The sequence below is a fragment of the Halalkalicoccus tibetensis genome (genome assembly GCF_037996645.1).
Classification (GTDB): Archaea; Halobacteriota; Halobacteria; order Halobacteriales; family Halalkalicoccaceae; genus Halalkalicoccus; species Halalkalicoccus tibetensis.
In genome coordinates, this window is sequence record NZ_JBBMXV010000003.1 from 664579 (window position 1) to 720418 (window position 55840).

56 protein-coding genes (2 of these 56 running past the window's edge) are annotated in these 55840 nt (G+C 67.5%); 33 read left to right on the forward strand and 23 right to left on the reverse strand.

Annotated elements, in window-relative coordinates; genetic code table 11:
- From WOA58_RS11795 to WOA58_RS11825, 7 genes are all read left to right on the forward strand, one after another.
- Positions 1-483: the 3' portion of a glycoside hydrolase family 26 protein gene (locus WOA58_RS11795; RefSeq protein WP_340604409.1), read on the forward strand. It extends 591 nt beyond the left edge of the window; 483 of the gene's 1074 nt are visible here — the last part of the coding sequence; the start codon falls outside the window, past its left edge; it ends in the stop codon at positions 481-483.
- 164 nt (positions 484-647) lie between these two features.
- Positions 648-1055 carry a DUF2267 domain-containing protein gene (locus WOA58_RS11800; protein ID WP_340604410.1) on the forward strand — a complete coding sequence of 136 codons (408 nt, stop codon included), beginning with the start codon at positions 648-650 and terminating at the stop codon, positions 1053-1055.
- 166 nt (positions 1056-1221) lie between these two features.
- Positions 1222-2454: a hypothetical protein gene (locus WOA58_RS11805; RefSeq protein WP_340604411.1), complete on the forward strand. Its 1233-nt coding sequence runs from the start codon at positions 1222-1224 to the stop codon at positions 2452-2454.
- Positions 2455-2594: 140 nt separating this feature from the next.
- On the forward strand, positions 2595-2840 hold the full coding sequence (locus WOA58_RS11810; protein ID WP_340604412.1) for a TrmB family transcriptional regulator: 246 nt from the start codon (positions 2595-2597) through the stop codon (positions 2838-2840).
- A 117-nt stretch (positions 2841-2957) separates the two neighbouring features.
- Positions 2958-3152 carry a hypothetical protein gene (locus WOA58_RS11815; protein WP_340604413.1) on the forward strand — a complete coding sequence of 65 codons (195 nt, stop codon included), beginning with the start codon at positions 2958-2960 and terminating at the stop codon, positions 3150-3152.
- 85 nt (positions 3153-3237) lie between these two features.
- Positions 3238-3450 (forward strand): heavy-metal-associated domain-containing protein, encoded by a 213-nt coding sequence (locus tag WOA58_RS11820; RefSeq protein ID WP_340604414.1) that lies wholly within the window; start codon positions 3238-3240, stop codon positions 3448-3450.
- A gap of 115 nt (positions 3451-3565) precedes the next feature.
- On the forward strand, positions 3566-3826 hold the full coding sequence (locus tag WOA58_RS11825; protein WP_340604415.1) for a hypothetical protein: 261 nt from the start codon (positions 3566-3568) through the stop codon (positions 3824-3826).
- A gap of 99 nt (positions 3827-3925) precedes the next feature.
- Here WOA58_RS11825 and WOA58_RS11830 read toward each other — a convergent pair whose 3' ends face one another.
- Positions 3926-5116 (reverse strand): pyridoxal-phosphate-dependent aminotransferase family protein, encoded by a 1191-nt coding sequence (locus tag WOA58_RS11830; RefSeq protein WP_340604416.1) that lies wholly within the window; start codon positions 5114-5116, stop codon positions 3926-3928.
- A gap of 301 nt (positions 5117-5417) precedes the next feature.
- On the opposite strand from WOA58_RS11830, the gene WOA58_RS11835 reads away from it, so the two are divergent.
- Positions 5418-6332 (forward strand): M14 family zinc carboxypeptidase, encoded by a 915-nt coding sequence (locus WOA58_RS11835; RefSeq protein ID WP_340604418.1) that lies wholly within the window; start codon positions 5418-5420, stop codon positions 6330-6332.
- A 62-nt stretch (positions 6333-6394) separates the two neighbouring features.
- Here the strand turns inward: WOA58_RS11835 and WOA58_RS11840 are convergent, their stop codons facing one another.
- Together WOA58_RS11840 and WOA58_RS11845 are read right to left on the reverse strand one after the other, a co-directional pair.
- Positions 6395-7936, reverse strand: a complete 1542-nt coding sequence (locus WOA58_RS11840; RefSeq protein ID WP_340604419.1) for an alkaline phosphatase — start codon at positions 7934-7936, stop codon at positions 6395-6397.
- A gap of 192 nt (positions 7937-8128) precedes the next feature.
- Entirely contained in the window at positions 8129-8602 is a 474-nt protein-coding gene (locus WOA58_RS11845; RefSeq protein WP_340604420.1) for an FKBP-type peptidyl-prolyl cis-trans isomerase, read from the reverse strand.
- Positions 8603-8731: 129 nt separating this feature from the next.
- Here WOA58_RS11845 and WOA58_RS11850 point away from each other — a divergent pair, with 129 nt between their 5' ends.
- The gene (locus WOA58_RS11850) at positions 8732-9934 is read left to right on the forward strand and encodes an MFS transporter (RefSeq protein ID WP_340604421.1); all 1203 of its coding nucleotides are present in this window, start codon (positions 8732-8734) and stop codon (positions 9932-9934) included.
- A gap of 19 nt (positions 9935-9953) precedes the next feature.
- On the opposite strand, the gene WOA58_RS11855 is transcribed toward WOA58_RS11850, so the two are convergent.
- Positions 9954-10187, reverse strand: coding sequence for a hypothetical protein (locus WOA58_RS11855; protein WP_340604422.1), 234 nt, complete (start codon positions 10185-10187; stop codon positions 9954-9956).
- Positions 10188-10274: 87 nt separating this feature from the next.
- The gene (locus tag WOA58_RS11860) at positions 10275-11171 is read right to left on the reverse strand and encodes a M55 family metallopeptidase (protein WP_340604423.1); all 897 of its coding nucleotides are present in this window, start codon (positions 11169-11171) and stop codon (positions 10275-10277) included.
- 136 nt (positions 11172-11307) lie between these two features.
- Between WOA58_RS11860 and WOA58_RS11865 the strand changes: the two genes are divergently transcribed.
- Together WOA58_RS11865 and WOA58_RS11870 are read left to right on the forward strand one after the other, a co-directional pair.
- Positions 11308-11808, forward strand: coding sequence for a hypothetical protein (locus WOA58_RS11865; RefSeq protein ID WP_340604424.1), 501 nt, complete (start codon positions 11308-11310; stop codon positions 11806-11808).
- Positions 11808-12296: a metal-dependent hydrolase gene (locus tag WOA58_RS11870; protein ID WP_340604425.1), complete on the forward strand. Its 489-nt coding sequence runs from the start codon at positions 11808-11810 to the stop codon at positions 12294-12296. The genes WOA58_RS11865 and WOA58_RS11870 overlap by 1 nt, the downstream gene beginning before the upstream one ends.
- Before the next feature lie 28 nt (positions 12297-12324).
- On the opposite strand, the gene WOA58_RS11875 is transcribed toward WOA58_RS11870, so the two are convergent.
- Positions 12325-14862 (reverse strand): PAS domain S-box protein, encoded by a 2538-nt coding sequence (locus tag WOA58_RS11875; RefSeq protein ID WP_340604426.1) that lies wholly within the window; start codon positions 14860-14862, stop codon positions 12325-12327.
- A 194-nt stretch (positions 14863-15056) separates the two neighbouring features.
- On the opposite strand from WOA58_RS11875, the gene WOA58_RS11880 reads away from it, so the two are divergent.
- Together WOA58_RS11880 and WOA58_RS11885 are read left to right on the forward strand one after the other, a co-directional pair.
- Entirely contained in the window at positions 15057-15437 is a 381-nt protein-coding gene (locus tag WOA58_RS11880) for a DUF7344 domain-containing protein (protein ID WP_340604427.1), read from the forward strand.
- A 358-nt stretch (positions 15438-15795) separates the two neighbouring features.
- Entirely contained in the window at positions 15796-17160 is a 1365-nt protein-coding gene (locus tag WOA58_RS11885) for a M14 family zinc carboxypeptidase (protein WP_340604428.1), read from the forward strand.
- 225 nt (positions 17161-17385) lie between these two features.
- On the opposite strand, the gene WOA58_RS11890 is transcribed toward WOA58_RS11885, so the two are convergent.
- The 5 genes from WOA58_RS11890 to WOA58_RS11910 form a co-directional block, all read right to left on the reverse strand.
- Entirely contained in the window at positions 17386-18597 is a 1212-nt protein-coding gene (locus WOA58_RS11890) for an ABC transporter substrate-binding protein (RefSeq protein WP_340604429.1), read from the reverse strand.
- Positions 18598-18731: 134 nt separating this feature from the next.
- Positions 18732-19658, reverse strand: coding sequence for an amino acid ABC transporter permease (locus WOA58_RS11895; RefSeq protein ID WP_390220924.1), 927 nt, complete (start codon positions 19656-19658; stop codon positions 18732-18734).
- Between the two features lie 35 nt (positions 19659-19693).
- Complete coding sequence (locus WOA58_RS11900) at positions 19694-20446, reverse strand: amino acid ABC transporter ATP-binding protein (protein WP_340604430.1); 753 nt, start codon at positions 20444-20446, stop codon at positions 19694-19696.
- The gene (locus tag WOA58_RS11905) at positions 20443-21144 is read right to left on the reverse strand and encodes an amino acid ABC transporter permease (protein ID WP_340604431.1); all 702 of its coding nucleotides are present in this window, start codon (positions 21142-21144) and stop codon (positions 20443-20445) included. The genes WOA58_RS11900 and WOA58_RS11905 overlap by 4 nt, the downstream gene beginning before the upstream one ends.
- A gap of 6 nt (positions 21145-21150) precedes the next feature.
- Complete coding sequence (locus WOA58_RS11910; protein WP_340604432.1) at positions 21151-21933, reverse strand: basic amino acid ABC transporter substrate-binding protein; 783 nt, start codon at positions 21931-21933, stop codon at positions 21151-21153.
- A gap of 192 nt (positions 21934-22125) precedes the next feature.
- Between WOA58_RS11910 and thiC the strand changes: the two genes are divergently transcribed.
- The gene (gene thiC / locus WOA58_RS11915; RefSeq protein ID WP_340604433.1) at positions 22126-23571 is read left to right on the forward strand and encodes a phosphomethylpyrimidine synthase ThiC; all 1446 of its coding nucleotides are present in this window, start codon (positions 22126-22128) and stop codon (positions 23569-23571) included.
- Positions 23572-23583: 12 nt separating this feature from the next.
- On the opposite strand, the gene WOA58_RS11920 is transcribed toward thiC, so the two are convergent.
- Positions 23584-24495 carry a thiamine-phosphate synthase family protein gene (locus WOA58_RS11920; protein ID WP_340604597.1) on the reverse strand — a complete coding sequence of 304 codons (912 nt, stop codon included), beginning with the start codon at positions 24493-24495 and terminating at the stop codon, positions 23584-23586.
- Between the two features lie 298 nt (positions 24496-24793).
- Here WOA58_RS11920 and WOA58_RS11925 point away from each other — a divergent pair, with 298 nt between their 5' ends.
- The 3 genes from WOA58_RS11925 (at position 24794) to WOA58_RS11935 (ending at position 28672) form a co-directional block, all read left to right on the forward strand.
- On the forward strand, positions 24794-25528 hold the full coding sequence (locus tag WOA58_RS11925) for a helix-turn-helix domain-containing protein (protein ID WP_340604434.1): 735 nt from the start codon (positions 24794-24796) through the stop codon (positions 25526-25528).
- Between the two features lie 57 nt (positions 25529-25585).
- A complete protein-coding gene (locus tag WOA58_RS11930; RefSeq protein WP_340604435.1) occupies positions 25586-27856 on the forward strand; it encodes a heavy metal translocating P-type ATPase in 2271 nt (756 codons plus the stop codon).
- A 66-nt stretch (positions 27857-27922) separates the two neighbouring features.
- A complete protein-coding gene (locus WOA58_RS11935) occupies positions 27923-28672 on the forward strand; it encodes a competence/damage-inducible protein A (protein ID WP_340604436.1) in 750 nt (249 codons plus the stop codon).
- A gap of 7 nt (positions 28673-28679) precedes the next feature.
- On the opposite strand, the gene WOA58_RS11940 is transcribed toward WOA58_RS11935, so the two are convergent.
- From WOA58_RS11940 to WOA58_RS11960, 5 genes are all read right to left on the reverse strand, one after another.
- The gene (locus WOA58_RS11940) at positions 28680-29429 is read right to left on the reverse strand and encodes a DNA-directed RNA polymerase subunit epsilon (protein ID WP_340604437.1); all 750 of its coding nucleotides are present in this window, start codon (positions 29427-29429) and stop codon (positions 28680-28682) included.
- A gap of 156 nt (positions 29430-29585) precedes the next feature.
- On the reverse strand, positions 29586-30248 hold the full coding sequence (locus WOA58_RS11945; RefSeq protein WP_340604438.1) for a helix-turn-helix domain-containing protein: 663 nt from the start codon (positions 30246-30248) through the stop codon (positions 29586-29588).
- A gap of 352 nt (positions 30249-30600) precedes the next feature.
- Positions 30601-31893 carry a UDP-glucose 6-dehydrogenase AglM gene (aglM, locus tag WOA58_RS11950; protein ID WP_340604439.1) on the reverse strand — a complete coding sequence of 431 codons (1293 nt, stop codon included), beginning with the start codon at positions 31891-31893 and terminating at the stop codon, positions 30601-30603.
- Between the two features lie 74 nt (positions 31894-31967).
- On the reverse strand, positions 31968-33491 hold the full coding sequence (locus WOA58_RS11955) for a glycosyltransferase family 2 protein (RefSeq protein ID WP_340604440.1): 1524 nt from the start codon (positions 33489-33491) through the stop codon (positions 31968-31970).
- Positions 33488-34753 (reverse strand): DUF2334 domain-containing protein, encoded by a 1266-nt coding sequence (locus WOA58_RS11960; protein WP_340604441.1) that lies wholly within the window; start codon positions 34751-34753, stop codon positions 33488-33490. The genes WOA58_RS11955 and WOA58_RS11960 overlap by 4 nt, the downstream gene beginning before the upstream one ends.
- Before the next feature lie 468 nt (positions 34754-35221).
- Here WOA58_RS11960 and WOA58_RS11965 point away from each other — a divergent pair, with 468 nt between their 5' ends.
- The gene (locus tag WOA58_RS11965; RefSeq protein ID WP_340604442.1) at positions 35222-35872 is read left to right on the forward strand and encodes a helix-turn-helix domain-containing protein; all 651 of its coding nucleotides are present in this window, start codon (positions 35222-35224) and stop codon (positions 35870-35872) included.
- A gap of 9 nt (positions 35873-35881) precedes the next feature.
- Here the strand turns inward: WOA58_RS11965 and WOA58_RS11970 are convergent, their stop codons facing one another.
- Positions 35882-36292 carry a response regulator gene (locus tag WOA58_RS11970; RefSeq protein WP_340604443.1) on the reverse strand — a complete coding sequence of 137 codons (411 nt, stop codon included), beginning with the start codon at positions 36290-36292 and terminating at the stop codon, positions 35882-35884.
- 271 nt (positions 36293-36563) lie between these two features.
- On the opposite strand from WOA58_RS11970, the gene WOA58_RS11975 reads away from it, so the two are divergent.
- From WOA58_RS11975 to WOA58_RS11995, 5 genes are all read left to right on the forward strand, one after another.
- Positions 36564-37361: an N-acyl homoserine lactonase family protein gene (locus WOA58_RS11975; protein WP_340604444.1), complete on the forward strand. Its 798-nt coding sequence runs from the start codon at positions 36564-36566 to the stop codon at positions 37359-37361.
- Positions 37362-38669: a hydroxyacid-oxoacid transhydrogenase gene (locus WOA58_RS11980; protein ID WP_340604445.1), complete on the forward strand. Its 1308-nt coding sequence runs from the start codon at positions 37362-37364 to the stop codon at positions 38667-38669.
- A 72-nt stretch (positions 38670-38741) separates the two neighbouring features.
- Positions 38742-39476, forward strand: coding sequence for a UTP--glucose-1-phosphate uridylyltransferase AglF (gene aglF, locus WOA58_RS11985; RefSeq protein ID WP_340604446.1), 735 nt, complete (start codon positions 38742-38744; stop codon positions 39474-39476).
- Positions 39477-39708: 232 nt separating this feature from the next.
- A complete protein-coding gene (locus WOA58_RS11990) occupies positions 39709-41133 on the forward strand; it encodes a short-chain fatty acid transporter (protein ID WP_340604447.1) in 1425 nt (474 codons plus the stop codon).
- Position 41134: 1 nt separating this feature from the next.
- The gene (locus WOA58_RS11995; RefSeq protein ID WP_340604448.1) at positions 41135-42499 is read left to right on the forward strand and encodes a TIGR00366 family protein; all 1365 of its coding nucleotides are present in this window, start codon (positions 41135-41137) and stop codon (positions 42497-42499) included.
- Between the two features lie 6 nt (positions 42500-42505).
- Here the strand turns inward: WOA58_RS11995 and WOA58_RS12000 are convergent, their stop codons facing one another.
- On the reverse strand, positions 42506-43849 hold the full coding sequence (locus WOA58_RS12000) for a CARDB domain-containing protein (RefSeq protein ID WP_340604449.1): 1344 nt from the start codon (positions 43847-43849) through the stop codon (positions 42506-42508).
- Positions 43850-44154: 305 nt separating this feature from the next.
- On the opposite strand from WOA58_RS12000, the gene WOA58_RS12005 reads away from it, so the two are divergent.
- The 9 genes from WOA58_RS12005 to WOA58_RS12045 all read left to right on the forward strand — a co-directional run bounded on the left by WOA58_RS12005 (position 44155) and on the right by WOA58_RS12045 (position 51463).
- Complete coding sequence (locus WOA58_RS12005; RefSeq protein WP_340604450.1) at positions 44155-44400, forward strand: hypothetical protein; 246 nt, start codon at positions 44155-44157, stop codon at positions 44398-44400.
- Between the two features lie 243 nt (positions 44401-44643).
- Positions 44644-47436, forward strand: a complete 2793-nt coding sequence (locus WOA58_RS12010) for a bacterio-opsin activator domain-containing protein (RefSeq protein WP_340604451.1) — start codon at positions 44644-44646, stop codon at positions 47434-47436.
- Positions 47437-47550: 114 nt separating this feature from the next.
- A complete protein-coding gene (locus tag WOA58_RS12015; protein WP_340604452.1) occupies positions 47551-47736 on the forward strand; it encodes a hypothetical protein in 186 nt (61 codons plus the stop codon).
- A gap of 32 nt (positions 47737-47768) precedes the next feature.
- Positions 47769-48062 (forward strand): HalOD1 output domain-containing protein, encoded by a 294-nt coding sequence (locus tag WOA58_RS12020; RefSeq protein WP_340604453.1) that lies wholly within the window; start codon positions 47769-47771, stop codon positions 48060-48062.
- Positions 48063-48141: 79 nt separating this feature from the next.
- Complete coding sequence (locus WOA58_RS12025) at positions 48142-48414, forward strand: hypothetical protein (RefSeq protein ID WP_340604454.1); 273 nt, start codon at positions 48142-48144, stop codon at positions 48412-48414.
- Between the two features lie 160 nt (positions 48415-48574).
- Positions 48575-49456, forward strand: a complete 882-nt coding sequence (locus WOA58_RS12030) for an NAD+ synthase (protein ID WP_340604455.1) — start codon at positions 48575-48577, stop codon at positions 49454-49456.
- Between the two features lie 403 nt (positions 49457-49859).
- On the forward strand, positions 49860-50639 hold the full coding sequence (locus WOA58_RS12035; RefSeq protein ID WP_340604456.1) for a hypothetical protein: 780 nt from the start codon (positions 49860-49862) through the stop codon (positions 50637-50639).
- A 102-nt stretch (positions 50640-50741) separates the two neighbouring features.
- On the forward strand, positions 50742-51092 hold the full coding sequence (locus WOA58_RS12040; protein WP_340604457.1) for a hypothetical protein: 351 nt from the start codon (positions 50742-50744) through the stop codon (positions 51090-51092).
- Positions 51093-51211: 119 nt separating this feature from the next.
- A complete protein-coding gene (locus WOA58_RS12045) occupies positions 51212-51463 on the forward strand; it encodes a hypothetical protein (protein ID WP_340604458.1) in 252 nt (83 codons plus the stop codon).
- Positions 51464-51486: 23 nt separating this feature from the next.
- On the opposite strand, the gene WOA58_RS12050 is transcribed toward WOA58_RS12045, so the two are convergent.
- The 4 genes from WOA58_RS12050 to WOA58_RS12065 all read right to left on the reverse strand — a co-directional run bounded on the left by WOA58_RS12050 (position 51487) and on the right by WOA58_RS12065 (position 55279).
- Complete coding sequence (locus WOA58_RS12050) at positions 51487-51621, reverse strand: transporter (RefSeq protein WP_340604459.1); 135 nt, start codon at positions 51619-51621, stop codon at positions 51487-51489.
- 61 nt (positions 51622-51682) lie between these two features.
- Positions 51683-53086 (reverse strand): ethanolamine ammonia-lyase reactivating factor EutA, encoded by a 1404-nt coding sequence (locus WOA58_RS12055; RefSeq protein ID WP_340604460.1) that lies wholly within the window; start codon positions 53084-53086, stop codon positions 51683-51685.
- 67 nt (positions 53087-53153) lie between these two features.
- Positions 53154-53924, reverse strand: coding sequence for an ethanolamine ammonia-lyase subunit EutC (gene eutC / locus WOA58_RS12060; RefSeq protein ID WP_340604461.1), 771 nt, complete (start codon positions 53922-53924; stop codon positions 53154-53156).
- Positions 53925-53926: 2 nt separating this feature from the next.
- Positions 53927-55279, reverse strand: coding sequence for an ethanolamine ammonia-lyase subunit EutB (locus WOA58_RS12065; RefSeq protein ID WP_340604462.1), 1353 nt, complete (start codon positions 55277-55279; stop codon positions 53927-53929).
- Positions 55280-55557: 278 nt separating this feature from the next.
- On the opposite strand from WOA58_RS12065, the gene WOA58_RS12070 reads away from it, so the two are divergent.
- On the forward strand, positions 55558-55840 hold the 5' portion of the coding sequence (locus WOA58_RS12070; RefSeq protein WP_340604463.1) for a hypothetical protein. The gene runs 119 nt beyond the window's last position; the window shows 283 of its 402 coding nt (coding positions 1-283); the start codon lies at positions 55558-55560; its stop codon lies off the right edge, out of view.

Below are 55840 nucleotides of genomic sequence, written 5' to 3' on the forward strand. Positions count from 1 at the left end.
GGTAGCCACGACACCGAGTCGTACTACCCGGGTGACGAGTACGTCGACTGGATCGGGATCGACGGCTACAATTTCGGCGACAGCCGGGACGGCTCACGTTGGCAGTCCCCCGAGTCGGTGTTCGACCCGATGTTCGAGCGCCTGACCGACCTGGCCGAGAAGCCGCTCACCCTCCCCGAGTTCGGTACCACCTCCTATCGCGACGGGCGCTATCGCCCGGCCCAGAAGGCAGCGTGGATCGACGACGCCTTCGACTACATCGAGCGACGTGGGATCCGGATGGCCTGCTGGTTCAACATCGACAAGGAGACCGACTGGGCGGTCTTCGACGGCGAGCGCGGGACCGACAGCTACGCCGACGGCGACTCGCGGACCTACGACGTCTACGGGACCTATCGCGAACGCGCGACCACCGACCGCTACGTCACCAGCGAGGGCGACACGCCCATCCCGACCGATGCGTTCCGCGGTCGACTCGACTGACCGGCCCGACTGCACGCCGAGGCGGTCGTCGTCTCTCCGTTCGCGTCGGAACGAACGGGAGGACGGAGGGGCCCACGAGGGTCGTTTGCATTCATAGGCCGAAGTCTGAAACGGCTCACAGCGCTTCGTTCGGGTACGGCGGACCCCTACCGCCCGATTCTACCATGCAAGAAAACGCATTTCTCGATGCCGTCGAGCGACACGCGGATCTCGAATCGCGCGACCAAGCATACACCGTGACGAGCGCGACGCTGACCGTTCTCGGCCAGCGTATCACCGAAGGCGAGGCCGAGAACGTCGCCTCCCAGCTTCCCGCCCATCTCGACGACCTGCTGATGAGCAAGAGCGCGGAGGCCGAGGAGTTCTCGGCCGACCGGTTCGTCTCGCGGATCGACGATCGCGAGGACGTCCTGAGCGACGTCGACGCCGACGCCGAGCACCACGCCCGAGCCGTACTGACGGTGCTGGGCGACGCCGTCAGCGGAAGCGAGCTCGAGGACGCACGCGAGCAGCTCCCCGACGAGTTCGACCCGCTGTTCGAGCCCGTCGACCTGAGCGAACAGCAGTACTGACGCCGCCGATCTTTCCTCGAGTCGTACGGAGCCGCCGCTGACCTTTGATTCCGACGACCCGTTTCGTCGACGCGCAGCTCCCGCTTCCACTCGCTTCAACAATTCAAATATGTGAAATAAGAGCTATTTAGTTGTAGTTTAATAGGGGTTGTACTTACAACTCATGTTGAACTCACGATCTACGATCGCGGTCTGTCTCGTCTGCTTGACGGTCCTCCTGGCCGGCTGTGCGGGGTTCGGGACGGAGGACCCGGCGGCCGAGGCCGACGAACCCGAACCCGAGGAGGCGGACGACCTCGAGGACGCGGCCGACGCGACCGACGGCGACGACCCGGACGAAGCGAACGTCGGTAACGATGCCGACGACGAACCGACCGACGACGCTGACGACGCCTCGCCCGAAAGCGACGACACTGACGGGAGCGAGGACGACGGTGTCTTCAAACTCGACGACGGCGAGGAGGCCGACGAGGACGACGCCATCGATGCCGGCGACGGCGACGCCGTCGAGAACGACACCGACGAAACGGCGTCGGGTGCCGACGGGGAAACGAGCGATCAGCAGGACGCCGCCGACGCCGATGACGCCGATGCGGCTATCGACGACGGCGGGGAGCAGGACGCGGACGGAACGGACGAGCAGGACGACACCGATGAACAGGACGTCGATGAGGAAACGAGCGCCGACGAGGAGGGCGACACGAACGAGCAGAGCGATGAAGACGGCGACGGAACCGAGGACGTCGACGAACAGGACGCTGAGGACGGCGACGGAACCGAGGACGCCGACGAACAGGACGCCGACGACGCTGACGACGGGGAGGAGGCTCACAGCGATGACGCTGACGCCGACGAGGAGCACACCCTCACCGTCACCGCCGAGGACGTCGTGACAGGCGAGCCCGCCGACGACGCCTCCTTCCTCCTCCAGCAGGACGGCGAGACGATCGGCGAGGAACAGCACGGCGAGACGGCCACCTTCGAGGGGCTCGAGGACGGTGACTACGAGCTCGCCGTCTACGAAGCCACCGCCGACTGGGGCTACGACACGACGATCACGATCGACGGCGACGACGTCGAGCACACCGCCCAGGTCGACCGGATGTACGTCTACTGGGCGACCGTCGAAGCCACCGTCGTCGACGAGTCCGGCGACCCCCTCGAGGGTGAGACCGTGACGGTCAACGGGCAGGGGATCCCGACCGACGAGGACGGCGTCGCGCTCTACGACCGCGAGTTCCACTACGCCGACGAGACCGAGGTAATCGCCGAGTACGGCGACCAGTCCGAGACGTTCGTCTTCGATCGCGAGAACGACGACGTCGAGACGGTGACCTTCGAGGCCGACACCGAAGGCGGGGACCCCGACGAGCAACTGGCACTGACGATCGCCCCGTAGCCGTCGGACCCGGTCCGTTCCTCGCCGCTTCGACGCTCCGATCCGTCCCCGTAGTATCTTACTATGTCATATTATAGCATCTAGTCTATCGGGATCATATATGGAGAAGGTTTATCAGGGGAAACGGCGATGAACCGGTAATGAGTACTGCACAACCGGAGTACGAACACGACGCCGACGCGACCCTCGAGGGACTCCCGACCACGCTCGAATCGAGCAACTCGAAGCTCGTCTACTTCTACCTGAGCGCCGCCGACAGTGCGACCGTCGACGACCTCCAGTCGGCTCTGGACATGAAGCAGCTCGCGCTGTTCCCCGTCCTCCAGACCCTCGAAAGCGAGGACCTGATCACGCGCAACGGCGAGACATACGCCCTCGCGGCGTAAGGAGCGAGACGTTGGTTCCCGTCCTTTTCGACTCCCCAGAGCGTTCCGGCGCACCGATCGCGATCGGCAAGCCGAACGGTCACGGAACACGGCCACCACCCTGTTACACCTAGATCCATGGACATCACCGAGCTCGCCGCGGAGCTACAGGCCGACGACCCCGACCTCCCACGGGCCGAAGCGGCGTTCGTCGAGACCGTCGAAGCCGCCCAGGCGGACCTCGAGGCCGGCGAGATCGACCGCGACGAGTACGACGAACGGGTTGCGCGGGCGAGCGACCGCTACCGGAACGCGACCGAGTCGGACGGCTGATCGGCGACGGGGCCGATAGTCGGGGACGGATCGACCACGCCCCGAACGGCAGAGTCATCACGCTCGATCCGGTAGTGGAGACCCGATGGCTCAAAGCACCGCGACGTTCACCGTCGAGGGTATCGACTCCGAGGACGACAGCCACGCGATCGCCGACGAGCTCGGCGAGGTCGACGGCGTGATGGGGATCGATATCGACCCGGAGAGCGGCGAGGCGGCGGTCAAATACGACGAGGACGTCCTCGCGGAGGAGCGGGTCAAGATCACCGTTCGCGAGCTGGGATACGACGTCGAGTAACTGCCGAGGCTTTCTCACGCCTTTCAAGCGCCCTTCGGCCCTCCTCCGTGCCATATCCATTCACCCGGAAGACTTATTATATAAAACATGTGTATGAATACATAAGAGCAACAATATGTCGACTACGACCGGCTACGAGGGGCTTGATAGGGCTCATGACGGAACCGAGTTCGCCGTCCGGACGGCACGGGCGCTGTGTCTCGCTGCTGGTATCACCACGTTGATAGCCGCGGTGCTGGTCTGGGCCCTGCTGTTCTCACCGTCCCTGATCGCCCCAGCGCGGGCCGGGGCGCTGCTCGGCGCGATCGTCTTCGGGTGGAGTTCGGTCTCGCTGCTGGCCGGCGCCGTCTTCGCTGCTGCGAACACCGCCCTCTGATACCCGAAGCGGGATCGGCGAACGCTCCTTACGAACGACCCTGTAGCAACGCCGGCCCGAGCGACGTCTTCAGGCGGTTGATTTCGCTTCGCCGGACCCTCACTTCGGATCGAGCGCGCTCGCCGCCGCGCCCGCGCCGGCCTCGGGGTCGACGTCCGCGCCCCCGTCGGCCAGCACCGAGCCGAACGCCGCCATGAACTGCGTGACGTTGGCCGGCCGGGCCGAGTGACCCATACAGCCCACGCGGAAGACCTCCCCGTCGAGCGCGCCCAGCCCGCCGACGATCTCGATCCCGTGGTCCTCGATCAGGCGGTCGATAACCTCGCCGTCGTCGACGCCGTCGGGCACGCGAACGGGGTTGAGCGTCGGCAACCAGTGCTCGTCGGCCACGTTCAGCCCGATACCCATCGCCTCGACGCCCTCCTTGAGCGCGCCCGCGACGCGCTCGTGACGGTCCCACGTCCCCTCGAGGCCCTCCTCGCTCACGAGCCGAAGCGCCTCGCGCAGCGCGTACAGCGTCGAGATCGGGCCGGTGTGGTGGTAGTTGCGCTCCTCGCCCCAGTACTCCCAGACCCCCTCGAAGTCGAGATACCACGACCGGACGGGCTCCTCGCGGGTGCGGACCTTCTCGACTGCGCGCTCGTTGAACGTGATCGGGCTCGCGCCCGGCGGCGCCGAGAGACACTTCTGGGAGCCCGAGTAGACGGCGTCGACGTCCCACTCGTCGGTATGGAACTCGACGCCGCCCAGCGAGGCGACCGTGTCCGCGACGACGTAGGCGTCGTTCTCGTGGGCGATCCCGGTCAGGTCCGAAACGCTCGTCTGGCGAACCCCGGTCGAGGTCTCGCCGTGGACGAACCCGAAGACCGTCGGGGAGTGCTCGTCGAAGGCCGCCTCGACGTCCGCGGGGTCCAGCGGCTCGCCCCACGGCGCCTCGACGGTGACGACCTCGCCGCCGGCGCGTTCGGCGATCTCGCCCATTCGCGCCCCGAAGTAGCCGTTGTCGGGCACCAATACGGTCTCGCCGGGCTCGACGAGGTTTCCGAAGGCGGTCTCCATCGCGGCCGAACCGGTTCCACTGACCGCGAACGTATGCTCGTTGTCGGTCTGAAAGAGGTAGCGAAGCCCGTCCTGGACGTCGTTCATGACCTCGACGCAGTAGTCGTCGAGATAGCCGACCAGCGGCGTCGCCATCGAGCGCAGCACGCGGGGATGGACGTCGCTCGGGCCGGGGCCCATCAGCGTTCGATCCGGCGGGACGAGCTCGTCGATCTCGGGCGCGTCGTTCATACCCCCACTCTGCCCGTACCGGGGTAAAAAGCATCCGAACTACATGCTTGCGATCGCGTATTCCTCTTCTGGTATCCGAACTCGACCATTGGAGGCCTGAATCGACGGTTCGGTGTCTCTACCGCCCTGATTCCTGCCGTTCTGGAGCTGCATCCCTAACGTGACTATATGACATTACTATACAGATACATTTATAGAAGTATTAATATCTTATGAGACTATTTGGAACGGTATGAGGCGACGTAACGCACTCAAGTGGATCGGTGGTCTCGCTGGTGTCGGACTAGTTGGACCGGGCATAGTGAGCGCGGAGGACGAACTCCCTCGGGAGAACTCGCGATGGTACACACATGATGAGGTCATGGAACGGCTGGATCGGCTAGAGCGAACGGGCCGTGGTACGGTCTCACTGGAGGAGATCGGTGAGAGTATCGAGGGCCGTGAGCTCGTCGTTGCGACCGTCGGGAGCGGCGAGACGGACGTCTTCATCACGACCGAACAACACGGCGACGAACCGACTGGGACGAGTACGATCTTCCAGATCCTGCAGAGGTTGTCGGCGGGCGGTCAGAACACCGCACAGATTCGCGAGGCTCTGACCATCCACGTTCTTCCGATGCACAATCCGGACGGAGGCATGCGAAACCAGCGTGTAAACGCTGATGGCGTCGACCCGAACCGACAGCACCACTACGATCCCGGATCGGACGACAACCCGTCCCCGGAGACGCAGGCGATGATCGACTACGTGACTGACCTCGATCCGGAGTGGGTCGCGGACCTCCACACGCAGACGGGTGACTACGTCGATGATGACGGGGAATCGATCCGTGCGTCGAACTTCTGGCCGATCGCCCCGGACGCCGACGAGGACGCGATCGAGCTCTCGAAGCAGATGAACTGGGCGATATACGACGAGGTCAACGATCAATACGGCTTCGCAAACATCTCGCAGTATCCGGGCGGCACCGGCGCGAACATCGCCCGCAACGCCTACGGAATTCGCGGCTACGGTAGCGTCCTACTAGAGATGACTGGTCAGGTCGACGACCGTGGCGAGCGCATGGAGGGGATGATGATTCGTCACATGCGAGCGGAAGTCGAAACCCTGCTCGAGGAGACCGCGGACGGATCGCTCTATGACCGCGACTCGGAGCTGGCGGAGACGATCCCGGAGCGTGGCCCCCGTTCACCGTGGCCGTGGGACAACGAGTGATCCGAGCATAGCGTCGCGATAGTCCTCCACTCTTTCGATAACAGCGAAAATCGACAGTACGGCTACTTCAGGCGCATCGCGTCGGCCATGACGTTTGCGATGTCGGTGTTGTCCCGCGCGGTGTTGAAGAACTCCGCGTTCGGGCCGTCGGCGTACAGCGGCACGTCGACGCCCGTGTGCCCGTGGGAGGTGAAGTCGATCAGCATCTGTCGGTTCATCAGGTCGCGTAGCGCGGGGACCTCGGCATACAGCGGCCCGAGGTCGATCGCCCGGTAGAGGTCCATCTCGCTCATGTTGCGGTCGAGATCGGCCAGCTCGATCCCGCCCACCTCCGACATGATCCGCTGGAGGTCCTCGATGCCCTCCATTCCCTCGTCGAGCGCCGGGATGATCCCCTCGGTCACGCTCGCTTCGAGGGAGTCGATCATCTCGTAGTCGACGTTGTAGATGCCGTCGCGGGCGAGCGAGAACCCGCCACACTCGTGGTCGGCCGTCGTCACGACCAGCGTCTCGGGGGTGGCGTCATCGCGCGCGAAGTCGAGGCAGGCGCCGACGGCCTCGTCGCCCTCGAGCTGTTCGGCGAGGATCGCGGGATCGTTCTTGTGCCCGCAGTGGTCGACCCGGCCGGCCTCGACCATCAGGAAGAACCCCTCGTCGTGCCCGGAGAGCAACTCGATCGCCTTGTTCGTCATCTCGACGAGCCCCGGCTGTGTCGTCTCGCCCTGGCGGTCGAGGTAGTAGTCCATGTGGCTGTCGTCGTCGGTGAACAGCCCGAGCACCGGCGCCTGCTCCACGCCGTCGAGCTCGTCCGCGGTCTCGACGATCTCGTAGCCCTGCTCCTCGGCGTCGCTCAGCAGGTCGCGACCGTCCTCGCGCTGGTCGGGATCGAAGAAGGCCTTCCCGCCGCCCAGCAGGACGTCGACGCCCGCGTCGTCCATGTACTGTTCGGCGATCTCGTCCTCCATGCGCCGGTGGGGGACGTGGGCGGCGAAGGCCGCCGGCGTCGCGTGGGTGATCCGCGTGGTGGTGACCAGCCCCGTCGCCTTCCCCGCGTCGCGGGCCGCCTCGAGGATGGTCTCGACCGGGGCGAACTGGCCGTCCTCGTCGCGGATCCCCCCGATCGCGCCGTTATACGTCTTCACGCCCGCGCCGATCCCCGTCGCCGATCCCGCACAGTCGACGGCCCCCGGGCTCGTCGCTCCCGCCGCCGAATCGATGATCACCTCGTTGGGGTCCTCCGGGAAGACCGTCATCGTCCCGTGGGCTGCGTGGCGGTCCATATGCAGCGGCGTCACTGACGGGTCGGCGTTCATCGGGAACGCCTCCGCGTCGGCCTGATACGCCTTCAGGTAGCGCGCGCCGGTGACCTGGGTCGGCCCCATCCCGTCGTGGATGAAGGTGATCCCGTTGCGCGGTTCGTCGTCGTTCTCGCCCTCCTGGTCCTTCTCGTCGGAGTCGGTGTCGGTGGCCATCGCCGTCCCGCCGAACGCCGCGGCCCCCGTGACCGCGCCCAACCCCTTGATGAACGTCCGCCGCTCGGCCGAGATCGGCGGCAGGTCGTCCGGATCCGGTGTTGCACCGCCGCCACAACAGTTGCTAGTCATTATCAATGAAGAACTCGACCCCCCGCCGTGTTAGTTCTTTCCCGGGGTTAGGTTACGTATCCGGTCTGAGGTAATTGAACACCTGCCGTCGAAAGGACAGTCCGATCCCGGTGTGAATGGACGTGGGGGACGGGCCGCTCGGCGGTCGGTCTGCAGAGCCGAAAACGCTCGCATGCCGCGTTCGAACCGCGATCAGTCGATCGAGACGACTTCGACGTCGAACTCGAGGGTCTCGCCGGCGAGCTCGTGGTTGAAGTCGATCCGGACGACCTCCTCGGTGACGTCGACGATCTCGCCGACCTGCTGCTGTTCGGTCTGGATCATCATCCCCTCCTCGGGGGGCTGGCCGAGCATCTCGTCGAACCCGTCGCGCTCCTGCTCGATGACCTGCTCGTCGGTGTGCTCGCCGTAGCCCTTCTCCGGGGGGACGGTGATCGTCTCGGAGTCGCCCTCCTCGAGGCCGACCAGCCCCTCGTCGAACCCCTCGATGAGCTGGCCCGCGCCGGGCTCGACGGTGAGCGGCTCGTACTCCCGTTCGGGCTGGGATTCGGCCAGCCCCGCCTCCTCGGCGACCTCCTCGCGGGACGTGTCGAACACCGTCCCCTCCTCGTCGGTCAATCGCCCTGTGTACTCGATCGTCGCCTGATCGCCGGGTTCGATTCCCATGGCCTCACATAGCTCGCGAAGCCGGAAAAACCCCCAGATACGCACCATAGCTGGCTCCCTTCGGAACCGGCCATCGAGGGTGGGCATGAAAGGGTTATTCCAGACGCCCCCGCTCCCCCTAGCCACTCGATGGATCGGTTGGCATCCCTCCGACGGGAGGCGAGCGGGCTCTGGGCGGGCGGCACGGGCAAGCTGCTGATCGTGATCGCGCTCGGCTGGGGGCTGCTCAACGGCACGCGGATGATCTACCCGGTGTTGCTCCCGCAGCTCAGCGCCGACTTCGACCTGACGCTCACCACCGCCGGCTTTCTGGTGACGCTCATCTGGTTGGGCTACGCGATCGGCCAGGTCCCCGGGGGCGTGCTGGCCGATCGGCGCGGCGAGCGGGCGGTAATGACTGCGAGCGTCGTGCTGGCCACCATTAGCCTGCTTTTGGTCGTGCTCGCGCCCTCGGCGCTCGCGCTGTTCGCCGCGACCGCGCTGTTCGGGCTGGGGCTGTCGCTGTACCCCGTCGCCCGGATCACCGCCCTCTCGGAGCTCTACCCCGACCGGATCGGGCGCGCGCTGGGCATCACGATGGCGGCGGGCGATACCGGCCAGACCCTCCTCCCGCCGCTCGCCGGCGCCATCGCGGCCGTGGCCGCCTGGCAGGCCGGGCTGGGGTTCGTTATCCCCGCCCTGGTGGCGGTCGCCGTCGCCCTCTGGCTGACGCTGCCGCCGTCCACCGATCGGGAATCGGGTGATGGCGACTTCTCGCTCGCGGGCGCCCGGAGCGTGCTCGGGCAGCTTCGCCACCCCACCCTCCTGTTCATGGCCGTCATCCTCTTCCTCTACATCGGCATCCTCCAGACGTTCTCGGCGTTCTATCCCACCTACTTGATCCAGGAGAAGGGCCTCTCTTCTGCGGCCTCGAGCACGCTGTTCGGCCTCTTCTTCGCCGTGGGGATCGTCGCCAAACCTGCGGCCGGGGTGGCCTACGACCGGGTCGGGATCCGTCGCTCGTTGCCGATCGTCCTCGCCGGGGCGATCGTCGGCTTCTCGTTGCTGCCGGTCGTCGAGAGCCTCGTCCCGCTGGTCGTCGTCACCGTGCTCGTCAGCACGATGCTCGGATCGGGGGCGATCACCCAGTCGTACCTCTCGGATACGATCCCCGAGGAGATCCAGGGCACCGGGCTGGGCGCGGTCCGCTCGTTCGCCTCGATGATGGGGGCGATGGGCCCGGTGCTGTTCGGCGCGGTCGCCGAGCGGGGCTTCTTCGACGAGGGCTACGTCCTGCTCGCGGTGCTCGTCGCGGTCATCACGCTGCTCACGCTTCGCCTGCCCGAGGACTGATACCGGCCGTCGCCGCCCCCTACCCGTCGTTCTCGGTCCCGATCGGCTCGATCTTGAAGATGTACTCGGAGTTGGCCTGATCGAGGTTGTGGGGCCGTTCCTCGGCGGTGTGCTCCCGACAGAGCGACACCTCAGCCTCGACCGCCCCGAGGTCGTTCTCCTCCTGATAGCGCTCGTACACCCAGAACTCGGCGGTCTTCTCGCACGATCGGCGGTGACAGTCGAACGGGGGCACGCCCTCCTCGTCGCTCATACCCCAAGGGAGTGACCGAGGCGACATAGACGTGTGCTTCTCGACCCGACGCCACTCGATACCCTCGGCTCCCTGGAACTGTCCGGGCTACAGCCGGGTGTAGACGCCCGACCCCGGATCGAGGAGCTCCTCGATCTCGATCCGGATCGTCCGCGAGTCGATCCGCGTTACTCCCGTCGCGAACGGCAGGGCGTCCGCCAGCGGCGGGGCGTACCGCCTGAGCAGGCCGCCGATCCGGTCGAGCTTCGAGACGTTCGCCGGCTCGTAGTACCTGATCTCGAGGGCGTAGGGCGACTCGATCCGGTCGTAGGGCTCGATCTCGTCCAGGCGGTCGATCGCGTTCGCCGCGCCCCGTCGGATCGCGTCCGCGACCTCCGCAGGATCGCGGTGGCGCGCCGACTCGCGGCCGGTCCCGTACTTGGTGGCGACGGTCTCGATCCCCGGAACGAACTGGCGGGCCTCGAGGGTCGCCTTGTCGTCGCCCGCGAGAAACACCGTCGGCACGCCCTGGCGGCCCGCGATCAGCGCCCGGCAGGCGAACTCGCCGACGAAGGTCCCGTTGAGCTTGTAGTAGTCGACCGCGAGCGAGGAGTAGGTGTGACAGAGCGGCGCGTCGGGCGTCCCCGCCATCGCGTGCTGGCCGACGAACAGCACGCCGTCGTAGTCCTCCCTGTCTTCCTCGTTCCCGTCCCCTCCTTCCCCGCTTTCGCGGTGCTCGCCCGCGAGGTGGAAATAGGGCCGGCCCTCGCCGAGGTAGCGCCCGCCCTCGAGGTCCGATTCCCGAAGGCCGCCGCTACCGTGGCCGTCCCAGACGTCAATCCCGGCCTCGGGCGCCCGCGAGCGGATCCCCTCGATGCAGGCGTTGACCTCGCTCGCGAGCCGGTCCATCGCCGAACCTTTCCGCTCCTCGCGGCCCGTTCGGGTCTCGAAGAACGAGTCGATCCCGGCGACGCCCTCCAGGTCCGTGATCACGAGCAGGCGCATCAGTTCGTTCCGCGCCGCCGACGGACGAAAGCGCTTCGACACGCCGCGGGCGTCGGAAACAGCTATTGGCCCGGACCGACTCGCCCCTACCAGATGAGCCGCTCCGATCGCTTTTCCCTCCATTCTCGTCCGTATCATGCGTAGAACTCCCCTCACGCGGGCGCTCGCCGTCCTCGCCCTGCTCGCCGTCCTCGGCGCCCTGTTCGTCGGCTACGGCGCGACCCCGGCCGATCCCGATCGCCACGACTACCCCGACGAGGGGGCGCTGATCGACGACTACGACGCCCACGTCGGCGAGCCGGTCGAGCTCTCGGGCCCGGTCGTCGCGACCGATCCCGTAGTGATCGATCCCGGGACCCCGGCGGGCGAGTCCTTCGAGCTTCGGATCGAGAACGTCGAGGAGCCCGTGAGCGAGGGTGAGGACCTCCGCGTCTTCGGGGTCGCCGGGCCCGATCGAACGATCGACGCCGAGGAGACCCTCGTCCGCGAGCCCTGGGAGTTCACCTACATGTACGGTGTCTCGATCCTCGCCGGCGGGTGGCTCCTCGTCCGATTCGTTCGCGACTGGCGGATCGACACCGACGAGTGGGCGTTCGTCCCCCGCGAGGAGCCCCTTCGGCTCCGGGGGTGGGGCTGATGGCCGAGTGGCTCACGCATGTCCTCGGGGCCTACGTGCTCGCGACGCTGCTCTCGTGGCGCTACCCGTGGCTCACCCCACGCTACGTCACGATCGCGATGATCGGCTCGATCGTTCCCGACCTCAACCGGCTGGAGCTGGTGGTGAGCGAGCATACGGTCGAGGCCCTGCTGGGGATCCCCTTCTCGTGGGTCCCGCTTCACTTCTTCAGCGGCTCGCTCGTCGCGATCGCGATCGGATCCCTGCTGGTCGGCGCCCGCCAGCGCGCCCGCGTGTTCGCGCTGCTCCTCCTCGGGATGAGCACCCACCACGCGCTCGACCTCCTGTTGGTCGGCCTCTCGGGCCACTCCTATCCCCTCCTCTGGCCGCTGACCCAGTACGCGCCGCCGACGCCGAGCCTCTATCTGAGCACGGACTGGTGGCCGGCGCTCGTCGCGGGTGCCGTGGCCGCGGTCGTCCGGGCACTCGATCGTCGCCACGAGGGCTGAAGGGGTCCGTTCTCGGTGAGCCCCGGTCTCACCGTGGCCCGTCGAGAAGGTTCCTCAACAGCTTTCGCTGCCCCGCTCGGAAGTGCTGTTGGAACGTCGCCGAGGAGATCCCGAGCTTCGCGGCGATCGCGTTGCCGTCGTTCTCCCGGGGCCACTCGAAGTAGCCGCTGTAGTACGCCGTCTCGAGTGCGGCCCGCTGTCGCTCCGTGAGGTCCTCGAACGCCGTGGCCGGGGTATCGGTCCGCGAGCGCGTCCGCCGTTTGTGGAGCTCCACGCTCAGACCGGGCTGGATCGCCTCGATCTCCGCGACGAGCCGGGAGACGTCGGCGGCCGGGGGGAGCTCGATCGTCGTGATCAGGTTCCCGCCCCGGTAGGTCACGCCGAGCATGCGCCCGCCGTGTGCGAGTATCCGCGAAACTATCGGCGGATCCGACAGCTCCAGTTCGAACCCGATCGTCCCCTCTCCGACCGCGGTCGCCGTCACGTCGGTGACGCTGAGGGGGGAGTCCTCCAACGCGGCGAGCGTCCCCTCGATCTCCGACTCGCCCTCGCCGTAGAGCAGGTAGCGCTCGTCGCCGACGGGGACGAGCCGGGAGACGCCGAAACTCCCCTCGTGGTCCGTCTCGATCCCCGACGCCCCATCGTAGCCCCGGATATCCAGCGTCACGACGGTCCGCTCACGGCCCAGCAGCGTCTGTTCCTGATTGGCCGTCGCGATCGCGTGGCCGACCGTCTCGCCGAGGACGCCGAGAACGGTCCGGACGGTCCCCCCGAACGCGTCCTCCGTCCCGGCGTAGACGCTGAGGACGCCGAACAGTGCGTCGCCGTAGACGATCGGGACGGCGGCGACCGAGCGATAGCCCCGCGAGAGGGCCTCCTTGCGCCAGGGGGGGAACTCCTCGGCGGCCGCGATGTCGGGAACGACGTAGGTCTCGCGGTCATCGACGGCCCGTCCCACTGGTCCCCTCTCCGCCGGTATCCCCTCGCCTCCGCCCGCGACGCGATCCGGATAGCCGTCCTCGTGGCCGGCGTGGGCCGCCGGCGTCACGCCTCCCGTCGTGGGATCGGCGTGCCAGACCGCCGCGAACCGATAGGTCTCCTTCTCGACGAGGCCGGCACAGACCGATCGCTCGATCTCGGCCTGGGACGTCTCCTTGATGATCGACCGGTGAATGCCGTGGATCAGGGCGTTCAGTCGGTTGAGCGCGGCAAGCTGGCGTTGCTGTGTACGGAGCTGTCTCGTATGGCGGCTTCGGGAAATGGCCGCGGTGAGGATGTAGGCCACCGTTTCGACGAAGTGGACGTCGTGGTCGGTGAACTCCCGGCTCCGGGTGTCGTGTACGCCGAGGATCCCCCACGGCTCCTCCGGGGAGCCGATGGTGACGCTGACCCCGCTTCGGACGCCGTGATCGGTCAACAACGGTGGGCCGCTGAAGCGGGTCTCGGAACCGAGGTCCTCGACGACGATGGGGTGGGATTCCGAGAGGGTGTGGCCGGCCTGGGAGTCGTCGGCCGTCGCCGAGATCGTCGCGCTTCCCACGAGGCCGGGCTCCCATCCGACCCCGGCACGAAGCAGTAGCTCCCGATCGTCCTCGGTGAGCTCCAGGACCTTGGCGTACTCCGCGTCCAGCCCCGCGGCGACCGCCTCGACGGCCTCGTCGAGGAGGGAATCGATGGCCTCGGCCCGGAGCGCACGGCGCCCGAGGTGTGCGGCCACATCCTGCTGTGCGAGGCGCGTCGCGAGCGCCTCTTCGGCCCGCTTTCGGGGGGTGATGTCCCGGATCAGGCCGACGAAGTAGCGGGCTCCCCCGTAGGTGAACGTGTTCAGGGAGACGCCGAGCGGGACCTCGTGGCCCTCCCGGTGCTGGCCGGGCAGTTCGACGTACGACCAGTTGATGTTCCGCTCGCCGGTGTCGAGATACCGTTGGAGCGCGGCCAGATGCGTCTCTTGGAGGCGATCGGGAATGATCTTCAGCTTGCTGGCCCCGATCAGCTCGGCCGGTGGATAGCCCAGGATCCGCTCGACGGCCGGGTTCGCGTACTGGATGTCGCTGTTCGAGTCGAGGACGATGATGCCGTCGCTGATGGCGTTCGCGAGCGCGAGGAAGGACTTCCCGATCGCCGTCTCGGTCTCCCCTGTCGAGCGGGAGTCGGTCGTCGGATCGGAAACGGCCGTCCGAACGATGCCCAGAACGTCGGCCCCGTCCGGGTCGCTGACCGACTGGAAGGTCGTTTCACAGGGGATCGATCCGCCGGCCGCCGTCCCGATCCGGTGATCGAACGTGGCTGGCTCGGTCCCCGCTGCCCGGAACCGATCGAAGGGATCGCCGTCCGTCGTGCCTCCGTTCGGAAGGACCGTCGCGAACGGTCGACCCCGCAGCTCGTCCCGCGAGTAGCCCGTCAGCGTCGTGAACGCGTCGTTGACCTCCAGAAACGTCCCCTCCGTCGTGAGACGGGCTATCCCGATCCGTGCCGCCTCCAGAAGCCCGTCGAGGTCGCCCACGGCTGCCTCCCGCTCGGCTACCGCCGCCAGGGGGCCCCGCTCGCCGGGCGAGTGGGTGGTCATCGGGAGATTTATTCCGCCACTAAAGATAATAATTGCGGTAGGAAAGTCGCTATTACCACCAACGCCTCTCAGCGAACCCCTCCGAACGGTCCGGCGACATCGATCCGATCCGGTTTTACTATCAAAATTCAACCATACCAATCATAGTAGGGACGAGTATTTAGGTGGGGAAACCCGTTGGAGAAACCAGAAGGATGAGCCAATCTACTGATACGGCAAAGCGCGCGGGTCGGTTGTTGTTGAAGTCCGCGGAGATCGGACGGGACGAGGGGATTGAACCGCCGTCCGACGTCGTCGTCGACGCCGTCAAGGACCCGCTTCGTCAGGAGACCCTGCTGTACGTTTTCGATGCGAATACGGACGTTTCCCGGAACGCGCTTGCGGACCATCTGGCCGACTGGGACCTCGAAGCCGACGACGGATCCGTCTCGGACGAGGACCGCGAGCGGATGCGGGTCCTCCTCCATCACAAACACCTCCCTCAGCTGGTCGGCGCCGACCTCGTCGAGTACGACCAGGAGGACGGCACGATCGAGCTGACGGAGTACGGACGGAAACTCGCCTCTACCTGCTGAGCGGTTCGTGTCGGGACGTTCTCTGGGAATTCACCGGATCCGTCGAGGGAACTCACTCTGCCGAGCGGATTCAGCTCAGTCGTCGCCCGATGCTTCGAGGTTCGACTGGGAACCGAGCGGCTCCTTCGGCTCGATCGGCGAGCCTTCGCTGAGGCCGCGTTCGGCGAGCGCCCCGCCATCTATCACGCCGCCGGTGGCTGTCCTGCGGTCCGCCGTTCGGTATTTTTCGCCCGTTGACCCGGTAGACTATCCAGTAGTTCGGTATTTTTATTACGTTTTCAGCTATGGTTTTCGTATCCCTATTGCGAATCTATGACGCGAGCGCCGCGGGTTCGCGTGGGGTGTGATGGGTACTACTATGCAACGACGAACCTTCCTCAGATCGCTCGGCATCGCGACGACGGCCGGCCTCTCGGCCGCGTCGGTGCCGGTCGCAGGACAGCCCGACGGAGACGACGGCTACGGTCCGGTCGACCTCGACGCCGGCCCGTACCGGACCAACGAACAGGTCACCGAGGAGCTGAAGCTCCTCGATCGGACTAGCGACCGGATCACCCTCACCGAGATCGGCCGGTCGGCGGGCCGGAACGACCCCCTCTGGGAGGTGAAACTCGGCGAGGGTGATACCAGCGTCCATATCATCGACCAGATCCACGGCGACGAGCCGACGGGCACGGAGGTCTCGCTGCTGATGATCCGCCAGCTCTCGCAGGGCACCTCGCCCGAAACCGAGGAGATCCTCGAGAACCTCTCGCTGACGTTCATCCCCCGCTCGAACCCCGACGGGGCGATGTACCGGGAGGACACCACCGGCGACGGCCACGAACAGCGCGTTTCGCGCCGGCAGAACACCCAGCCGTGGTGCGAGTGCGACTCGCGGTACGAGCCCTACTACAACTACGGCACGCCAGCCGGCTACGACATGAACCGTGACTTCAACATCGATCCCGGGTTCGACGCGACGCCGGGCGTCGACGACGAGGCCGACTGGTGGCGCGCCGAGGAGACCGACGACGGCGGGACCGAGTGGTACATGGATCAGCCCCGCGAGGGCCACGTCCTGCGGGGCAGCGGACTGCGGCTCACCGAGGAGGTCCGCGCGATCACCGACTCGTTCCTGCGGGCGGACCCCGACGTGGCGATCAGCCACCACCACCAGAACGTCGCGACGGTGCCGGACGAGGACGAGGAAAGCGACCCGCAGCGCTCGCTTCTGAGCACCATGCCGGTCTACGGCCCGGCCTACGAGGACCAGGCACCCTTCGCGGACCCTGACGCGCCGGTCGCGGACAACGTCAACCCCTTCATCGACGCCGAGACCAGCGCCCGCTCGCTGCGACTCAACCAGCTCGTCGGGGAGGCGCTGGCCGACCAGCCGTGGGACGCCTTCGACACCGTCACCCGTTTCGGCTACTTCCCCATCTGGGGCGACTACTTCGACGCGCTCTGTCCGCTGACCGACGCCGCCGCGATGCTCTACGAGGTCTCGGGCCAGTCCGACCAGGTCGGCGACGAGTCCTACGGGCTCTACCTCGAAGCCACTCGAATCGGCTACATGGAGACGTTCAGCGCGCTGGCGGAGGACCCCCAGCTGAGCGACGTCGACGAGGAGGCGTACTTCGAGACGCCGCTCGTCGGCCCGAGCCTCGAGGAGGTCGAGGACGCGGACCGCGCTAGCCTCGAAGGACTCGGCCAGGTAGGCGGCGTGGCGCTCCCGCGCTGAATCGGCCCTACCGAAGCCATCCGGGTTCCGACGGACCGATCAACCCGGTATCGGTATACGAAAATCGGTTCAGTCCGGCGATGCGGCACGTGCCGGTGGTCGGCCGGACGGTCGTTCGTTCCCGTCGACCGTTCTCCCGCCCCGATCTCGGGCCGTTCGAGGACGAGCCCGTCGTCGAGGTGCGGCCCGCCGATGTCGTCGTCGGAGCCAGCACGTCGACGAGACTCATCCCTCGATGGCGTTCGCGACCCACTCGCGGTCGAACAGCCGTTCGTCCTCGGGAAGTTCGGGATAGGCGTCGCCGTCGTGGTCCGCGGGCCACTCGCCGAACTGGTCGGGATAGAGCTGCTTCGCGGCCATCTCGAGCTGGAAGAGGTTCATGATCGGGCCCTGCTCGGGGTCGCCCGACGGGTACACGCGCCCCTCCTCGACGGCCGTGAGCTGCCCGGCGACGGGGTGGTCCGCGAGCGTCTCGCGGATCGCCCCCACGTCGTAGTAGGAGGCGATCCCGTACCGATGGAGGATGACCTCGGGGTCGATCTCGAGCATGGTCTCGTAGTCGTAGGCGGTCTCGTAGGTCACCTCCCTGTCCCCGAAGGCGTCGACGGCTCCGAGGGGACGCAGGTCTGCGGTTGCGAATCCCGGCGCGTCGAGATGCGTCGGGTAGAACGTCTCGTCCATGAAGATGACCGCGCCGACCGTGGGCCGCTCGTCCTCGGGGGGGAGCCCCGACTCGATCGTCTCGAGCAGCTCGTCGTGGACCGCGTTCAGCTCCTCGTACCGTTCTTCGGCCCGGAACACCGCCGAGACCCGCTCGGCGATCTCCCAGAGCGTGTAGTACTCGTACTCTTCTTGATACGCCTCGGGCGGCTCGCCGTGCTCGCGGCTGTAGACGTTCCCGAACCAGGGCGCGACGTTCTCGGCGATCTCCTCGACGTCCTCGCGCCCCCAGCCGTCGAACGACGCCACGAGGGCCGGGTCGACCAGGTGGAGATCCGAGTCCAGCTCGTAGACCTGCTCCTTGTCGATGGTCAGCCCCTCCGAGCCGGTGTTGAGCTGGGCGATGTCCTCCCGGTCGAACGAGACCCCCTCGAGGTGTTCGTAGTAGGCGTCGAGGGTGTTGCCGCCCGCCTCCGCGTCGAAGCCGAGCGAGTTGACCGCGTCGCCGTGGCCGTACGCGACCGCCATGTCGGCGTACAGCAGGCTGTAGACCATCACCTCCTCGGGGACGCTCTCGAACTCCACCTCGCCGACCGGCGCCATCGACGCCGAATACGTCCCCCCGTCTCCGGTGGAGCCTTCCCCGCTCGACTCCGACTCCGATTCCGTGCCGGCGTCGTCCGCACAGCCGGCGAGTAGGGTCCCCCCGAGCGCCGCGCCGTAGGTCATGTATTCGCGCCGCGTCGGCCCCGTCTGGTGCGTCCGTTCGCCTTCCATGGTATTTAGGCCCGCCTAAATAGATAAATCCGTTTCGGTTTTTAGGCCGACCGAAACTGCACTCGGACGGAGAAGTACAGCGGGAGAGGGGTGGAAAAGGGGCAGCTCGATCAGCGTGGGGCGGTCCCCAGCCACTACGTCTGCTGGCGGCCCTCGACCTGGCCCAGCCCGGGGATCGCGACGCGGCGTTCGACGTGGTTCATCACGGCCGAGGCGCTCAACACCAGACAGAGGTAGACGAGCCCCACGGTGAGGAACACCGCCGTATAACGGAAGTTCGAGGAGGCGATCGACTGGGCCTGCCTGAACAGTTCGGGGACGGTGATGAACGCGGCCAGCGAGGAGTACTTGATCAGGTAGACCAGCTCGTTCGTCCAGCCGGGGATCGCGTAGCGAAGTCCCTGGGGAAGTACCACGTAGCGGATCCCTTCGAGCTTCGAGAGCCCGACCGAGCGGGCGGCGGTCAGCTGGCCGCCCTCGACGCTCTGGAGCGCCGCGCGGATGTACTCGGCCTGGTAGGCCGCGCTGTTGATCGTGAAGGCGATCATCGCGACCCAGACGGCCTGATCGGGGATCGCCCCGTAGCCCACGTACGGCAGCTCGCGGATCCAGCCCGAGAGGCCGAGCCCGTAGTAGAGCACGAACAGCTGGGCCAGAAGCGGCGTCCCGCGGATCAGCTCGGTGTAGAAGAGCGAGAGCCAGGCCGACCAGCGCCCGTAGACCCGCGCGACGCTCAGCGGGACGGCGATGAAGAAGCCGAAGAACATCCCGCCGATCGTCAGCACGATCGTGAGCCAGATACCGCCGGCGAACGCCGGCAGCAAGGAGAGCGCGAAGCCGACCGGCTCCAGGGTCCCGCTCGCCTCGAGCAACGCCGTCGGGGCGAACGGCTCGCCGCGTTCGATCCCCAGACCCAGCCGGACGAGTACCCAGTCGTTGAACCAGCGCACCAGCAGCCAGCCCCAGAACAGCGCCGCGCCGGCGATCAGCAGCCAGCGGCGGGCGGAGTGCTCCCCCGCCATGCCCGCCAGCGGGCCCTCGGTAGCGGTGGCGTCGCTCATCGCCATCCCCCGAGGGGTGCTCTACTCGACACGGTTCAGGCCTCCGGCCCCTCGTCGAGGAGCCGTCCGAGGAAGGCTTTCGTCCGGTCGCGCTCGGGGTGCTCGAAGAGCTTCTCGGGCGGGCCGGTCTCGACGACCCGGCCCTTATCGAGGAACGTCACCTGCGAGGCGACCGACTGGGCGAACCCCATCTCGTGGGTCGCGACGAGCATCGTCATCCCCTCGTCGGCGAGCCGGCGCATCACGGCCAGGACCTCGCCGACGAGCTCGGGGTCGAGCGCGCTCGTGGGCTCGTCGAACAGCATGAGCTCGGGCTCCATCGCCAGCGCCCGGGCGATCCCCACCCGCTGTTGCTGGCCGCCGGAGAGCTCGGCGGGATAGGAGTCGGCCTGCTCGGCGATCCCGACCTGTGCCAGATGCTCGTCGGCGATCCGTTCCCCTTCGGCCTTCTCCAGTCCCCGCACCCGCCGCAGCCCGAGGACGATGTTCCCGCGGGCGGTCAGATGGGTGAAGAGGTTGAAGTCCTGGAAGACCATCCCGATCCGCCGGCGGAGGTCGTCGACGTCGGTGTCCGGACCGGTCACGAGCTCGCCGTCGAGGTAGATCGCCCCGTCGTCGATCTCGGTGAGTCGGTTGACACAGCGAAGCAGCGTCGACTTGCCGCTCCCGCTGGGCCCGATCAGCACGCCGACGTCGCCCCGATCCATTTCGAGGCTCACGCCGTCGAGTGCGGTCTCGTCGCCGTAGCGTTTGACCACGTCATCGATCTCGAGGAGAGGGTCGCTCATGCGGTCTCACCCCCGGGGATCGCGTAGGCGTCGGCCAGTCGGTCGAGCGCGCGGTTCGTCGAGAACGTGAGCACGAAGTAGATCGCGCTCGCGAACAGGATTATCTCCAACACGGCGGTCGTCTGCTGGACGAACAGGTCGTAGGACCGACTCAGCAGCTCGGCCAGCCCGATCGCGAAGGCGATGCTCGTGTCCTTCAGGACGATCGTGAACTCGTTTTGAAACCCCGGGACGCTCCGGCGAAGCGACTGGGGGACGACGACGTGTCTGATCGCCTCGAGCTTGCTCATCCCCACGGATCGGGCGGCCTCGATCTGGCCCTCGTCGACGCTCTGGATCGCGCCCCGAAAGATCTGTGACTGGTAGGCCGCGCTTCGCAGCCCGAGCCCAAGGATCGCGGCGAGAAAAGCGCTGTTTATCGAGACGACGAAGAACATCACGATCAGGATCACCAGGATCGGCGTTCCCCGCAGGACGACGCCGACGGTCGAGACCAGTCCCTTGGAGTAGCGCCCGCCGTACACCTCGACGGCGCCGGCCGGGAACCCGAGCAGGAAGCCGAGCAGCACGCTCGCGATCGTCAGCAGGATCGTGATCACCGTCCCGCCCAGCAGGTAGTCGGCGTGTTCGAGGACGAACGCCCAGTCGTCGATCTGGAGGGCGAGGCTCGAACCCGCGTCGATCAGTGTCCCGTCCATCCGGGATCAGTTGCCGAACCACTCGTCGACGAGCTCCTCGTAGCGGCCGTCCTCCTGGACCGTAGCCAGTCCCTCGTTGAGCGCGCTCTGGAGCTCCTCCTCGTCCTGCCGGAGTCCGAAGCCGTACTCCTCGCCGGTCTCGTAGGTGAAGGCGACCTCGACCGCCCGGTCGTTGGCGAACGTCTCGGCGACCGGCACGTCGAGGACGATCGCGTCGACGTTGCCGTTCTCGAGGTCCTCGACCCCCAGCACGTAGTTGTCGTAGGTGTTGTAGTCGCCGTCGTCGATCAGGCCGGCCTCGATCAGCTCGTCCTCGACGACGGCCTCGCCGGTCGTCCCGCTCTGGGCGCCGACGGTCACACCCTCGAGGTCCTCGATCGTCTCCCAGTCGACGTCCTCGTCCTCGCGGACGAGAACGGACTGGTTGGCCTCGTAGTAGGGGTCCGAGAAGGCGATCGTCTCCTCGCGCTCGGGGTCGATCGTCATCGCCGCGGCGATCACGTCGATGTTGTCGTTCTCCAGGGCGGGGATGAGCGACTCGAACTCGAACTCCTCCCAGTCGTCGGCGAGGGTGTAGTCGGTCTCCTCGACGACCGCCTCGAGCAGGTCGATGTCGAAGCCCACGAGCTCGCCGCCCTCGTTCATCTCGAACGGGGGGAAGCCGGGCGCCGTCCCGGCGACGATCTCCGAATCGTCGTCGCCACCGCCTGTCACACTGTCGAGACAGCCCCCGAGACTCGCTCCGATCGCTGCGCCCCCACCGAGCTTGAGATACGTCCGTCGTCGCATACTACCGGAACGGCGTGGGTGAGCTATATATTTGTCCTTCGAGAGATCTGCCCGGCTCGATCCAACCATACGTCGAGCATCCCTTCCTCGTCGCCGGTGATTGACCATCGTGGGACACGAACCCGTCGGCTCGGCTCCGATACGCTTCCCTATCACACAGTATTATAATGGAGTAGTATAACTCACTTATCGATGGTACGAACCCAGCTACAGCGGGCCCGGGCGGGAGAGACGACGCCGGCGATGAAACGGGTCGCCGAGCGCGAGAACCGCGATCCCGAGTTCGTCCGCGAGCAGGTCGCGGAGGGGCAGGCGGTCATCCCGGCCAACCGCGTCCACAGCGCGCTCGATCCGATGGTCATCGGTCGGGAGTTCGCGACGAAGGTCAACGCGAACATCGGCAACTCCGAGGAGACCAGCGACCCCCGCGAGGAGCTCCGGAAGCTCCACACGGCGGTTCACTACGGCGCCGACACGGTAATGGATCTCTCGACCGGCGAGGACCTCGATGCGATCCGGGAGGCCAACGTCGCACGTTCGCCGGTGCCGATCGGGACCGTCCCGATCTACGAGGCGGTCAAACGGGCCGGGGAGCCCGCCGCCATCACCCGCGAGCTCCTGCTCGAGGTCATCGAGAAGCAGGCCCGCCAGGGCGTCGACTACATGACGATCCACGCGGGGGTCCTGATGGAGCACCTCCCGCTGACCGACGGCCGGAAGACGGGCATCGTCTCGCGGGGCGGTTCGATCCTCGCCCAGTGGATGGAGGAGAACGCCATGCAGAACCCGCTGTATACCGAGTTCGAGGCGATCTGTAGGATGTTCGCCGAGCACGACGTGACGTTCTCGCTGGGCGATGGGCTCCGACCGGGCTGTCTGGCCGACGCGAGCGACGAGGCGCAGTTCGCCGAGCTCGATACCCTCGGCGAGCTCACTCGGACGGCGTGGGACCACGGCGTCCAGGTAATGGTCGAGGGGCCGGGCCACGTCCCGATGGACGAGATCGCCGCCAACGTCGAGCGCCAGCGAGAGGTCTGTGACGGCGCGCCCTTCTACGTGCTCGGCCCGCTCGTGACCGACGTCGCGCCGGGTTACGACCACGTCACCAGTGCGATCGGCGCGACCGAGGCCGGGCGCGCGGGCGCGGCGATGCTCTGTTACGTCACGCCCAAGGAACATCTGGGCCTGCCCGAGGAGGCGGACGTCCGCGAGGGGCTCGCGGCCTACCGGATCGCGGCCCACGCGGCCGACGTCGCGAACGACCTTCCCGGCGCGCGCGACTGGGACGACGCGCTCTCGGAAGCCAGATACGAGTTCGACTGGCGCCGCCAGTTCGACCTCGCGCTCGATCCGGAGCGCGCCCGCGAGTCCCACGACCAGTCCCTCCCTGGGGACAACTACAAGGAGGCGCGCTTCTGTTCGATGTGTGGCGCGGAGTTCTGCTCGATGCGGATCGATCAGGACGCCCGGGCGGTAGACGGCGAGATGACGGCGATCGACGGCGGGACGGATCTCGACTCGTCTCGGGCTGGCGACGCGAACCTCCCGCCGACCGGGAGCCACGACACGAGCCGGGTGCCCGACGAGATCGAGATCGACGGGGTCCGGTTCACTCCCGTTTCCTCGGCCGACGACTGACGCCCTCGCCGATCAGGATCCCACGAGCTCGATCGCCGTTTCGACGGCCCCGACGGCGTCGCGATCGAGGACGTACGTGATCGGCTCGATCCCGAACGCGCCCTCGTGATAGAGCACGCAGGGGACCCCGTCGCCCTCCGACAGCAGCTCCCGCAGCCGTTCCTCGCGATCCTCGTAGCTCGCGTCGAACTCGACGGTCGGGAGCCCCGCCTCCCGGGCGGCCGAGAGCAGCGCCTCGGAGGTCCGCAGGTTCAGCGCGCCCCCGACCTCCGAGCGCGCGGCCCGGGCGGCGAGCAGCGTGCGGGCGACGTGCTCGGAGGCGCCGAACTCCGGGTCCGAGGGCACGTTGACCCGCCCGCGCATCGCGTGGAGCCGCCCGGGGACGGCGGCGACGTCCGTCGCGTCGGCCGCGTCGGGCAGGGCCGTCGCGACGTTGGTTCCGACGTTCGGGACGTGATCGACGGGGGCGGCGGACTCGAAGCGCCGCACCGCTTCCCGGACGTTCGCGAGGGCGTCGCGCTCGGCCTGTCTGGCCCGGTCGGGCCCGCGGACACAGAGGTCACAACCCAGGCCCTCGAGCGCCGGCATCTCCGCCTCGTGGAGCTCGCAGATCGGGCCTCGGTCCTCGAACCCGTGGACGAGTTCGAGCAGCTCGGCGAGCGCCTCGAACTCGTCCATCGTCCCGTCCACGAAGCCGTCGGCGATCGCCTCGATCGTCCTCCCCATCCGGGGATCGTTCGCGAGTCGCGGCTCGCCGGGGTGCTCCTCGTTGAGGTACTTGCTCACGGCCGCCTGCGAGACCCCGAGCCGGGCGGCGATCGCCCGCTGGGAGAGCCCCCGCTCGTGCAGCTCGACCGCCAGCATCGAGCGGGCGGTCGGCAGGAACCGCTCGACGACGATCTCGCTTGGAAGGGTCAGCGCCACCCGTTCATCGCCTCCGAAGTGAGGTCCATCGATCCCATCGAACGGGCCGACGGCCTTAACGTCCACTCCTCCTGTTGCACAGGCGCCAAAAAGGACGGTCGAGGGGCATCCGGAGGGCCGACACGAGGCCATAGACACCGGCATCGGATCGCTGCCGGCAGCGGAGAACGGCAGTCGCCCTTTGTGGGCTTTCTGGTCGATGATTTCGGGCCATATAATCACAGAAAAGTAATCGGCGCCGGTGTCGGGGCGGGACGGCGAAACGACCCGTTTTGTCGACCGAGACCCTATGGTCGCCATGCGCGAACTCGTCTTCACCCTCGAGTACGACCCGGGCCGGAACGCGGTGGCGGACGTCCTCGCCGAGCACCCTGACGCGGGGATCCGATCGCTGTCGCTTCACGCGACCCCGGACAGCCTCTGGCGGGTCGATCACGCGACCGGGCCGTCCAACGCGCTCGCGGCGATCGAGGACGCCTTCCTCACGACGGACTACTACGCCGACTGTCTGGCGACCGACCCCTGCGGCGCGACCTCCGAGACGCAGGTGCTCGATCGCTCCCCCGAAACGCTCGTCCTCTACACCTACTGGGAACGGACCCCGATCTGCGCGTCGATCCCGCATCTCGCGCTCGAGAACCTCGGCGAGGGCTCCCTCTTCGAGACGCGCCACGAGGGGCGCCGTCACACCTGGCGGGTCGTTCACTCGGAGGGTGCCGACGTCCACGCCTTCTTCGACGCGCTGCGCGCCGAGACGGGCGACGGCGTCGAACTCGACGTCCGCCGGCTCGCCGAACTCTCGCCCTCGCCCGCCGGGAGCGATTCGCTTCCCCGCGAACAGCGCGAGGCGCTGCGGGCCGCGGCCGAGCGCGGCTACTACGAGACGCCCCGCGCGGTCGACCTCGCCGAGCTCGCCGCCGACCTCGACGTCCCGCGCTCGACGCTCGCCTACCGGCTGCGCCGCGCCGAGGCCTACCTCGTCTCGCACTTCCTCGAACGCGAGCGCCTCGCGGAGGGGGTCGAGCCGACCTGATCGGGATTGGAATACTCCAATCAAGGCTTATCGACGCGTCGGCCCTTCTAGAGGGTAATGAACGTGAACGAAACGACGCCCGAGAGGGGCGAAGAGGGCCCGCGAACGGTGCGGCTGTCGGTGCCCGAGATGGACTGTCCGTCGTGTGCGGGGAAGGTCGAGAACGCCCTCGCGCGCACGGAGGGGGTCGTCGACGCCGACCTCTCGCCCACGACGGGCACCGCGGCCGTCAGCTACGACCCCGACCGGGCGACGCGGGCCGACGTCGTCGCCGCCGTCGAGCGTGCCGGTTACGAGGTGGCGGATGGGGGGGAAGAGGACGACGGGGGGATGGCCCCGCCGTCGGCGGTGTGGTCGAGCCCGCGCGCGATCAAGACGTGGATCGGCGCGGCCTTCCTCGTCGCCGGGCTGGCCGTCGAGTTCGTCCTCACCGGCTGGAACGCGCCCCTGTTCACCGTCGGCTGGCTCGAGCTCGACGTCGCCGGCGCGCTGCTCGCGGCCGCGGTCCTGGCGAGCGGGCTGCCGGTCGTCCGGGACGGCTACTACTCCGCGCTCAACCGCAGCCTCGACATTGATCTGCTGATGGCGACGGCCATCGTCGCGGCGTCGGCGATCGGCTACTTCGTCGAGGCGGCCACTCTCGCGGTGCTGTTCTCCATCGCGGAGCTGCTCGAGGAGTACGCGATGGACCGCACGCGCGACTCGCTGCGCGAGCTGCTCGAACTGGCGCCCGAGGAGGCGACGGTTCTGCAGGACGGTACGGAGCGCACCGTCCCCGTCGAGGCGGTCGATATCGGGGACCTCGTCGCCGTCCGGCCCGGCGAGCGGATCCCCGTCGACGGGGTCGTCCGCGAGGGCGAGAGCGCGGTCGACCAGTCGCCGATCACCGGCGAGAGCGTTCCCGCCGACAAGGCCCCCGGCGACGAGGTCTACGCGGGGACGATCGCCGAGGCGGGCTACCTCGAGATCGAGACGACGGCCGAAAGCGACGGGACGACGCTCTCGCGGATCATCACGCTGGTACAGGAGGCCCAGTCGAAGCGGACCGAGTCGGAGCGGTTCGTCGACCGGTTCGCGGGCTACTACACGCCCGTCATCGTGGCCCTCGCGGTCCTCACCGCGCTCGTCCCGCCGCTCGTCGCCGGGGCCGCGTGGGGGACGTGGTTCGTCCGCGGGCTGACGCTGCTGGTGATCGCCTGCCCGTGTGCGTTCGTCATCTCGACGCCGGTCAGCGTCGCCTCCGGCGTCACCGCGGCCGCGAGAAACGGCGTCCTGATCAAGGGCGGCAACCACCTCGAGTCGATGGGCGCGGTCGACGCCGTCGCCTTCGACAAGACCGGCACCCTGACGACCGGCGACCTCGCGGTGACCGACGTCGTCCCGTTCGGGGGGAGCGAACGCGAGCTCCTCGGACACGCGGCCGCCCTCGAATCGCGGAGCGAGCACCCGATCGCCGGCGCGATCCTCGATCGGGCGGACGACGAGGGGATCTCGCCGCCCGCGGTCTCGGGGTTCGAGAGCCTCACCGGCAAGGGCGTCCGCGGCGAGGTCGACGGCGCCGAACACTACGCGGGCAAGCCCGCACTGTTCGAGGAGCTGGGCTTCGACCTCTCGGGTCGGGCGACCGAGACCGACGGCGGGACCTCCGCCCGTCCGATGGCCGATCCGGGCAGGGCGGTCGAGACGGTCGCCACGCTGGAGCGCGACGGGAAGACGGTCGTGCTCGTCGGGACGGACGAGCGGCTGCTGGGCGCGATCGGGGTCGCCGACGAGGTCCGACCGGGAGCCAAACGGGCGATCGAGGCCCTCCACGAGCTTGGGATCGCGCCGCTGGTGATGCTCACCGGCGACAACGAGGGGACCGCCCGCGCGGTCGCCCGCGAGCTCGGCGTCGACGAGTACCGCGCGGACCTGCTCCCCGACGAGAAGGTGGAAGCGGTCGAGGACCTCGAGGCCGAGCACGGCTCGGTCGCGATGGTCGGCGACGGGATCAACGACGCGCCGGCGCTGGCGACCGCGACGGTGAGCGTCGCGATGGGCGCGGCGGGGACGGACACGGCGATCGAGACGGCCGACATCGCGCTGATGGGCGACGACGTCTCGCGGCTCCCCTACCTGTACGCGCTCTCGAACGAGGCCAACGACGTGATCCGCCAGAACATCTGGAGCAGCCTCGGGGTCAAGCTCCTGCTGGCGGTCGGCGTGCCGTTGGGCTACGTCTCGGTCGCGCTCGCGGTCGTCGTCGGCGACATGGGGATGAGCCTCGCGGTCACCGGCAACGCGATGCGCCTGTCGCGGGTGAGTCCCGAACGCTATCTCGAACGCTGATCGGCCAGCCGACGCCCTCCTTCGCCGGCCGCACCCTTTTGTCCGCCCGCGGCCTCCCCTCGACCGATGGAAGTCGCGATCCTCACCGTCGGCGACGAGGTGCTCGCGGGCGACACCGCGAACACGAACGCGACGTGGCTCGCGGGCCGCCTGACCGAGGGCGGCGCGACCGTCGTCCGGATCCTCACCGTCCCCGACGACCGCGCGCTCATCGCCGAGGTCGTCCAGGAGTGGGCCGACGCCTTCGACGCCGTAATCGTCACCGGCGGGCTCGGGGGCACCCCCGACGACGTCACCGCCGACGCGATCGCCGACGCCTTCGACCGGGGACTGGCCGTCGACGACGCCGTCCGCGAGGACGTCCTCGAGACCGTCGCGGCCTACCGGGACGAGAACCCCGAAACGGTGGCCGCCCACGACCTCGAGATCGACGTCGACGCGTGGGCGGCCCTGCCCGAGGGCTCGCGCGCGCTGATCAACCCCGCGGGGCTCTGTCCGGGCTGCGTGCTCGGGAACGTCTACGCGTTCCCGGGGGTGCCCGACGAGATGAAGGCGTTGTTCGAGGAGGTCGCCCCGGAGTTCGGCGGCGACGTCGTCTCGCGGACGCTCTACACCCCCCAGCCCGAGGGGTCGATGGTCGGCGTGCTCGCGGAGGCTCGGAAGGAACTCGACGCGTCGGTCGGCAGCTACCCCGCCACCGAGCGGCAAAACCGTCTGAAGGTGAGCGCGTCCGACTCCGCAGCGGTCGAGGAGGCGGTCGCGTGGCTGCGCGAGCGCGTCGAGATCGACGACGGCGGAAGTGGGAACGAGGAGTAGTCGCGCGTCAGCCGTCGCTTCGCTCCCTGATCGTCCGATCCGAGAAGTTCGGCAGGTTCGGGTCGCGATACGGGTTGCGGCCGTAGGGCCGGTCGCCGATCCCCGCGTCGAGCTGTTCCTTCAGCACGCGGCGCAGCCGGTTGAGGCTGGTCGTGTCGAGGTCGTGGCGCTCGGCCAGCTGCTCGAAGGGCGCCTCGTCGGTGATGTCGTTCTCGCGGTACTGTTCGAACAGGTCCTCCAGACGCTCCTCGGAGAGCGCCGTCGGGTCGAGGTCGTCGAGGCCCAGATAGCCGCGCCGTTCGACGTCGACGACGTGGCGGATCACCACTAGTGCAACCTTCGGGATCCCGCGCTGGCTGCCGAAGGCCGTCAGGTCGAGCTCCTCCATCACCCCGAGCGCGCGGTCGCGCTGCCAGGGGGTGACGTCGAGCGCGCTACAGAGCGCATGGGTGGTCCGCAGCCGGTCGAGGTAGTGCGTGCGGGTGCTGTGGCCCTTCGTCGCGGTGTGCTGTTCGTCGTGGAGTCGGCGGATCCGCTCTGAGAGGTCGTTCTCGGGCGAGTCGGCGCGCCCGATCATCGTCGCGCTCGGCGTCAGGACGTCCCACCGGCGGACGGTGTTGTCCCGCTGGGCGTCGGCCCGCGAGAGCGAGCCCGAGCCCGCCCGGTCGTCGATCCAGCGCGGACCCTCCTCCTCGAACGTACCGGCGGCTTCCGGGTGCTCGTCGGAGCGCTCGGGGCCGCCGTCGGGGTTCGCCATTCGTGCGTACTCGCCGCTGCTCGTAGTTGAATGTCCCGGCCACGGCGCGCCTCGCCGAGGGCCGCCGCTCGCGATCGGTAGCGCGGAAAAACGGGGTCGCCGAACCCCTCTTACTACACCCCTTGTCGCCAGAACTACTTAAATGAGAACGGGAGCCTAGTCCTCGCCGCCGTCGCGCCCGACGATGACGGTGTTCTCGACGAGGGTCTTGTGGCCCCGCCGGAGGCGCTCGGAGAGCGCCTGGTGGGAGATGTCGAGCTCGTCAGCGAAGTCCGACAGCGATACGTCCCGCGGGACGTCGTAGTAGCCGTGGTCGTAGGCCGCGGCGATGGTCTCCTCCTGGTCGTCGGTCAGCCCGAAGCGGCCCTGTTTGCCCCGGTCGATGTTGTAGATGCGCTGGATGTCGATGGTGAGGTCGTGTTCCTCGCAGAACTCGTAGGTCCGCGAGAGCGCGTCCCGATCGGGGAAGAGGATCCGCATGAACCAGCCGTCCTGGCGGCCCTCGGCGGCGAGGATCGTGCCGTCCTCCTCGATGAGGATGTGGACGAGGGCTTCGATCGAATCGATCCACTCCATCTGATACAGCGTCTCCTCGCCCGGCTCGGCGATCCGCTTGACTTGAGCGATGCTCGGGTCGTCCTGGAGCGCTTCGTCGAGCTCGTCGGGATCCGCGCTCGTCGCCCAGATGTACGGCATGATGTTCTCAGGATCGTGGGCGACGATCCGCTCGATCTCGAAGTTGACCTCCTCCAGGGTATCGAGAGTCGCGCTGAGCGCGAACTCCCGTGCCGGGAGTCGGATTTCGGCGATAGTTGCCATGGGCACGGTACTGCGTGAAGACGGAAATAGACCGCGGAGACGCGCGCTCCGGTCCGTCGACTCTTTGCCCGATCAGATGTGGAACCGCGACCCGCCCGAAGGGATGGGGTCGCTGTTCACCCGACGGACGTGATGCCCGTGGACGACGTGGTGTTCGATCGCCCGCCCGTCGGCGGGGCGTGAGTCCGCGTCCGTACCGTCCGCGGACCAGTCACAATCTAGACATGTGTAATGCAGTTTCGAACACCTGCTCGACCCTACGACCCTGATCGGGGTGAGTGTGCCACTTGCGTGTCCTACCGGTACTTATGGGGTCAGATAACGTAACGGGGGCGGCGACGAACGGGTGGGCCTACCAGGTCAGTCCCTCGTAGGTGATCGACTCGCTCGGCTCGACGATCCGCCGGCCGTCGATCACCACCGGCGAGGCCATCCCCTCGAAGGCGTCCCCGAGGGCGGCGAACTCGTCCCAGTCGGTCATCACGAGCGTGCCGTCGGCGCCCGAGAGCGCCTCGCTCGCCGAGTCGGCGTACTCGACGTCGGGGAACAGCTCGCGCATGTTCTCGGTCGCGACGGGGTCGTAGGCCACCACGTCGGCGCCGCGCTCTACGAGCCCTTCGATGGCGGGGATCGACCGCGAGTTGCGGATGTCGTCGGTGCCGGGCTTGAAGGAGAGCCCCAGCACCGCGATCCGCGCGCCCTCGACGTCGACGTGTTTCTCGAGCAGCGCAAGCATCCGCTCGGGCTGGCGATCGTTGACCGCGACGACCGAATCGAGCAGTTCGGGCTCGTAGCCGGCCTCGCGGGCCGCGGCCCGCAGCGCGTCGACGTCCTTCGGGAAGCAGGAGCCGCCCCACCCCACGCCCGAGCGGAGGAACTGCTCGCCGATGCGATCGTCGAGCCCGATGGCGTCGGCGATCCGGTAGGCGTCGATCCCGAACTCCTTGCAGACGTTGCCGATCTCGTTGATCAGGCTGATCTTCGAGGCCAGGAAGGCGTTGTTCGCGTACTTGATCATCTCGGCCTCCCTGACCGTGGCCTCGACGACCGCGGGCTCGGCCCGCTCGATCAGCGGCTCGAAGACGCTCTCGAGGCGCTCGTGGCTCCAGTCGTCGCTCGCGCCCAGCACCACCTTGTCGGGCTCGAGGAAGTCCGTCACCGCCGACCCCTCCCGCAGGAACTCGGGGTTCATCCCGACCCTGATCCGCTCGCCGACGGCCTCGCCGGCACCGTCCTCGATCGCCGGGATCAGCGCTTCCTCGGTCGTGCCGGGAACGACCGTGCTTTTGACGACGACGAGATGCTCTTCGCTCCCACCGGAAAGCGCCTCGCCGACCGAGCGCGCGCCGCCCTCGATGATCGAGGCGTCGATGCTCCCATCCTCCCGGGAGGGAGTCGGCAGCGCGAGGAACGTGACGTCACAGTCGGTGATCGCGTCGTAGTCGGTGGTCGCGGTGAGCCGCCCGCCGGCGTGCTCGGAGAGCAACTCGTCGAGTCCGGGCTCGTGGATCGAGGCCTCTCCACGGTTGAGCCGCTCGACGATGTCCTCGTCGATGTCGATGGCCGTGACGTCGTGTCCGAGATCGGCGAAACAGGCGGCGATCGTCGTCCCGACGTAGCCGCTGCCGACGACTGCGATGTTCATTAGGTTAGTCGTCCTTCCTGATCGTAATCAGGGTTTGGATACGTCGCGCCCGCCGTGGGGCGATGAGTGGGGGGCTACGTTCGCTCCTGTAGATGCCGGCCGCTGTCGGCACGTTCGGTGCCCTGTTCGACCCGCGTCGCGTTCGTCCAGCTGAGCTCCTCCTTGCCGAGGACGTCGATCAGGCACTTGAGGTTCAGGACGTCGTGGAACTGCTTGTAGCCGACGACGAGCAGCGGGGCGTAGACGAGCAGGCTCCAGTCCTCGCCCTCGATCTGGACGCCCAGCGCCGCGATCAGGAAGACGATGCTCGTAAAGAAGACGAGCAGGGCGAGCACCTGGGCCGCGAAGCCGGTCACGAGCAGCCAGACGATGTAGCCGAGGACGATCCAGCTCGCGACCGGCAGGAAGAACATCTCGACCAGCCGGAACGGGATCGCGAGGCGGTGAAGCAGCCCGTAGGAGGGGTCGGTCACGACGTCCCAGTGTTTGAATATCGTCATGTAGTTGCCGTGATACCAGCGCAGGCGCTGTTTGTAGAGGTTCCGCCAGCTGCCGGGCGCCTCCGTATAGACGCGCGCGTCGCTGACGGTGACCCGGCGACCGGACTTGAGCACCTTCAGCGTGAGGTCGAAGTCCTCGGTGAGCGTCTGGGGGTCGTACGCGAAGACGTCCTCGAGGGCCTCGCGTCGATAGGCGCCCAGACAGCCCGGCACGACCAGCACGATCCCGAACTGGTCGAGCATCCGGCGGTAGATGTTCTCCCCGATCGAGTACTCCAGTTGCTGACAGCGCGTCACCAGCGAGTCACGGTTCCAGATCGTGACGTTGCTCGCGACCGCCCCGACGTTGTCGTGTTCGGCGAAGGGCGCGACGATCCCCTTCAGCCCCTCGTGGTCGACGATACTGTCGGCGTCGACGGTCACGATGATCTCGCTTTCGGCGAACAGCAGCCCGTAGTTCAGCGCCGAGTACTTCCCGCCGTTCTCCTTCGTCACGACCGTGACGACGTCGGAGGCGAACGACCGCGCCTCGGCGAGCGTCCCGTCGGTGCTGCCGTCGTCGACGACGATGATCTCGAGCTTCTCGCGTGGGTACTCCGCGTCCAGTAGCGACTGGATCGCCCGCCCGACGTAGCCCTCCTCGTTGTACGCCGGTACCAGAACGCTGATCGAGGGGTACTCCTCGGGGCGTTCGGCGGTCCCGTTCCCGGTGAGGTCGTGATACACCGCGACGAGCGCGATGAACCAGTAATAGAAGAAGATGAGCGAGATCGCGAGCAGGTGGACGAACGCCAGTATCGAGGGTGCAACCCAACCGAGGGCAACGATCGCCACCCCATAGCCAAGCAGGACGACGACGAGCGCGCGCGTGGCGAACAGCTCCTTGTAGCGTGGTGCGTGCTCGACGACGAAGTACGACCACCCGATGTACACCACGAGGATCGCCCCCAGGAGGGCGATCGCGTAGAGCGTCCCGTCGTTCATCACGTCGATGAGCAGCCAGAACGGGATCAGCGCGGAGACGAAGAGGATGACCGCACGCCAGTTGACTCGTCCGAGCCGCCCGAGCGCGGCCACGAGCCCGGGGGGCGATCTCATCGGTCGTCCTCCGCGGGCGCCCGGGCCAGCTCGTCCTCGAGCGTCTCCTCGTCCTCGGCCGACGTGTGCTCGATCGGTTCGAGGACGCGCCAGCCGTCGTCGGTGCGTTCGACCGTGCCGTTCTCGAGCCCCTTCGAGAGCTGCTCGAGGGTCATGAACCCGACGTCGTCGGTCGCCTTCATGTGCTGGATCAGGTCCCGGAGCTGATCGAGTCGCTCCTCGCTGGTGAAGTACTGATAGTGGATCATCTGGACGTGGACCCCGTTGTCCGCGTGGGTCTCGTCGAACGCGCCGGTCAGGGTTTCCGTGTCCTCGAACGGGACCTCGCCCGTGCCGTCGTATGCGCCCCAGTCCTCGAAGGCCTGGTTCTCGGGGACGTGCAGCATACCGCCGGCCTCGAAGTAGTACTCGTCCTCGTCGACGTCGTAGTAGCCGTCGGTGAACCAGTCGCCGCCCGAGACCACCGTGTACTCCTCCTCGGCCAGCAACTCGGCGGTGTTCTCGTCGTAGGTGTTCATCGGCGGGACGAACGTCTTCGAGGGCGATTCGACGCACTGTCCGAGGAGCTCCTCGCCCTCGGCGAGCCACTCGGCCTGGGTCTCGTAGGGCACGCCGCCGAACTCGCTGCCGCCGTAGAAGTCCGTCTTCTCCTCGTGGGTATAGCCGTGCAGCGACATCTCGAACTGGCCCGGATGGTCGGCCTCGAGGGATCCGAGGTACTCGCAGGTGTCCTCGTCGTCGGTGATCGGCAGGTCCCCGCCGGGGTTCGGGATGATCCCGAGCGTCACCGGCACCTCCTCGTCGATGAACACCCCATCGACCGCTCGCATCTCCTCGGTGCTGTACCACGGCTGGATGTCGTCGTTCCTGAAGATCACGATCGATTCGTACTCCTCCCATTCCGAATCGGCCGCCGCCTCGGTCGCCGTCGGCGTCGTCTCGAGCAGCGGCGAGGCGGCGAGTGCGCCGGTGACCCCCGCCATTAACACCATGACGACGATCGCCGACGAGAGCAGCTGCTGGCGGCGTTCGGACTTCGGAACGAGCCACGAGGGCAGCCATGTGAGCGGCTGGCCGAGTTCGGGGAGCTCGGGAAAGTTCACGCTGATGGGCTGGGAGACCCCGCCCCCGTCCGCGACCGGCGCCTGCCAGTGGCCGCATTCCCGACAGCGCGCGATCGTCTCGACGACGTCGAACGTCTCGGCGGCTGTCGACTGGCTACACTTCGGGCAACCGTCCTCGAAGGCCGAACGCGCGTCCATCAACCCACACCGGTGCTCGATGACCTGTTCTTCGGACAACGAATCGGACGAGCACGCCGAGCAGACCCGCCTCATCGCGAATCGGCTCCGGCGAGGCGTACCTCGGCCCTCCTCCCGACCCCGAATCGCGCCCCTCCGTTATCGACTGTGTGACATCCCCACCCAGCAACGATCCCGATATCATCGGCACGGCGTGTGGTTCTTCCCGTCGTTTCCCCTGTGACATCCGATTGACCCATCAACAGGACATCAGGTCGGCCGCGGGCTGATCGATTGCCTTCAGTCTCGTTCCGCGTTTTCGCCCGCCGGCGGTTCGACCTCGAACTACCGATCCGGGGTCAGGACCGCGGGGGCCTTCGAGCTCGAAGGTGGACGGAGCTTTTTTGCCCTGGCCGATCGATGGGGTGGTATTCAGTACCGATCACCGCCCGTCCCCGCCCGTAGCGGGGGTCCTCGCTCCGGACATCCATGACGATCATCGCCGACATCACTCTCCCTGCGTCGACGTTCCCGCTGGGGCGTGTGTTCCAGTCGTTCCCGGACGCCACCATGGAGCTCGAACGCGTCGTCCCGCTTCAGGAGACCATCATGCCGCTGGTGTGGGTCGAGGGTAGCGACCCCGACGCGGTCGAATCGGCGCTTCGCTCGCACTCCCAGGTCAAAAACGTCGAGGTCCTTACGGCGACCGGGGCCGAGTCGCTGTTCGAGGTCCACTGGTTGCCCGCGGCCGACGGGCTCGCCGAGGCGCTGCTGAACACCGGCGCGACCGTTCTCGACGCCCGCGGCACCGCCGAGAGCTGGGACTTCCGCCTGCGGTTCTCGGCCCACGAGGACCTCTCCTCGCTCAACGTCTCGCTCACCGAGAAGGGGATCCCGGTCACGCTCCGGCGGATCTACCACCCGCCGCTCGAGGAGATCTCGCCGATGTCGCCGATTCAACGCGAGACGCTGCTGGCGGCGTATCGACAGGGCTACTTCCAGATCCCGCGGCGCATCAACCAGTCCGATCTCGCCGACGAGCTGGAGATCAGCGACAGCGCCCTCTCCCAGCGGATCCGGCGCGCCGTCTCGAAGCTCATCGAACGGGACGTCCTCTCGGAGGAGGCCGGCTCCCGCTGACCGACGACGCTACGTCCCCTTGCGCTGGCGCTTTCCGACCGCGTTCTTGATCTGCTCGGCAAGCACCTCGTATCGCTCGTCGGTGTTCTTCTCCAGATAGCCCGTCACGCCCTTCGACTGGGCGTCGTCGGCGACCGACGAGGAGCCCTTCCCCGTGAACAGCACGAACGGCAGGTCGGGGTGCTCCTCGCGGACCCGCTCGAAGAACTCGAGCCCGTCGATCTCGGGCATCTTGTAGTCGCTCACCACGCAGTCGACGTCGTTCTCCTCCAGATACTCGTACCCCTCCCTGGCGCTCGTCGCCGTCTCGACGGCGAACCGTCCGTCGATCCGCTCGAGGCGGATCGCCGTGAGAGCCGCGCTGTCGGTTTCGTCGTCGACACAGAGGACCTGAACGGTCGACGAGGTGCTATCAGCCATACATCTATTAGGATACAATCGAATAAAAAGTAAGTGATCCGATCGATATCCTCTACGAGGACGATCGTATTTCGAATCCCGTCGATCACTTGAACCATCATCCGTCGGACGATACTTTCCTATCGGGAACGTAAGGAAATTCCCACAGACCGGTCTTGGTCGGCGGGCCTCCGATCAAGATTATCAGTGTAAGGTACACGTAGAAATAGGTGAACGATGCTGCGGTATATTCGATGAGTAGTTTGATACGGACTCCCGACGACCATTGATCATGGTTGATGCCACCATCGACGTGATCGATCGCGGGGGGTTGTTGTGTGATCAGAACTACATGATCGAGGGCCACACGCTCGGCACCCATGAGGAGCCGAACCCCGAGCCCGAGTACACGGAGATCCCCGTCTACAACCTCGTGATCGACCACCCGGAGGGAACGATCCTCTGGGACACCGGCAACCACGAGGACGCCCTCGACGGCCACTGGCCCGAAGGCCTGAAACAGGCGTTTTACCCCCACGATGCGGACGAACACTCCCTCGAAAGCGATCTCGAGGAGGCGGGCTACGGGCTCGACGACATCGACTACGTCTTCCAGACCCACCTCCACCTCGACCACGCCGGCGGCCTGCATCACTTCGACGGGACCGACGTCCCGGTGTTCGTCCACAAACGGGAGATCGAGTTCGCCTACTACAGCGCGAAGACCGACGAAGGAAGCGCCGCCTATGTCCTCGGGGACTTCGATTACGACCTCAACTGGCAGGTGCTCCATCGCGACCACGAGACCCACTTCGAGGACGTCGAGTTCATCCGCTTCCCGGGCCATACCCCCGGACTGACGGGGACGATGATCCACCTCGACGACCGGTCGTTGATCTTCGCCGGCGACGAGATATACAGGGCGGAGAACTACGAGGACGAGATGCCCCTGGGGGCGGGTCTGCTCTGGAGCCAGCGCCACTGGTTCGAGAGCCTCCAGGAGATCAAGGAGCTCGAACGCCGCCACGACGCCGAGGTCGTCTACGGGCACGACTCCGAGCAGTACGAGGCGCTCTCGGGGTGGTCCTGAGTGGGCTACGACCGCTCGGTCTCCGCGCCCGAGCACGCACAGGCCCCCGAGACCGTCTGGGAGCTCGAGATGCCGGACATCCGATTCGGCCGCGACGCCGTCGAGGAGCTCGACTTCCAGTTCGAGGACCTGGGGGTCGATCCCGGCGCCCGCGGGCTGATCGTCACCGACGAGACCCTCGTCTCGCTGGGCCATGCCGAGCGCGTTTGCGAGCAACTCGGTGAGTTCGAGGTCGACGTCTACGATGACGTCGAGCGCGAGCCCTCGCTGGAGGCGGTCGACGACTGCATCTCCTTCATCCGCGACGAGCAGGGTGAGGCGGGCTACGACTTCTACGTCGGGCTCGGCGGGGGTAGCTGCATCGACACCGCGAAGGCCGCCCGGGTGGTGATCGCCAACGGCGGCGAGGTGCTTGACTACATCGCCGAACCCACCGGGAACGGCGAGCCGGTCACCGATTCCGGGGCGCCGCTGGTGCTCATGCCGACCACCGCGGGGACGGGCGCGGAGATCTCGCCCGTCGCGATCCTCTCGGTCGAGGAGAAGGAGATCAAGGAGGCGATCTCGAGCGACCACGTCCGGGCCGACGTCGCCGTCCTCGACCCGACGCTGACGACCACGCTCCCGCCCGAACAGACCGCCAAGACCGCGATGGACGCGCTGGGACACGCGATCGAGGGCTATACGACCCATTCGTACGACAGCCTGCTTCGCGCCGAGGACCCCGCGAGCCGCCCCGTCTACGCGGGCCGAACCCCCGTCACGGAGATGTTCAGCGAGAAGGCCATCGAACTGCTCTCCTCGAACGTCCGCCGGGCCGTGCACAACGGCGACGACCTCGAGGCTCGCGAGAACATGCTTCAGGGCGCGCTGATGGGCGCGATCTCCGGACTGACCGCCGGTGCGAGCCTCTGTCACGCGATGGCCTATCCAGTGGGAAATCGCTATCACACCTATCACGGCGAGACGATCGCGGTCCTCACGCCGGCGAGCACGCTCGGCTACAACGCCGCGAGCGACCCCGAGCGCTTCGCCGAGCTCGCGCGGATGTTCGGCGTCGACACGACGGGGCTCAACACCCGCGAGGCCGCGGATCGCCTCAAGGACGAGTATATCCAGCTCCAGCGCGACCTGAACGTCCTACCCAGCGGGCTAGCCGAGCTCGCGGACGTCGACGAGGGCGACATCGACTGGCTGGCCTCCCAGACCGTCGAGACCCAGGAACGCCTGCTTCGGTGTAACCCCCGCCCCGTGACGAAGGAGGACGCCGAAGCGGTGTTCCGCGACGCGCTGTACAACTGGGAGTAAACGGGTCGGCCCCGACCCGACTCCTTTCCGAGCCAAAAGTTATTTGAAACCAGCCGTCGGATTGTCAATATCATGAAAGCAGTCGTACTCGCAGCAGGGGAGGGGACGAGGTTGCGCCCGCTGACCGAGGACAAACCCAAGGCGATGGTCGAGATCGACGGCAAGCCGCTGGTCGCCCACTGTTTCGACAAGCTCGCCGATCTGGGTGCCGAGGAGTTCGTCGTCGTCGTCGGCTACATGAAGGAGCACATCATCGAGCACTTCGGCGACAGCTACCGGGACATCCCGATCACCTACACCCACCAGCGCGAGCAGCTGGGACTGGCCCACGCGCTGTTGAGCGTCGAGGAGCACATCGACGACGACTTCATGCTGATGCTCGGCGACAACGTCTTCAACGCGAACCTCGCGGACGTCGTCCGTCGCCAGCGCGAGGAGCGTGCCGACGCCGCGTTCCTCGTCGAGGAGGTTCCCTGGGAGGAGGCGAGCCGTTACGGCGTCTGTGACACCAACGACTTCGGCGAGATCACCGAGGTCATCGAGAAGCCCGACGACCCACCGACGAACCTCGTGATGACCGGCTTCTACACCTTCTCGCCCGCGATCTTCCCGGCCTGCGAACTGGTCCAGCCCTCCAACCGCGGCGAGTACGAGATCAGCGAGGCGATCGACCTCCTCATCCGATCGGGTCGCACCATCGACGCAATCGGCCTCGACGGCTGGCGGATCGACGTCGGCTACCCCGAGGACCGCGACGAGGCCGAGGAGCGCCTTCAGGAGGCCGAGGCGGCGGCGAAGGCGGACTGAGCGTTCCTCCTCTTCCCCTTTCGTTCGTTACTCGCCACAGCCCGCCGACCGGACCGATGCCGTCCGTGTGTTCTTTTCCAGTTCTCATAATATAATTCATATAAGTACGCAATGGAATCCGTTTATTGGAGTGGTTATGATGGGGTCATACGAGGGAGTACTCCATGACGGACGGACGCTACAGCCGATTACCGATCGATCGATCGCGCCAGCGGGTCGCCTAGAGTAAAAGATGGTACGGGAACTAACACGACGGGTCAGCGGCTTCTTCACGACGTTGGGCGCCGTCGCGAGTCGGGTGGTCCAGCGGTATCTCCCGGACGCGTTCATCTTCGCGCTGCTGTTGACGTTCGTGACGATGGTCCTCGCGGTTCTGCTCACGCCGACCGGCCCGGCGGCCGTCACCGCCCAGTGGGGCGAGGGCTTCTGGTTCGTCATCACGTTCTCGATGCAGGCCTCGCTCGCGTTGTTGACGGGCTGGGCGATCGCGGACTCCCCGCCGGTCAAGAAGGTGCTCGGGCGCCTCGCACGGATCCCGAACACCCAGCGCCAGGCCATCGTCGCGACGGCGCTGGTCGGTCAACTGGTGGGACTGTTCCACTGGGGGATCGTCCTCGTCGCCGGCGCGATCTTCGCCCGCGAGGTCGGCATCGCGATGGACCAGCAGGGGATCGAGATCCACTACCCGCTGCTCGTGGCGACCGCCTACGCCGGCCTGCTGCCCTGGCATCAGGGCCTCTCGGGGGCCTCCTACCTGCTGAGCGCGACGCCGGGCCATTTCCTCGAGGACTCGATCGGCGTGATCCCGGTCTCCCAGACGATGTTCACCGTCCCCAACGTCCTGATGGCGGGCTCGATCGTGCTGCTGACGCTCGTGCTCATGCCGCTGATGGCGCCCAAGGAGGACCTCGTGACGATCCCCGAGGAGAAGCTCCGGAAGGCCGACGACGACTTCATGACCGACGGGGGGAACGTCGAGGACCCCCACCGCTCGCGGACCTCGGCGCTGAAGTCCGCTATCGTCGACAGCAAGCTCCTCTGTATCGGGACCGGGCTGCTGCTGTGGGCGTATCTGCTCTACCTGTTCGCCACCTCGCCGTTCACCGAGGTGCTCGACATCAACGTCTTCATCTCGGCGATGCTCGGGTTGGGCTTCATATTCCACATGTCCTTCGCGAGCTTCTTCGGCGTCTTCCGCGAGGCCATCGAGGGCGCGAGCCAGGTCATCATCCAGTTCCAGTTCTACGGCGGGATCATGGGCGTGATGGACGCCTCCGGGCTCGCCGAACTGATCGCGGCGACCGCCGCCCAGTACGCCACCGAACAGACCTGGTACCTGCTCGTGTTCGTCTCGGCGGGCGTCGTCAACTTCTTCGTCCCCTCGGGCGGGGGCCAGTGGACCGTCACCGGGGAGCTGATGACCAACGCGACCCAGAACATCGACGGCACGGACGTCGAGACGATGATGGTCGCATTCGCGATGGGCGACCAGTGGACGAACATGATCCAGCCGTTCTGGGCGATTCCCGTCCTGGGGATCGCCGGCCTCTCCATCCGCGACATGATGGGGTATGCGGCGGTGCTGTTCGTCTTCAGCGGGCTCGTCCTCGGCGGCGGGACGATGCTGATGGGCTACGGGATCCTGGAGGTGAGCTAGAATGGCGACGCGCTCGGAGACCGCCGAAGCGAACGACGCGGACGACGACGACGGGTTCGTCCCGTTCCTCGGGAGCTTCTTCCCCGAGTCGCTCGCGCTCTCGGTGCTGCTCGCGCTGCTCGCGCTGGTGGTCACGATCCCGTATCTCGCCCCGCTCGACCAGCTCGAGCTGTTCTCGACGGGCTTCTACGAGCTGTTCGCCCTACAGATGGCGCTGATCCTCTACTGGGTGCTGTCGGCGACCGTCGTCGAGGCCCCGCCCGTGGGCGCGCTGTTCGACCGGATCGCCGGCCTGATCCCGACCGGCCAGACGGCGATCGTCTACGCCACGGGCGCCGTGGCTCTCGCGTTCGGCTGGGTCAACTGGGCGCTCGGGCTCCTCGGCGGCGTGTTCATCGGCCGTCGGCTCTGCCGGCGTGCACGCGAGGAGGGCGTCGCGGTGCACTACCCCTCCGTGCTGACCGCCGGGCTGCTCTCGCTCGTGGTCGCGAACCAGGGCCCCTCGAGCCCCGGCGCGCTGTTGATGGCCGACGCGGAGATGGCCGAGATGACCGGCTTCCTCGCCGATTCCGCCGGCGCCGTCGGCATGGCGGAGTTCGCCCTCGCGCCGGCGAACCTCGTCCCTAGCCTCGTCCTGATCGCCACTCTCCCGCTGCTCCTGGTGGTCCTCGCGCCCGACGACGAGGCCGACCGCCGGGAACTGGGGACCGACCCGCTGCTCGAGGGCGACATCGCCTCGACCCTCGATCACTACGTGATGCCGACGCGTTCGGAGTACACGGCGGCCGACTTCCTCGAGCAGTCGCGGCTCATCTCGATGGTCGCGGTCGTCATCGGCGTCGGCTCGGCGGGGATCCACTTCGCGACCGGCGGCTCGCTGACGCTGCTCTGGCTGCTGTTCTGCCTGATGATCCTCGGGCTGCTCGTCCACGTCCGTCCGATGGCCTTCCGCTCGAAGACCACCGGCGCGACCCGGTGGGCGAACCACGTCGCGATCCCGTTCATGCTCTACGGCATCGTCTTCGCGCTGCTCTCGGGGGCGGGGCTGTACGACGCGATCGGCGACGCCGTCGCGTCGGGCGCGGTCGGACCGTTCCTCGCGTCGCTCGGGCTCGGACTGTTGATCCCCGATCCGGCCTCCGTCTGGCTGATCGTCGGCCCGGCGATGGTCGCCGGCGAGGTCGAGCTGCTCACGTCGCTCGTGGCCGTGATGTACGGCGCCGGGCTGTCGAACCTCTGGCTGGGCTTTCTCTTCCTCGGGATCCTCTCGGTCCGCGGGTTCGACCCGCGGGAGTTCCTCCGTTATGCGGCCGCCGTCACCGCCTACGTCTCGGTCGTGGTCCTGGCGTCCGTCGCGCTCCTCTGACCTCCGTCACTCCTCCCACGTACAGCGGACGATCTCGATCGCCCAGGTGCCGTCGCGCCACGGGAGCACCGACCCGTTCTCGAGGCGGACCTCGTGGCGCCCCGCCTCGTCGGCGACGAACGAGGTCTCGATCGCGCCGTCGCCCGATTCGTCGATCAGCGCCCCCGAGGGCCCGACGACGGTGAGCGAGGGGTCGACGCCGTCGCGCGTCCGCGTCCCGATCCGTAGCTCGTCGTACTCGGCCAGGTCGAACGCGTAGGCCTCCTCCGAGCCGCTTTCGACCGCCACGGTCTCGCTGACGGCCACGTAACAGTCGGTGACGTACACCGTTCCGAGCTCCACGGCGTCGTCGGCCCCCGCTCGGCCCTCCGGGGGCGCGCCGCTCGCGACGGCGACGCTCAACGAATAGGCCCCCGCCGCCTCGAAGGAGGGCGCGAAGCGGGCGACGGCGCTCTCGCCCGGCTCCAGTGACCCCTCGCTGGTGTCGACCGCGTTGCCGTCCGCGAACAGCGTCGCGCCCGCCGTCCCCGCCTGCTCGCCGACGTTTTCGACCCGCACGTCGACGTCGAGGGGCTCGCCGACCCCGGCCGACCGCTCGGGGACGGCGGTCTCGTCGATCTCGAACGTCGCCGGGATCTCGACGGTCACGACCCCGAGGGGTTCCCCACCGAGTTCGATCTCGTAGCTGCCCGGCGACCCGAAGGCGTGCGTGATCGCCGTCGACTCGCGCCCGTCGGCGTCGATCGTCAGCTCCCGGCTCGCGACGGTCCGGTCGTCCGCCCGCAGGTCGACGTCGACGGAGCCCTCCTGGCCGCCGACGTTCGCGACCGTCGCGCGCGCCTCGATCTCCTCGCCGACCGCGACCGTCGTCTCGGCCAGCGACGCCTCGACGAGCTCGAACTCCGGCGGGGGGAGCTCGACCCGGACGGTGTCGACGACGACGTCGTTGACGCCGACTTCGTACTCGCCGGGCTCGCCGAACGAGCCGGAGAACGTCACCGACTCCGTCCCGCCGGGATCGACCTCGACGGCCTCGGTGTCGACGATCACGTCGTCCATGCGTAGCTCCGCGTGGAACGTCCCCGCCTCCCCGCCGGTGTTCTCGATCGTCGCGGTCACCTCGAAGGTCTGCTCGGTGTGGATCTCCGTCGCGTTCACCGCGGCGTCGCGGACGGCCATCTCGGCCCCCTCGGCCTCCTCGGCCGACTCCTCCTCCCCTGCTTCGCCGCCCGAATCCGTACAGCCCGCGGCGCCCGCTATGGCCGCCGCTCCGAGGCCGACGAACCGCCGCCGACCGAGCGGCCAGTCGTCCGTTCCGTCCCGTTTCCCGCCGTCGTTGCTCGTTCCCATCCTCACCCGGGGTCGCGACGCGAGACGCGTCCACGACCGCTCTCCGTGACAGTACGTCCGTCCAGCGTTTCCGTCTTGCCCTCGATCCCTGCCCTCCGCGACCTCCTTGGTATCCGACACTACTTAACGCACCTGCAAGTGTAGGGTAATCGGATGTACGAGTGGGCGTTCTTATTGGAACAATGGCCGTACCTACTCGAAATACTCAGTCGATTCCGACGGTGGTCGGAAAACGGGACAACAAACGTCGCTGGTATGCGCTCAGATATCTACGGGCGTGCACATATCCGGCGACGATCGACGAAGTGAGCGACTACGTGGGGCCGCGCGTCGGCGTCGACCCTGACGTCATCGAGGAAACGCTCCGGAACGACGACGTTCCGGCGCTGGACGCGTGTGACGCGATCGAGTACGACCCCGAGTCGGATCTGCTCTGTCTCGACGAGGAACGCGCGTCGTTCGCGGACCGCGCCCGGCGCGCCATCGGCGCCGACGCGCTCACCTACCAGAAGCCGCCGCGGGTCGTGCGGAACGTGTACGGCGCCGACTGACGGTCCCCGCGGACGGACCAGCGGTACGACCGTGTCGAAAGCCCGACCGGCTCCCGGTTTAGTTCGCACACCTTCCTCTTGAAGAAGGCCTATAGTTCATCGGGCCCTCCCTATCGCCATGAGCGAAACCGACCGAGAGTCATCGCGACTGTCGGACGGAAGATACGATCGCCCTCCTCACGGCCCTCCCCCGTCTCCGTCGGCTTGGCCTGAGTCCCGGGTCGATCGGGCGGTGAGCGGTCGATGACCGGGTCGATCCCGGTGCTCTACGTCGAGCCCGACCCCGCCGCCGTCGACACCGTCGTGACGGCCGTCTCGGAGGAGTATCCGGAGCTGTCGATCACCGCGGTCGGGTCCGCCGCGGAGGCGCGCGACCGGCTCGCCGACGGCCCCGTCGGCTGCGTCGTGAGCGCGTACGACCTGCCCGACGCGAACGGCCTCGAACTCCTCGAGGCGGTCGGTTCCGAACACCGCGACCTCCCGACCGTCCTCGTCGCCGGCCGCGACGACGGGGTCCTCGCGCGCGAGGCGCTCTCGGCCGGGGTGAGCGATTACCTCCGCCGGAGCGACCCGATCGAGCCGGCGCTGCTCGTACGGCGGATCGAGGGGGTGGTTCCCGACAGCGATACTCCGGTCGAGCGGTCGGGCGCCCACGTCGAGGCGCTCACGCACGCCGCCTCGGACGTCATCGTCACGGTCGACGAGGCCGGCACGATCCGGTTCGTCAACGAGGCCGTCGAGGACGTCTTCGGCTACCGGCCCGAGGAGCTGGTCGGCGAACCGGTCACGACCCTCGTCAGCGACGTCGACACCGACCGATACCTCGACGACCTGCGGGAGTACCTCCGGACCGACGGTGAGGCCGACTGGGGTCATACCGAACTGACCGGCTGTCGCAAGGACGACTCGACGGTACCCCTCGAACTCTCCTTCGGCCGGTTCGAGTACGACGGCCGGCGTTTCATCACGGGGATCGCCCGGGACATCTCCGAGCACCGTCGCCTCCGGTCGGAGCTCGACGAGCTGATCGGCCGCGTCACGGACGCCTTCTACGGCCTCGATTCGGAGTGGCGCTTCACCTACCTCAACGAACGGGCCGACGAGCTCATCAACCCCGAGGGGAAGGAGCTGATCGGCGAGACCGTCTGGGAGCAGTTCCCGGGGGCGCTCGACACGGGGTTCGAGGAGCAGTACCGCCGCGCGATGGAGACCCAGACGCCGGTCGCCTTCGAGGAGCACTACCCCGAGCCGCTCGACTCGTGGTTCGAGGTGCGGGCGTACCCCTCCGAAACCGGCCTCTCGGTGTACTTCCAGGACATCGACGACCGCAAGCGGCGCGAGCGCCAGCTCGAGACCCTCAACGAGGTCTCCCAGGAGCTGACGACGGCCGAGACGATCGAGGGTGTCGATCGCATCGCGATCGAGGCGGTCGACGAGACGCTCTCGCTTCCGATCGCGTCGATCAAGGTGTACAACTCGGAGACCGGCTATCTGGAACCGGTCGGCGGCGACTGGGACTCGCCCGCCGTCGGGCGTCGCCTGTTCGAGTCCCGACGGACCGTCCCGTGGCAGGTCTTCGCCAGCGGGGAGCCGGCGGTCTACGACGACCTGAACGCGACCGACCTTCCGGCCGAGGAGACCCCGCTTCGCAGCGCGATCGTCCTCCCGCTCGGGAAACACGGCGTCCTCATCGCCGGCTCCGACGAGCCCGACGCGATCTCGGAGGACGACGTCGCGCTCGCGGAGATCCTCGCCGCGAACACGACCTCGGCGCTGGACCGGGTCGACCGCGAGCGCGCGCTGCGCGAACAGACCGAGCGCCTGGAGGAGCAGAACACGGCCCTCGAACGAGTCCAGCGACTCAACGCGGTCATCCGCGGGATCGTCCAGGAGCTGACGCACGCCTCGACACACGAGACGGCCATGCAGGCGGTCTGTGACAGGCTCGCCGACTCCGAGCCCTATCGGTTCGTCTGGATCGGGATCCACGACCCGGCCACCGACGAGATCACGCCGGAGGCGTTCGGGGGCGTCGAGGAGGGCTATCTCGACGAGATCACGGTGACGGCCGACGAGAGCTCGACCGGCATGGGGCCCGCCGGGAGGGCGTTCCGGAGCCACGAACCCAGCGTTCAGAACGACCTCTACACCGATCCCCCCTTCGAGCCGTGGCGCCAGGCCGCCCTCGAGCGTGGCTACCGCTCGAGCATCTCGATCCCGATCGTCCACCGGGACACCATCTACGGCGTCCTGAACCTCTACGCCGAGGAGGCGAACGCCTTCAACGGAACCGAGCGCGACGCGCTCGGCGAGCTCGGCGAGACGATCGGCTACGCCCTCAACGCCCTCGACAGGAAGCGCGACCTCGTCAGCGATCGCTCGCTCGACCTCGAGTTCCGGCTCCACGACCCGGCCGACCCCCTTCTGGCGCTCCTGGCGGAACACGACTACACGATCGAGTTCGAGAACACCGTCCACCGGGCCGACGACAGCCTCCAGGCGTTCGTGGCGATCGACGAGGCCGACCCCGAGACGGTCTCCGGATTCGAACGCGAGGTCGACGACATCGAGGAGAGCCGCTTCGTCCGCGAGCAGGACGGTGCCTACCTCTTCGCCTGGACGCTCGCGCCGTCGTCGTTCTTCCCGTCGCTCGTCGACCAGGGCGTGCTCCCGCGGCTGCTCGCGGCCGACGCGGACGGGGGCCGTGCCGTCGTCCGGATCTCGCGGACCGCCGCGGTCCGGTCGGTGATCGACCGTTTCGAGGCCCGCTACGACGAGGTCGAGCTGATCGCCCAGCGCGAGCGCGACGAGCCGATCACGACCCAGCGGGAGTTCGAGACGGAGTTCAAGGACCTGCTGACCGACCGCCAGGAGGAGATCCTTCGGCTGGCCACGGTCAGCGGGTTCTTCGAGTGGCCCCGGGCCACCACCGCACAACAGATCGCCGACATGATCGGCGTCTCGCAACCGACGGTGAGCCGCCACCTCCGCGCCGGCGAGCGAACGCTGTTCGATCTCCTGTTCGAGGGGGACTGACAGGCGTGCTACAGTTTAGATATATAACCCCCTTTTCGACGAAACGGGTAGATAACTACTCCACGCGCCTATACCGGTTCGGGACGAACCACCGTTAGTAGCATGATGCAGCATATGTTCCGATGTCTCGACTGTGACTGGTCCTCCACCGCCGTCCCCCAGCCCGACCACCGAGGAGTCACGGAGCGAGCGATCTCCCATCACGTCGAGACGGGCCACGAGCTCACCGCGACCACCACCCGGGGCCGATCCCCGACCGACGCCGACCGGGCCCAGGAGGCGTCCCAACCGGCCGAATGAGCTCGAACCCGCTGCGCTCATCCCAAGAGACCATGACGACAGATACCTCCCCCGAACGGACACGACAGCCCAGAGAGGACGTCGCCCTCAGACAGCCCGTCGGCGACGACCGAACGATCTGTGAATCGATCTTCACGACCGTGGCCACAGCCGAGGACCGGCCGGTCACCGAGCTCGACCCGCTCGGGGAGACGGTCGATTCGGACGCCCTGAACGCCCTGTTCCCGTCGGGACTTCGGGACAGCAGCCGGGAGCTGGCGTTCCACTACGCCGGCTACACGGTCGTCGTCACCGACGAGGCGGTCACCCTGTTGTCGCCGACCTGAGCGACGCCGCGACCCTCTCGGACTAATTTTCTATAAAATATCCGAAACATTTAATGTCTCTCTACTTATATTAGTTGACATGAGTATTGGCGTCCCGCAGACGACGTTGCTCGACCAGATCAAACACCAGATCGACTCCGGAGAGTATCGCGGAGCCCTCTCGACGTACCGCGACTTCCGGGAGGCGTTGCCCGACTGCGAGCACGACCCGGCCCGGCTGCGGATGGTGGACGAGGCCGAGGAGGCCGCCCGGGCATCCTTCCGGACCGGGGCGGTCGGCTTCGAGAGCCAGATGAACACGCTCGTGTTCGTCGCCCGCCGACTGGTCGAGGAACCGCCGAAGAACGCCTGACCTCGCCGGCCCGCCCGCCACGACGACTCCACTTCCTCGCTTCCCGTCGACGCTACCATCTCCAGTCCCCCGACCATATTTCTCACTAACTATCCATGAAAAAGAACTATATGTGCTCGTATGTTTCCACTAGGCGACGAGAAAACGAGTGATACCCAAAATGAATGGAAAAACACTATCGAACGTACACCCGAACGATGCGGACCCGGCGTCGTCGTTCATCACGAGCCCGGCGGAAGTGGAGAGCGTGCGCGCACGGATCGTCTCGTTCATCAGGCTCGCCATCGAGGACGCCGACGCGGGCGGCGTGGTCGTCCCGATGAGCGGCGGGATCGACTCGACGCTCACCGCCGCGCTGGCGATCGAGGCGCTCGGCGAGGACCGCGTTCTCGGGCTGGGGCTGCCGTGTCACAAGACCGAGAGCGTCAACGCCTACGACGCTCGGACGATCGCCGGCGGGCTCGGCATGGAGTACCGCGAGGTCCAGCTGCGCCCGCTGCTCGACTGTTTCGAGGACATGGTTGCCCCGCGGCTCGACCCGATGGGCGATCGTCACGCGATCGGGAACGTCATCGCCCGGCTCCGGATGACGTGTGCGTACTACGTCGCGAACACCCGCGGGGACCTCGTGTTGGGCACCGCGAACCGATCGGAGCACCTGCTCGGCTACTTCACCAAGTACGGCGACGGGGGTGCGGACCTCTTCCCGATCGGGGACCTCTATAAGACCGAGGTCGGGACGGTCGCCCAGCGCATCGGCCTCCCCAAGCGGATCATCGGCAAGGAGCCCACCGCCGGGTTCTGGGCCGGCCAGACCGACGCCGACGACCTGGGCGCCCCCTATGACGTCCTCGACCCGATCCTGCTGCGGGCCGTTGATCGGGACGACCCGCCCGACCGGATCGCCGCCGACGTCGACGTCGATCCCGACACCGTCGAGGAGCTCCTCGAACGCTGCGTCGCGTCCGCCCACAAGCGCGCCGTCCCCCCGAAGCCGGGGATCCGCGACCGGGTCAGCCCGGACCGTCCCTCGTCCGAATAGCTCCCTTCGACCTATGTATACATCCGTCGACTATAAGGGACATATTACTATCGAAGATCGACAATACAAACGAATATATATGCCAATCACCTATTCGCAGGCGGCGGTAGTTCCCGACCCGCCCACAAACGCCACCAGCCTGTCGTTGTGAGTCCCAATGCGTGCCCGGCGACCCCTCGTTGCCCGCTGAGGCCCGGGGAACGGGGAGCCGCCGCGTCTCGCTTGTCCCGTGTTCGATCGCGTAGCCCGGCGCTTTCCCTGCTATCGCATGGAGCCGATACCTGCAGGCGATCGCTTCTTCGTGTTGCCCGTCGTAGGACGTATATCGGCGAACGGCTGTGACCGGTCGACCGCGAACGCACGCGAGACCGGACCCGCGACCGCCGCTGATGGGGAGACAGTTATGGCCACCACAACCACCGACCAGCGATTCGACCAGTCCCAGCTACCGGCGCTGCTCGGGACGCTCTCGACGCGCCTCGAGGAGTTCGAGACGTCGATCACCGACGGGAGCGACGACGAGACGGTCGCGGCGACCGCCGAGGAGCTCTGGACGATCCTCGAGGAGGCGATCGACGTCATCGAGACGATCGACTTCGAGGGGCTTTCCGACGCGATCGACGCCGAGGCGCTTCCGGAGGCGATCGACGCCGATCGGCTCGCAGACGCCCTCGAGACCGGCGACGCGACGGAGGTGCTCGACCTCGCGGCGCTGTACGAGGCGGTCGACCTCCGGATGCTCTGGCAGGCCGTCGACGTGCCGGCCCTCCGGAAGGAGGAACACGAGCTGCAGGCCGAGATCGACTCGTTCCTCGGAAACGACGAGTCCGAGGACGAATCGAGCGAGTCGGACGAGTCGGTGCTCGACGAGACCGCGAGATCGCTGGCCGGCGCCGAGAGCAGACAACAGCTGCTTCAGGCAAAGATCGGCGCCGCGATCGACGCCTTTCGGACCGCCCTGCTCGCGGCCCACCTGCGCTCGCGCCGGCTGTACGAGGCCAACCGGCGGTCGTTCGATCGCTCGGGCAGCCGGAACCCGTCGCTGACGGCGACGATGCCCCGCGGCCCGCTTCCCGCGTCGGCGTCGACCCGCGTCTCGACCGTCCCGACGCGGGCGCGCCATTCCCACACCAAGGGCCGGCCGCGGATCTACGGGCGCCGGTTCGAGCGGGTCCGCCGATGACCGTGACCCCCGTTAGCGCATTATTTGACCCAAACACATACGAAAAAATACCTATCTGTTCCGGCATCAGTTATTTACCGGTATACGAATAATGAAACATCCATGAGTGTTGACGGATTGATAATAAACCTGAACCGCCTGAGTCACGAGCTGTCCGGGGCTGTCGCTACACGCGAGCGCGTCCGTATCGAGACCCGGCTGGCGGACCTGAACCGGTGTCCCGAGTGTGGGGCGTTCGCGGCGTTCGACACCCTCATCGCCCCGCCGCCGGTCGACGCGACCGAGTACCCCTCCGAGACGATCCGCCGGTCGGTCCTCAGCGACTACTGCGTCGACGTCCGCTTTGCGCCCTGTGGCCACGAGGTCGACCTGCACGCGATCGACGGGCTGGCGGTGACGCTCCGGGACGGCCCGATCGAGGTCGACTACAGCCCCGAGGTCTCCGTCAGCTGATAGACGTATCCCCCGATTCCGCCGTCGGCGCGAGGCGGGGCCGTTACCCGCCGGCATATAGTACCGTTGTCCTCGCAGGTCCGACCGTTTCCCGGCTGGGGTTCGTCGAATCACACGTCATGATCGGATCTCTCGCGGCCGGCAAGAAGGGTGCGGAGCTCGGCTACAAAGTGTACGGCGTGCCGGGGGCCGTCGCCGCGGGCGCCGGCGGTGCGGCGGGGATGCTCGTCGCGAAGAAGGGCCTCGAGGTCGCCGTCGAGACCGAGTCGTCGTCGATAGCCGACGACGAGGGGACCCGGATCGAGGTCACCGAGATCGACGGCGACGACGACCCGGACCCGAACTCGGATCCGGGTCCGGCGGGCGACTGACGGACGGACGCTTTTTCGGCGCGCTATATGTCGGTCAGCAGCCGGAGCAGGACGCCCGTGACGATCACGAGCAGTCCCGCGATCGTCGCGATCGGTGGGATCGGGACGAACAGCAGTACAACGCCGGCCAGTATCACCAGTGACGAGATTCGAACCATGCACTGCGTATGCTCGACGGATGAACTAATAACTGGCCCCTGCACTCCCAATCGTCCCGTCTCAGAAGGCGAGCGTCTTCACGACCACGGGAACGGTGTCGCCGCCCAGCGGCCGTCCGACGTCGAGATACTCCCCCTCGGCCGCGCGGACCTCGTCGATCACCGCGACGGGGTCGTCGAGCCGCCGGCCGAGCGCCTGCCCGAGCGCCTTCGCACAGTCCTGCTCGACGAGCACGACGACCGGCCGCCCCGTTCCAGCGCCCACCTCGGCGCTCCAGGCGCCGGCGATCGCCCCCGCCATCTCGGTCAGGCGGTCGTAACTCAACACGCCGACGTCCTCGATCGCGAGGACGAACGGGACGGGGCCGTGGCGGGAGGTCGCCTCCCGGATCGTCGCCCGAAGCCGCGGTTCCAGCCCCGTCCCGTCGACACTCGAGAGGTCGCCGACGCCCGCCACGGGCAGGTCACGAAGCGGGAGCAGCGACTCCTCGACGCCGATCGTCCGCCCGCTCAGCTCCGTCGTCCGCGTCCCGACGCCGACGACGGTCGCCCGGATGTCCTCGCCGAGTTCGACGACCGGCAGCCCGCCTACCCGCCGGCCGATCGCCGCGGCGAGCGTCGGCCCCAGGTCGCCGTACTCGAACGGATCGGTTTCGGAGACAGCGTTGACCAGCCGGCCGACCCCGCCGGTGAAGGCGATCCCCTCGACCGCGACCGGCTCGGTCGGCAGCTCCCCGATCGCGAGCGCTCTCGTTCGCTCCGAGAACGGCGGGCCCGTGATCGCGTCGATCACACAGTCGGCCATCGCGTCCGCCAACCGCTCGAGCGCCCCCTTCGACGGCTCCCGGCCGACTTCGAGGTCGATCCCGAGGTCGTCGGCCAGCTCCCGCGCGGGCGGGGAGACCGACGCGATCGCTCCCCTCTCGTCGAACCGGACGAGCCGTCCCCCGACGTCGAGACAGCGCGTATCGCGGACGCCGTCGGCGTCGAACACCGCGACGTTGGTCGTCCCGCCGCCGACGTCGGCGTTCGCGACGACCTCCCCCCGATCTCTCGCCCGCGTCGTCGCCCCCGAACCCCGCCCCGCGAGGATCGCCTCGAGCTCGGGGCCGGCCGCGGCGGCGACGAACTCGCCGCCCTCGCTCGCGACGCGGTGGACCAGCGCCTCGGCGTTTCCCTTTCGAGCCGTCTCGCCGGTGACGATCACCGCTCCCGTGTCGATCCCGATCGGATCGATCCCGGCGGCCCCGAGCTCGTCCTCGACGATCCCGGCGACCGCGTCGATGTCGACCGTCTCCGGGTCCGACAGCGGCGTCTCGCGGATCTCGCCGCGGTGACGGACCGTTCGCTCGGCGATCTCAAGCTTGCCCCCGTTCGCCGGGCTCGTGACCCGGAGCTCGCTCACCACGACCTGCGTCGTCGTGGTCCCGACGTCGACCCCGAGGCTGACGAGGTCGTCGCTCATCGTCGGTCCCTCGGTCGGGGGTCCGCCGGCTCCCCGCCCCTTTCGAGTGGGTCGCGTCGCCCCATGCTCACTCGGCGACGAACTCCCGGTCGTCCTCGCGCAGGTCGATCCCGCTGCGTTCGGTCTCGCACATCTCCGCGATCAGGTCGACCAGCTGGGCGCCGGCCTCGATCGGCGGCAGTCCCCCCTCGTGAACGTTCGAGACCACCGACTTCTTCGCGGTCGGACCCCCGCGCTCGGGCCCGTAGACCGAGTACGCGCTCAGGCTCTCGGCGCTCGCGAGTCCGGGACGCTCGCCGATGAGGATCACACAACACTCCGCGCCGAGCTCCTCGCCGATCGCGTCCATGACGTCGACGCGGCCGTATTCGACGAACACCGGGGTGCCGACCCGCAGGTCGCGGTCGGCCAGCCCGTCGAGCAGGACGGGCAGCAGTTCGGGGACGTTTCGCTCGACGGCGGTCGAGCTCAATCCGTCGGCGACGATCAACTGGACCTGCGGGCCGACCTCGCACTCCTCGCGCAGTCGATCGGCGGCCTCCTCGGAGATCTCCCGGCCCCTGTCAGGGTTCGCGAGGAACTCCCCCTTGTCCTCGACCAGCGTGCTGATCGCCACCATGCCGTGCTCCTCGGCGAACGACGCCGGGACGTGGGTCAACACCGCGTCGCGGGCGATCCCGTGGTCGGCCCAGAACTCCAACAGGGTCTCGGTCCGCGGGCGCGAGCCGGCCCGGCCGACCCCCAGCCGCGAGGGGCTTCGGTCGGCGATCCGTTCCAACAGCTCCGGGTCCCGTGGCCCGTCGCCCTCCGCCCCCGTCTGCTCGCGTTTTCCGGCCATGCTCACGCGAACACCGTCGGGTCGCCGGCCCGCTCGGTCAGTCGTCCGTTCTCCATGATCCCCATCTCCGCCAGCCACTCCCCGAAGGGCTCGATGGGCTCGAGGTCGAACAGCTCCCAGAGCGTCGCCGCGTCGTGGTAGCTGTTGGACTGGTAGTTGAGCATCACGTCGTCGCCCATCGGGACGGTGATGAAGTAGTTCGACCCGGCCGCCGCGAGCGTGATCGCGAGGGTCTCGATGTCGTTCTGGTCGGCCTCCATGTGGTTGGTGTAGCAGGCGTCGATCCCCATCGGAATCCCGTGGAGCTTGCCCATGAACACGTCCTCCAACCCTGCCCGAATGACCTGCCGGCCGTCGTAGAGGTACTCGGGGCCGATGAAGCCCACCACGGTGTTGAGCAGGAACGGGTCGTAGCGCTTCGCGAGCCCGTAACAGCGCGATTCGAGGGTCACCTGATCGATCCCCTCGTGGGCGTCGCCCGAGAGCTCCGCACCCTGGCCGGTCTCGAAGTACCAGACGTTCGGTCCCGAGGACGAACACCGCCGCCGGGCGAGTTCGTCGGCCTCGTCGAGCAACGAGACGTCGATCCCGAACTCGTCGTTTCCGGCCTCGGTGCCCGCGAGGCTCTGGAACAGCATGTCGGCGGGCGCTCCGTCGCGAACCGCCTCCATCTGCGTGGTGACGTGCGAGAGACAGCAGTTCTGGGTCGGAACCCCCCACTCCTCGATGAACTCGTGAGTCGTCTCGAGGATCGACGCCGTGTTCTCGGGGCTGTCGACGACGGGGTTGATCCCGATTACCGCGTCGCCCGCGCCGTAGGAGAGTCCCTCGCGGGTCGAATCGAGGATGTTCTCGACGTCGTCGGCGGGGTCGTTGGGCTGGAGACGAAAGGAGAGGGTGCCGGGCTCGCCGATCGTCGTGTTACACCGGGCGGTGATCGTCATCCGCGAGGAGGCGAGCGCCAGGTCCATGTTCGACATGAGCTTCGTCACCGCGGCGATCATCTCGCTGGTCAGCCCCTCGCGGATCGCCCGGATCTCGCGGTCGGTCGTCGAGGAGTCGACGAGGAACTCCCGGAGGTCGGCGACGGTCCACTCGGCGATCCGTTCGTAGACCGGCTCGCGGACGGCGTCCTGGATCACTCGCGTCACCTCGTCGTCCTCGTAGGGAACGACGGGGTTCTCCCGGAGTTCGCGAAGCGTCACGCGGCTGAGCGCCTTCTTCGCCGCGACCCGCTCGGCGTCCGACTCGGCGGCGATCCCCGCCAGCTCGTCGCCCGTCTTTCGCTCGTTGGCCGTCGCCAGCAGCGTCCGCAGCGAGTCGAACTCGTGGTCGACGTGGGATGTGGTGGCCATTCTCTCCGTGGTTCTACCCCGCCGAACGGCTTAGGATTGTTGATCGTTGACAAACCACGCATGAAGTTCGACAAGCGTAGTTGTTCTCCGGGGACGAGAATCGCTGATCGATCGACGGATCGTCGCGACCTCCACCGGAGATACGTGTGTCTGTGTGTGTGAACATCTGTCCGCATCGTCGTGATACGTCCCCCGTAGCTATCGCTGGATCCCCGTCGATTCCTGATCACCAAGAATCGACGGATGAGTTCTTGGTTCTCGGCGTGGTAGTTTCCACCATGCTAAGGTCACTGCTCGCAGTGCTGGCCGTCGTCGAACTGCTCGCTCCCGAACGCGTCATCGAGTTCGGGGAGCGCCTCGCGCTCGAAAATTCCGGGGAGGCGTCGCTCCAGCCGTGGATCACGCCGGTCGCGCGCCTAGAGGGGCTGGTCCTCCTGGTGGCGCTCGTTCGTCCGCCGGCGCTGCCGGGTCCGCTCCGATCGATGCTGGGATGGTTCGGGCTGCTGGCGGTCCTCTCGCCGCGGGGGTTCATCGACTACTGGACCGATCTCGTCTACGAGG

Bases quoted from the DNA above. Each gene is read 5' to 3' on its own strand.
- WOA58_RS11890 (WP_340604429.1), bottom strand. From the start codon at position 18,597: ATGGAAGGCGAACGGACGCACCAGACGGGGCCGACGCGGCGCGAATAC.
- aglF (WP_340604446.1), top strand. From the start codon at position 38,742: ATGAAAGCAGTCGTACTCGCAGCAGGGGAGGGGACGAGGTTGCGCCCG.
- WOA58_RS12025 (WP_340604454.1), top strand. From the start codon at position 48,142: ATGAGTATTGGCGTCCCGCAGACGACGTTGCTCGACCAGATCAAACAC.
- eutC (WP_340604461.1), bottom strand. From the start codon at position 53,924: ATGGCCGGAAAACGCGAGCAGACGGGGGCGGAGGGCGACGGGCCACGG.
- WOA58_RS12065 (WP_340604462.1), bottom strand. From the start codon at position 55,279: ATGGCCACCACATCCCACGTCGACCACGAGTTCGACTCGCTGCGGACG.
- WOA58_RS11970 (WP_340604443.1), bottom strand. From the start codon at position 36,292: ATGGCTGATAGCACCTCGTCGACCGTTCAGGTCCTCTGTGTCGACGAC.
- WOA58_RS11910 (WP_340604432.1), bottom strand. From the start codon at position 21,933: ATGCGACGACGGACGTATCTCAAGCTCGGTGGGGGCGCAGCGATCGGA.
- WOA58_RS11815 (WP_340604413.1), top strand. From the start codon at position 2,958: ATGGACATCACCGAGCTCGCCGCGGAGCTACAGGCCGACGACCCCGAC.
- WOA58_RS11965 (WP_340604442.1), top strand. From the start codon at position 35,222: ATGACGATCATCGCCGACATCACTCTCCCTGCGTCGACGTTCCCGCTG.
- WOA58_RS11905 (WP_340604431.1), bottom strand. From the start codon at position 21,144: ATGGACGGGACACTGATCGACGCGGGTTCGAGCCTCGCCCTCCAGATC.
- WOA58_RS11885 (WP_340604428.1), top strand. From the start codon at position 15,796: ATGCAACGACGAACCTTCCTCAGATCGCTCGGCATCGCGACGACGGCC.
- WOA58_RS12030 (WP_340604455.1), top strand. From the start codon at position 48,575: ATGAATGGAAAAACACTATCGAACGTACACCCGAACGATGCGGACCCG.
- WOA58_RS12050 (WP_340604459.1), bottom strand. From the start codon at position 51,621: ATGGTTCGAATCTCGTCACTGGTGATACTGGCCGGCGTTGTACTGCTG.
- WOA58_RS11840 (WP_340604419.1), bottom strand. From the start codon at position 7,936: ATGACTAGCAACTGTTGTGGCGGCGGTGCAACACCGGATCCGGACGAC.
- WOA58_RS11955 (WP_340604440.1), bottom strand. From the start codon at position 33,491: ATGAGATCGCCCCCCGGGCTCGTGGCCGCGCTCGGGCGGCTCGGACGA.
- WOA58_RS11850 (WP_340604421.1), top strand. From the start codon at position 8,732: ATGGATCGGTTGGCATCCCTCCGACGGGAGGCGAGCGGGCTCTGGGCG.
- WOA58_RS12015 (WP_340604452.1), top strand. From the start codon at position 47,551: ATGTTCCGATGTCTCGACTGTGACTGGTCCTCCACCGCCGTCCCCCAG.
- WOA58_RS12020 (WP_340604453.1), top strand. From the start codon at position 47,769: ATGACGACAGATACCTCCCCCGAACGGACACGACAGCCCAGAGAGGAC.
- WOA58_RS11945 (WP_340604438.1), bottom strand. From the start codon at position 30,248: ATGGCAACTATCGCCGAAATCCGACTCCCGGCACGGGAGTTCGCGCTC.
- WOA58_RS11935 (WP_340604436.1), top strand. From the start codon at position 27,923: ATGGAAGTCGCGATCCTCACCGTCGGCGACGAGGTGCTCGCGGGCGAC.
- WOA58_RS11860 (WP_340604423.1), bottom strand. From the start codon at position 11,171: ATGCGCCTGCTCGTGATCACGGACCTGGAGGGCGTCGCCGGGATCGAC.
- aglM (WP_340604439.1), bottom strand. From the start codon at position 31,893: ATGAACATCGCAGTCGTCGGCAGCGGCTACGTCGGGACGACGATCGCC.
- WOA58_RS11960 (WP_340604441.1), bottom strand. From the start codon at position 34,753: ATGGACGCGCGTTCGGCCTTCGAGGACGGTTGCCCGAAGTGTAGCCAG.
- WOA58_RS11895 (WP_390220924.1), bottom strand. From the start codon at position 19,658: ATGAGCGACGCCACCGCTACCGAGGGCCCGCTGGCGGGCATGGCGGGG.
- WOA58_RS11880 (WP_340604427.1), top strand. From the start codon at position 15,057: ATGAGCCAATCTACTGATACGGCAAAGCGCGCGGGTCGGTTGTTGTTG.
- WOA58_RS11930 (WP_340604435.1), top strand. From the start codon at position 25,586: ATGAACGTGAACGAAACGACGCCCGAGAGGGGCGAAGAGGGCCCGCGA.
- WOA58_RS11855 (WP_340604422.1), bottom strand. From the start codon at position 10,187: ATGAGCGACGAGGAGGGCGTGCCCCCGTTCGACTGTCACCGCCGATCG.
- WOA58_RS11925 (WP_340604434.1), top strand. From the start codon at position 24,794: ATGCGCGAACTCGTCTTCACCCTCGAGTACGACCCGGGCCGGAACGCG.
- WOA58_RS11800 (WP_340604410.1), top strand. From the start codon at position 648: ATGCAAGAAAACGCATTTCTCGATGCCGTCGAGCGACACGCGGATCTC.
- WOA58_RS12040 (WP_340604457.1), top strand. From the start codon at position 50,742: ATGAGTGTTGACGGATTGATAATAAACCTGAACCGCCTGAGTCACGAG.
- WOA58_RS12010 (WP_340604451.1), top strand. From the start codon at position 44,644: ATGACCGGGTCGATCCCGGTGCTCTACGTCGAGCCCGACCCCGCCGCC.
- WOA58_RS11830 (WP_340604416.1), bottom strand. From the start codon at position 5,116: ATGAACGACGCGCCCGAGATCGACGAGCTCGTCCCGCCGGATCGAACG.
- WOA58_RS11810 (WP_340604412.1), top strand. From the start codon at position 2,595: ATGAGTACTGCACAACCGGAGTACGAACACGACGCCGACGCGACCCTC.
- WOA58_RS11845 (WP_340604420.1), bottom strand. From the start codon at position 8,602: ATGGGAATCGAACCCGGCGATCAGGCGACGATCGAGTACACAGGGCGA.
- WOA58_RS11940 (WP_340604437.1), bottom strand. From the start codon at position 29,429: ATGGCGAACCCCGACGGCGGCCCCGAGCGCTCCGACGAGCACCCGGAA.
- WOA58_RS11990 (WP_340604447.1), top strand. From the start codon at position 39,709: ATGGTACGGGAACTAACACGACGGGTCAGCGGCTTCTTCACGACGTTG.
- WOA58_RS12055 (WP_340604460.1), bottom strand. From the start codon at position 53,086: ATGAGCGACGACCTCGTCAGCCTCGGGGTCGACGTCGGGACCACGACG.
- WOA58_RS11825 (WP_340604415.1), top strand. From the start codon at position 3,566: ATGTCGACTACGACCGGCTACGAGGGGCTTGATAGGGCTCATGACGGA.
- WOA58_RS12045 (WP_340604458.1), top strand. From the start codon at position 51,212: ATGATCGGATCTCTCGCGGCCGGCAAGAAGGGTGCGGAGCTCGGCTAC.
- WOA58_RS11865 (WP_340604424.1), top strand. From the start codon at position 11,308: ATGCGTAGAACTCCCCTCACGCGGGCGCTCGCCGTCCTCGCCCTGCTC.
- WOA58_RS12000 (WP_340604449.1), bottom strand. From the start codon at position 43,849: ATGGGAACGAGCAACGACGGCGGGAAACGGGACGGAACGGACGACTGG.
- WOA58_RS11975 (WP_340604444.1), top strand. From the start codon at position 36,564: ATGGTTGATGCCACCATCGACGTGATCGATCGCGGGGGGTTGTTGTGT.
- thiC (WP_340604433.1), top strand. From the start codon at position 22,126: ATGGTACGAACCCAGCTACAGCGGGCCCGGGCGGGAGAGACGACGCCG.
- WOA58_RS11820 (WP_340604414.1), top strand. From the start codon at position 3,238: ATGGCTCAAAGCACCGCGACGTTCACCGTCGAGGGTATCGACTCCGAG.
- WOA58_RS11875 (WP_340604426.1), bottom strand. From the start codon at position 14,862: ATGACCACCCACTCGCCCGGCGAGCGGGGCCCCCTGGCGGCGGTAGCC.
- WOA58_RS12035 (WP_340604456.1), top strand. From the start codon at position 49,860: ATGGCCACCACAACCACCGACCAGCGATTCGACCAGTCCCAGCTACCG.
- WOA58_RS11995 (WP_340604448.1), top strand. From the start codon at position 41,135: ATGGCGACGCGCTCGGAGACCGCCGAAGCGAACGACGCGGACGACGAC.
- WOA58_RS11870 (WP_340604425.1), top strand. From the start codon at position 11,808: ATGGCCGAGTGGCTCACGCATGTCCTCGGGGCCTACGTGCTCGCGACG.
- WOA58_RS11900 (WP_340604430.1), bottom strand. From the start codon at position 20,446: ATGAGCGACCCTCTCCTCGAGATCGATGACGTGGTCAAACGCTACGGC.